Source organism: Nocardia sp., assembly GCF_025465275.1.
In the GTDB taxonomy this organism is placed as follows: domain Bacteria; phylum Actinomycetota; class Actinomycetes; order Mycobacteriales; family Mycobacteriaceae; genus Nocardia.
In genome coordinates, this window is record NZ_JAODNK010000064.1 from 1 (window position 1) to 57539 (window position 57539).

At 66.2% G+C, this 57539-nt stretch carries 52 protein-coding genes and 2 pseudogenes (1 of these 54 running past the window's edge); 34 read left to right on the top strand and 20 right to left on the bottom strand.

All coding sequences use genetic code 11. The annotated features are described in order from the left end of the window. Positions 1 to 227: hypothetical protein (locus JWN03_RS14570; RefSeq protein WP_297614668.1), on the top strand; the 227-nt coding region annotated here is incomplete at its 5' end. Between the two features lie 34 nt (positions 228 to 261). Then, positions 262 to 813, top strand: a complete 552-nt coding sequence (locus tag JWN03_RS14575; protein ID WP_297614670.1) for a hypothetical protein — start codon at positions 262 to 264, stop codon at positions 811 to 813. 9 nt (positions 814 to 822) lie between these two features. On the opposite strand, the gene JWN03_RS14580 is transcribed toward JWN03_RS14575, so the two are convergent. Then, positions 823 to 1563, bottom strand: coding sequence for a VIT1/CCC1 transporter family protein (locus JWN03_RS14580; RefSeq protein ID WP_297614671.1), 741 nt, complete (start codon positions 1561 to 1563; stop codon positions 823 to 825). A 192-nt stretch (positions 1564 to 1755) separates the two neighbouring features. Between JWN03_RS14580 and JWN03_RS45815 the strand changes: the two are divergent. Together JWN03_RS45815 and JWN03_RS14585 are read left to right on the top strand one after the other, a co-directional pair. After that, positions 1756 to 1875, top strand: a pseudogene (locus JWN03_RS45815) (MMPL family transporter); the annotation flags it as partial. Positions 1876 to 2108: 233 nt separating this feature from the next. Next, on the top strand, positions 2109 to 3197 hold the full coding sequence (locus tag JWN03_RS14585; protein ID WP_297614673.1) for a calcium:proton antiporter: 1089 nt from the start codon (positions 2109 to 2111) through the stop codon (positions 3195 to 3197). 4 nt (positions 3198 to 3201) lie between these two features. Here the strand turns inward: JWN03_RS14585 and JWN03_RS14590 are convergent, their stop codons facing one another. After that, positions 3202 to 3417, bottom strand: coding sequence for a nuclear transport factor 2 family protein (locus JWN03_RS14590; protein WP_297614675.1), 216 nt, complete (start codon positions 3415 to 3417; stop codon positions 3202 to 3204). Positions 3418 to 3848: 431 nt separating this feature from the next. On the opposite strand from JWN03_RS14590, the gene JWN03_RS14595 reads away from it, so the two are divergent. From JWN03_RS14595 to JWN03_RS14635, 9 genes are all read left to right on the top strand, one after another. Beyond that, positions 3849 to 4697 carry an MlaE family ABC transporter permease gene (locus JWN03_RS14595; RefSeq protein WP_297614678.1) on the top strand — a complete coding sequence of 283 codons (849 nt, stop codon included), beginning with the start codon at positions 3849 to 3851 and terminating at the stop codon, positions 4695 to 4697. Continuing rightward, positions 4697 to 5560: an ABC transporter permease gene (locus tag JWN03_RS14600; RefSeq protein WP_441342988.1), complete on the top strand. Its 864-nt coding sequence runs from the start codon at positions 4697 to 4699 to the stop codon at positions 5558 to 5560. Before JWN03_RS14595 ends, JWN03_RS14600 begins: the two co-directional genes overlap by 1 nt. A gap of 3 nt (positions 5561 to 5563) precedes the next feature. Further along, entirely contained in the window at positions 5564 to 6592 is a 1029-nt protein-coding gene (locus tag JWN03_RS14605; RefSeq protein ID WP_297614680.1) for an MlaD family protein, read from the top strand. Next, complete coding sequence (locus JWN03_RS14610) at positions 6589 to 7587, top strand: MlaD family protein (RefSeq protein ID WP_297614682.1); 999 nt, start codon at positions 6589 to 6591, stop codon at positions 7585 to 7587. The genes JWN03_RS14605 and JWN03_RS14610 overlap by 4 nt, the downstream gene beginning before the upstream one ends. A 35-nt stretch (positions 7588 to 7622) precedes the next feature. Continuing rightward, entirely contained in the window at positions 7623 to 8588 is a 966-nt protein-coding gene (locus JWN03_RS14615) for an MlaD family protein (RefSeq protein WP_297614684.1), read from the top strand. Next, positions 8588 to 9670, top strand: a complete 1083-nt coding sequence (locus JWN03_RS14620) for an MlaD family protein (protein ID WP_297614686.1) — start codon at positions 8588 to 8590, stop codon at positions 9668 to 9670. The genes JWN03_RS14615 and JWN03_RS14620 overlap by 1 nt, the downstream gene beginning before the upstream one ends. Positions 9671 to 10050: 380 nt before the next feature. After that, positions 10051 to 11115 (top strand): MlaD family protein, encoded by a 1065-nt coding sequence (locus JWN03_RS14625; RefSeq protein ID WP_297614688.1) that lies wholly within the window; start codon positions 10051 to 10053, stop codon positions 11113 to 11115. Further along, a complete protein-coding gene (locus tag JWN03_RS14630) occupies positions 11112 to 12068 on the top strand; it encodes an MlaD family protein (protein ID WP_297614690.1) in 957 nt (318 codons plus the stop codon). Before JWN03_RS14625 ends, JWN03_RS14630 begins: the two co-directional genes overlap by 4 nt. Before the next feature lie 19 nt (positions 12069 to 12087). Further along, on the top strand, positions 12088 to 12828 hold the full coding sequence (locus tag JWN03_RS14635; RefSeq protein ID WP_297614692.1) for a hypothetical protein: 741 nt from the start codon (positions 12088 to 12090) through the stop codon (positions 12826 to 12828). Between the two features lie 146 nt (positions 12829 to 12974). Here JWN03_RS14635 and JWN03_RS14640 read toward each other — a convergent pair whose 3' ends face one another. Further along, entirely contained in the window at positions 12975 to 14561 is a 1587-nt protein-coding gene (locus JWN03_RS14640) for a GMC oxidoreductase (RefSeq protein ID WP_297614694.1), read from the bottom strand. A 103-nt stretch (positions 14562 to 14664) separates the two neighbouring features. Then, complete coding sequence (locus tag JWN03_RS14645) at positions 14665 to 15210, bottom strand: YdcF family protein (RefSeq protein ID WP_441342989.1); 546 nt, start codon at positions 15208 to 15210, stop codon at positions 14665 to 14667. Between the two features lie 172 nt (positions 15211 to 15382). Here JWN03_RS14645 and JWN03_RS14650 point away from each other — a divergent pair, with 172 nt between their 5' ends. The 3 genes from JWN03_RS14650 to JWN03_RS14660 all read left to right on the top strand — a co-directional run bounded on the left by JWN03_RS14650 (position 15383) and on the right by JWN03_RS14660 (position 18553). Continuing rightward, a complete protein-coding gene (locus JWN03_RS14650; protein ID WP_297614792.1) occupies positions 15383 to 16762 on the top strand; it encodes a lipase family protein in 1380 nt (459 codons plus the stop codon). Positions 16763 to 16806: 44 nt separating this feature from the next. Beyond that, entirely contained in the window at positions 16807 to 17673 is an 867-nt protein-coding gene (locus tag JWN03_RS14655; protein ID WP_297614696.1) for an LLM class F420-dependent oxidoreductase, read from the top strand. A 73-nt stretch (positions 17674 to 17746) separates the two neighbouring features. After that, the gene (locus JWN03_RS14660) at positions 17747 to 18553 is read left to right on the top strand and encodes a nuclear transport factor 2 family protein (RefSeq protein WP_297614698.1); all 807 of its coding nucleotides are present in this window, start codon (positions 17747 to 17749) and stop codon (positions 18551 to 18553) included. 38 nt (positions 18554 to 18591) lie between these two features. On the opposite strand, the gene JWN03_RS14665 is transcribed toward JWN03_RS14660, so the two are convergent. Further along, positions 18592 to 18720 (bottom strand): hypothetical protein, encoded by a 129-nt coding sequence (locus tag JWN03_RS14665; protein ID WP_297614700.1) that lies wholly within the window; start codon positions 18718 to 18720, stop codon positions 18592 to 18594. Between the two features lie 186 nt (positions 18721 to 18906). After that, a complete protein-coding gene (locus JWN03_RS14670) occupies positions 18907 to 20016 on the bottom strand; it encodes an AraC family transcriptional regulator (RefSeq protein ID WP_297614702.1) in 1110 nt (369 codons plus the stop codon). Between JWN03_RS14670 and JWN03_RS14675 the strand changes: the two genes are divergently transcribed. The 4 genes from JWN03_RS14675 to JWN03_RS14690 all read left to right on the top strand — a co-directional run bounded on the left by JWN03_RS14675 (position 19994) and on the right by JWN03_RS14690 (position 23339). Beyond that, positions 19994 to 21490: a flavin-containing monooxygenase gene (locus JWN03_RS14675; RefSeq protein ID WP_297614704.1), complete on the top strand. Its 1497-nt coding sequence runs from the start codon at positions 19994 to 19996 to the stop codon at positions 21488 to 21490. The genes JWN03_RS14670 and JWN03_RS14675 overlap by 23 nt on opposite strands. 90 nt (positions 21491 to 21580) lie before the next feature. Continuing rightward, positions 21581 to 22228, top strand: coding sequence for a hypothetical protein (locus JWN03_RS14680; protein ID WP_297614706.1), 648 nt, complete (start codon positions 21581 to 21583; stop codon positions 22226 to 22228). Between the two features lie 314 nt (positions 22229 to 22542). Then, a complete protein-coding gene (locus JWN03_RS14685; protein WP_297614707.1) occupies positions 22543 to 22860 on the top strand; it encodes an Rv3235 family protein in 318 nt (105 codons plus the stop codon). A gap of 134 nt (positions 22861 to 22994) precedes the next feature. Further along, positions 22995 to 23339: a histone-like nucleoid-structuring protein Lsr2 gene (locus JWN03_RS14690; RefSeq protein ID WP_297614709.1), complete on the top strand. Its 345-nt coding sequence runs from the start codon at positions 22995 to 22997 to the stop codon at positions 23337 to 23339. A gap of 82 nt (positions 23340 to 23421) precedes the next feature. Here the strand turns inward: JWN03_RS14690 and JWN03_RS14695 are convergent, their stop codons facing one another. Beyond that, positions 23422 to 26922, bottom strand: coding sequence for a BTAD domain-containing putative transcriptional regulator (locus JWN03_RS14695; protein ID WP_297614711.1), 3501 nt, complete (start codon positions 26920 to 26922; stop codon positions 23422 to 23424). A 264-nt stretch (positions 26923 to 27186) separates the two neighbouring features. On the opposite strand from JWN03_RS14695, the gene JWN03_RS14700 reads away from it, so the two are divergent. Continuing rightward, on the top strand, positions 27187 to 27414 hold the full coding sequence (locus tag JWN03_RS14700; protein ID WP_297614713.1) for a hypothetical protein: 228 nt from the start codon (positions 27187 to 27189) through the stop codon (positions 27412 to 27414). A 25-nt stretch (positions 27415 to 27439) separates the two neighbouring features. Here JWN03_RS14700 and JWN03_RS14705 read toward each other — a convergent pair whose 3' ends face one another. The 4 genes from JWN03_RS14705 to glpK (JWN03_RS14720) all read right to left on the bottom strand — a co-directional run bounded on the left by JWN03_RS14705 (position 27440) and on the right by glpK (JWN03_RS14720) (position 33248). Further along, a complete protein-coding gene (locus tag JWN03_RS14705; protein ID WP_297614715.1) occupies positions 27440 to 28864 on the bottom strand; it encodes a WGR domain-containing protein in 1425 nt (474 codons plus the stop codon). Positions 28865 to 28927: 63 nt separating this feature from the next. Continuing rightward, a complete protein-coding gene (locus JWN03_RS14710; RefSeq protein WP_297614718.1) occupies positions 28928 to 29752 on the bottom strand; it encodes an MIP/aquaporin family protein in 825 nt (274 codons plus the stop codon). A 231-nt stretch (positions 29753 to 29983) separates the two neighbouring features. Then, positions 29984 to 31663, bottom strand: a complete 1680-nt coding sequence (gene glpD / locus JWN03_RS14715; RefSeq protein WP_297614720.1) for a glycerol-3-phosphate dehydrogenase — start codon at positions 31661 to 31663, stop codon at positions 29984 to 29986. A gap of 55 nt (positions 31664 to 31718) precedes the next feature. Beyond that, positions 31719 to 33248: a glycerol kinase GlpK gene (glpK, locus tag JWN03_RS14720; RefSeq protein WP_297614722.1), complete on the bottom strand. Its 1530-nt coding sequence runs from the start codon at positions 33246 to 33248 to the stop codon at positions 31719 to 31721. 150 nt (positions 33249 to 33398) lie between these two features. On the opposite strand from glpK (JWN03_RS14720), the gene JWN03_RS14725 reads away from it, so the two are divergent. The 3 genes from JWN03_RS14725 to JWN03_RS14735 are packed head-to-tail and all read left to right on the top strand — an operon-like array spanning position 33399 to position 36544. After that, positions 33399 to 34163: an IclR family transcriptional regulator gene (locus JWN03_RS14725; RefSeq protein ID WP_297614724.1), complete on the top strand. Its 765-nt coding sequence runs from the start codon at positions 33399 to 33401 to the stop codon at positions 34161 to 34163. A 22-nt stretch (positions 34164 to 34185) separates the two neighbouring features. Continuing rightward, positions 34186 to 35700: a glycerol kinase GlpK gene (gene glpK, locus JWN03_RS14730; protein WP_297614726.1), complete on the top strand. Its 1515-nt coding sequence runs from the start codon at positions 34186 to 34188 to the stop codon at positions 35698 to 35700. A gap of 10 nt (positions 35701 to 35710) precedes the next feature. Then, entirely contained in the window at positions 35711 to 36544 is an 834-nt protein-coding gene (locus JWN03_RS14735) for a DUF72 domain-containing protein (RefSeq protein WP_297614728.1), read from the top strand. A gap of 8 nt (positions 36545 to 36552) precedes the next feature. Here the strand turns inward: JWN03_RS14735 and JWN03_RS14740 are convergent, their stop codons facing one another. Together JWN03_RS14740 and JWN03_RS14745 are read right to left on the bottom strand one after the other, a co-directional pair. Next, positions 36553 to 36999, bottom strand: coding sequence for a nitroreductase/quinone reductase family protein (locus JWN03_RS14740; protein ID WP_297614730.1), 447 nt, complete (start codon positions 36997 to 36999; stop codon positions 36553 to 36555). 136 nt (positions 37000 to 37135) lie between these two features. Next, positions 37136 to 38134: an acyl-ACP desaturase gene (locus tag JWN03_RS14745; protein ID WP_297614732.1), complete on the bottom strand. Its 999-nt coding sequence runs from the start codon at positions 38132 to 38134 to the stop codon at positions 37136 to 37138. Between the two features lie 304 nt (positions 38135 to 38438). On the opposite strand from JWN03_RS14745, the gene JWN03_RS14750 reads away from it, so the two are divergent. The 3 genes from JWN03_RS14750 to JWN03_RS14760 all read left to right on the top strand — a co-directional run bounded on the left by JWN03_RS14750 (position 38439) and on the right by JWN03_RS14760 (position 42737). Beyond that, positions 38439 to 39698, top strand: a complete 1260-nt coding sequence (locus JWN03_RS14750) for a KasA/KasB family beta-ketoacyl-ACP synthase (RefSeq protein WP_297614734.1) — start codon at positions 38439 to 38441, stop codon at positions 39696 to 39698. 120 nt (positions 39699 to 39818) lie between these two features. Continuing rightward, positions 39819 to 41714 carry a long-chain-fatty-acid--AMP ligase FadD32 gene (gene fadD32 / locus JWN03_RS14755; RefSeq protein WP_441342990.1) on the top strand — a complete coding sequence of 632 codons (1896 nt, stop codon included), beginning with the start codon at positions 39819 to 39821 and terminating at the stop codon, positions 41712 to 41714. A gap of 165 nt (positions 41715 to 41879) precedes the next feature. Then, on the top strand, positions 41880 to 42737 hold the full coding sequence (locus JWN03_RS14760; RefSeq protein WP_297614736.1) for a DUF5995 family protein: 858 nt from the start codon (positions 41880 to 41882) through the stop codon (positions 42735 to 42737). Between the two features lie 27 nt (positions 42738 to 42764). On the opposite strand, the gene JWN03_RS14765 is transcribed toward JWN03_RS14760, so the two are convergent. After that, positions 42765 to 44081, bottom strand: coding sequence for a sensor domain-containing diguanylate cyclase (locus tag JWN03_RS14765; RefSeq protein WP_297614738.1), 1317 nt, complete (start codon positions 44079 to 44081; stop codon positions 42765 to 42767). Between the two features lie 120 nt (positions 44082 to 44201). Between JWN03_RS14765 and JWN03_RS14770 the strand changes: the two genes are divergently transcribed. Both JWN03_RS14770 and JWN03_RS14775 read left to right on the top strand, forming a co-directional pair. Then, positions 44202 to 45008: an SAM-dependent methyltransferase gene (locus tag JWN03_RS14770; protein ID WP_297614740.1), complete on the top strand. Its 807-nt coding sequence runs from the start codon at positions 44202 to 44204 to the stop codon at positions 45006 to 45008. A 39-nt stretch (positions 45009 to 45047) separates the two neighbouring features. Continuing rightward, on the top strand, positions 45048 to 45797 hold the full coding sequence (locus tag JWN03_RS14775) for an enoyl-CoA hydratase-related protein (RefSeq protein WP_297614742.1): 750 nt from the start codon (positions 45048 to 45050) through the stop codon (positions 45795 to 45797). A gap of 113 nt (positions 45798 to 45910) precedes the next feature. Here the strand turns inward: JWN03_RS14775 and JWN03_RS14780 are convergent, their stop codons facing one another. Continuing rightward, the gene (locus tag JWN03_RS14780; RefSeq protein ID WP_297614744.1) at positions 45911 to 46504 is read right to left on the bottom strand and encodes an NADPH-dependent FMN reductase; all 594 of its coding nucleotides are present in this window, start codon (positions 46502 to 46504) and stop codon (positions 45911 to 45913) included. Between the two features lie 201 nt (positions 46505 to 46705). On the opposite strand from JWN03_RS14780, the gene JWN03_RS14785 reads away from it, so the two are divergent. After that, a complete protein-coding gene (locus JWN03_RS14785; RefSeq protein WP_297614746.1) occupies positions 46706 to 47872 on the top strand; it encodes a lipase family protein in 1167 nt (388 codons plus the stop codon). 79 nt (positions 47873 to 47951) lie between these two features. Here the strand turns inward: JWN03_RS14785 and JWN03_RS14790 are convergent, their stop codons facing one another. The 3 genes from JWN03_RS14790 to JWN03_RS14800 form a co-directional block, all read right to left on the bottom strand. Further along, the gene (locus JWN03_RS14790; RefSeq protein WP_441342991.1) at positions 47952 to 49088 is read right to left on the bottom strand and encodes a YeiH family protein; all 1137 of its coding nucleotides are present in this window, start codon (positions 49086 to 49088) and stop codon (positions 47952 to 47954) included. A gap of 4 nt (positions 49089 to 49092) precedes the next feature. Continuing rightward, a complete protein-coding gene (locus JWN03_RS14795; protein WP_297614748.1) occupies positions 49093 to 49248 on the bottom strand; it encodes a hypothetical protein in 156 nt (51 codons plus the stop codon). Positions 49249 to 49395: 147 nt separating this feature from the next. Then, complete coding sequence (locus tag JWN03_RS14800) at positions 49396 to 50454, bottom strand: AraC family transcriptional regulator (RefSeq protein WP_297614750.1); 1059 nt, start codon at positions 50452 to 50454, stop codon at positions 49396 to 49398. 81 nt (positions 50455 to 50535) lie between these two features. On the opposite strand from JWN03_RS14800, the gene JWN03_RS14805 reads away from it, so the two are divergent. The 3 genes and pseudogenes from JWN03_RS14805 to JWN03_RS14815 all read left to right on the top strand — a co-directional run bounded on the left by JWN03_RS14805 (position 50536) and on the right by JWN03_RS14815 (position 54682). After that, positions 50536 to 52002: a flavin-containing monooxygenase gene (locus JWN03_RS14805; protein ID WP_297614752.1), complete on the top strand. Its 1467-nt coding sequence runs from the start codon at positions 50536 to 50538 to the stop codon at positions 52000 to 52002. Between the two features lie 25 nt (positions 52003 to 52027). Then, positions 52028 to 53740 (top strand): annotated as a pseudogene (locus tag JWN03_RS14810) (GMC oxidoreductase). 180 nt (positions 53741 to 53920) lie between these two features. Further along, positions 53921 to 54682: an alpha/beta hydrolase gene (locus JWN03_RS14815; protein ID WP_297614798.1), complete on the top strand. Its 762-nt coding sequence runs from the start codon at positions 53921 to 53923 to the stop codon at positions 54680 to 54682. 78 nt (positions 54683 to 54760) lie between these two features. Here the strand turns inward: JWN03_RS14815 and JWN03_RS14820 are convergent, their stop codons facing one another. Then, a complete protein-coding gene (locus tag JWN03_RS14820; protein WP_297614753.1) occupies positions 54761 to 55732 on the bottom strand; it encodes an NAD(P)H-dependent flavin oxidoreductase in 972 nt (323 codons plus the stop codon). Between the two features lie 39 nt (positions 55733 to 55771). After that, positions 55772 to 57025: an oxygenase MpaB family protein gene (locus tag JWN03_RS14825; protein WP_297614755.1), complete on the bottom strand. Its 1254-nt coding sequence runs from the start codon at positions 57023 to 57025 to the stop codon at positions 55772 to 55774. A gap of 110 nt (positions 57026 to 57135) precedes the next feature. On the opposite strand from JWN03_RS14825, the gene JWN03_RS14830 reads away from it, so the two are divergent. Continuing rightward, positions 57136 to 57539 carry the 5' portion of a TetR/AcrR family transcriptional regulator gene (locus JWN03_RS14830; RefSeq protein WP_297614757.1) on the top strand. 262 nt of this gene lie beyond the right edge of the window, so the window shows 404 of its 666 coding nt (coding positions 1-404); the start codon lies at positions 57136 to 57138; its stop codon lies off the right edge, out of view.

Genomic DNA, 57539 nt, shown 5'->3' on the forward strand with positions numbered 1-57539 from the left:
CGCCACCCGCTCCGGAGCCGCCCGCGCCCGCGCCTGCGCCTGCGCCCGCCCCGCAGCAGCAGGCGCCGCCGGCTCCCGTCGCGCCGGTCGAGACAGTTCCCGAGCCCGAGCCGCCCGCGCCCGCCGCGCCGCCTCCGCCTCCGCCCCCGCCGCTCATTCCGGACATCCTCGCGCCGATCCTGCCGTTCCTGCTGCCCCCACCCCCACCCCCACCGCCGGCCCCATAGCGGGGCCACGGCCGGAATCCGAAGGAGGACAGCCATGCTCGGTAGCGCGCAGGAACCACCGGACGCGCACGAAGGCGATATCAACCCGCGCGCGCTCACGGCGGTCGTAGTCGTCTCGGGGCTCATGGCGCTGGCCATCGGGGCCGGAATGCTGCTCACCGGCTCCGGCGGTAGTGCGACGGCGGAGGTGCAGCCCGTGCACAGCACGCCGGTGCGGCACCATCCCCCGAAACTTCATCCGCCCGCCGCGCCGGCCGGTGTGGCGCCGCCCGCCGCAGTGGTGCCGCCCGCCGCAGTGGTGCCGCCCGCCGCTCCGGCGGACGCCGCGCCGCCACCGGGCGCACCGCATCCGGTGCAGGCTCCTGCGCTCGTGGCTCCGGAGATGTTCTCGCCGTACATGACTCGCGTGCCGCCGCCGCCCGCGCCCGCTTCTGGACCGGTACCGGCCGCGCCCGCACCAGGACCGGTGCCGCCTGCATCAGGACCGGTATCGCCCGCGCCCGGAGCGGTACCGCCTGCGCCCGCGCCGGTACTGCTGCCGCCCGCGCCGCCGGTTATGCCGCCTCCGCCGCCGGACGCGCCCTGATCTCGCGGGCTACAGCCCGGAAACCCCTGCGAGCTGGCCGATTCCATAGGTGACCGCCATGGCCAGCGCGCCACCGATCACCACTCGCACCACCGCCCGCCGCGCATTGCCCCCGCCGAGTCGCGCGCTCACCGAGCCCGTCAGGGCCAGCGCCACCAGCACGGCGGCGAAGGTCACCGGAATTCGCCAGGAGACCGGCGGCAGCAGTATCGCGAGCAGCGGCAGCAGCGCACCGACCGTGAAGGAGACGGCGGAGGACAGCGCCGCATGCCACGGATTGGTGAGTTCGCCGGGGTCCAATCCCAATTCGACCTCGGCATGCGCCTGGAAGGCATCGTGCGCGGTGAGCTCCTCGGCCACCGTGCGCGCGGTTTCGGGGGACAGCCCCTTGCCCTCGTAGATCTGGGTGAGTTCGGCGAGCTCGTACTCCGGCTCCTCGGCCAGCTCGCGCTTCTCCTTGGCCAGCAGCGCTTCCTCGGAATCACGCTGTGTGCTCACCGAGACGTATTCGCCGACAGCCATGGAGATCGCACCCGCCGTCAGCCCGGCGATACCGGCCGTGAGAATCGCGGAGGATTCGGTGGTGGCCGCCGCGACACCGACCACCAGCCCGGCGGTGGACACGATCCCGTCATTGGCGCCCAGCACCCCCGCCCGCAACCAGTTCAGCCGGGACGCGAGCCCCTCGGCATGCGGTTCGTGCGGATGCGATGACCCGTTGCCGCCGACAGCGCCGCTCGTATCGTCCACGGACGCAGCCTATGTCAGCTGGTGGACGCTTTGTGGCAGCCGGCCATCGCGCGGCCGGGCCGGGTGCAGGGTGTGGTCGCGATACGCACGGGATGGGGACTGCGGCGCAAGCGGGTGTGCGGTCGTGACGAACGGCAAGATCGGGTGGGGGCGATATGCGTGGTGCTCGGGTGGAGCGGGTTCGGGGCTGCCGTGGCCGCAATCATCTTCGGCCTCTCCACCGACTACGAGATCTTCCTGATGTCGCGGATGGCCGAGGCGCGGGCGCGAGGCGCGTCCACTCCGGAGTCGATTCGCTACGGCACCGCGCACCGGCGACCGCCGGGCCGACCACGGTGCGTGATGTGCGCCGGGCCGGCGGGCTGGACGATTGCTCTTATGAGCGGCACGCGAAGTTTGTCGACTACCTCACGCGGGCGATGCCGGCATTTCAGCAGGCAGTCGCGCAGGTAGAGCGGTGAGCGCTGCGCGGAACCGCCTCGCCCGGGGCGGCACGGCTCTCGTTTTGCGGTGTACGCGAACAATTTGCTGGAACGATGAAGGCCATGGTCCGTCTAGTCGTTCGCCACTGGTCTGTCGTCATACCGCTCGTCGCTGCCCTGGTGCTGGCTGTTTCCTGGGGTCGCGATCTGGGGCCGATAGTGGTGACGCTGGTATCGGTCGCGCTGGTCGGAGCGGTGCTGTCGGCGGTGCAGCATGCGGAGGTGGTGGCGCATCGGGTCGGTGAGCCGTTCGGATCGCTCATCCTCGCGGTCGCGGTGACCATTATCGAGGTCGGCCTGATCGTCACGCTCATGATCTCGAGCGGTGACAAGGCGGCCTCGCTGGCGCGCGACACCGTCTTCGCGGCGGTCATGATCACCTGCAATGGCATCCTTGGGCTGTCGCTGCTGGTAGCCGCGGCGCGACGGCGGCTCGCGGTCTTCAATGCGGAGGGCACGGGCGGTGCGCTGGCCACGGTCGCGACCCTGGCCACGCTGAGTCTGGTGCTGCCGACCTTCACCACCAGTGAACCGGGCCCGGTGTTCTCGGGCGCGCAGTTGATCTTCGCCGCGGTTGCCTCGCTGGTGCTCTACGGCGTTTTCGTGATGGTGCAGACGGTCCGGCATCCGGGCGATTTCCTCCCCGTCGAAGGCGGCGAATCAGCCGGCGCCGACGAGCACGACGAGCTGCCCACCAAACGTCAGGCCCAGATCAGCCTCGGTCTGCTGCTGGTGGCCCTGATCGGCGTGGTCGGCCTGGCCAAGCTGGTCTCGCCGTCCATCGAATCCGGTATCGCCGCAGCCGGATTGCCCGCCTCCGCGGTGGGTGTGGTGATCGCCCTGCTGGTGCTGCTGCCGGAAACCATTGCGGCCGTGCGGGCGGCGCGGCGCGAGCGCGTGCAGATCAGCCTGAATCTGGCGCTGGGTTCGGCCATGGCGAGCATCGGCCTGACGATTCCGGCGATCGCGCTGGCGTCGATCTGGATCGAGGGCCCGCTCATGCTCGGGCTCGGAGCGACGCAGATGGTGCTACTGGCGCTGACGGTGGTGGTCGGTGCGCTCACCGTGGTGCCCGGCCGCGCGACGCTGCTCCAGGGCTGTGTGCACCTGGTGTTGTTCTCGGCCTTCGTTTTTCTGGCGGTCAGTCCCTAGCCGTTCACGCGGTCCAGCGGTAGACCTGTCCGTCGCGCAATTCGTAGCTGTCCGCGGGTTTGACGCCGTCGTGTCCGGAGAGCAGGGCCATGACTCGGGTGCGTCCGCGCGTGGTGACGCCGTCCTCGGTCCAGTGCACGTATGGGTGTACGAGTTTGGCAAACGCAGTCCAGTCGTCGGACTCGACGGCATGCAGGACTGCCGACACTGTGTTGTCCACGGGGCCAGTGAACACTCCGGCCGACCACAACACATCAGTACGGCGTAAAACCGCGCATCCCGGACCTTCGAAAACCGGACATTTCATGTAGCTGCTAGTTCACTCGATTCGAGTTTTGGTATGGCTGCACCCCATATAGGCGATGCGCCGGAGGTTCGCCAGAGGCGTGTCACACATCATATTGATAGCCGATTCGCTCTAATAACACGTTCTAGAACCGCAGGTCGCATGCCAAATGGTCCCGCTGAGCAGGACGTGAGCGGTATGTACCAGCGGGTAACTTAGCGTCCTGGATCACACCGAGAATCGATTTGGTGTAACCAGGGGTAACCATTAGCTTTGAGGGCAGGCAGTGTTGCCGATCACGGAGAAGAAGATTTGAACCTCGTCACCCGGCGTCGGCTCCGACGTCTCGAAGAAGTAGTCCCGCAATGACCCGGACCCTCCCGCGTACCTCTGCTGTCCGCACCAATGTCCGCATTGTTCGCGACAATTTCTCCGGCACCGCGGTGGCCTCGCTGCGCACCTTCGGCCGCGCGGCCGGCATCGCCCAGGAATCGGTGGCCGGCATCTTCACCGGAATCGCCCGCGGGACATTCCAGTGGAAGGAAGCCATTCTGCAGGCGTGGCGACTGGTCACGGTCACCGCGATTCCCGCGATCCTGATGGCCATTCCGTTCGGTGTCATCGTCTCGGTGCAGGTCGGCAATCTCATTCACACGCTCGGCGCGGATTCGCTGCTGGGCGCCACCGGCGGCCTCGGTGTCATCAAGCAGGGCGCGCCCCTGGCCACCGGCTTCCTGCTGGGCGGCGCGGGCGCGGCGGCCCTGGCCGCCGATCTCGGTGCGCGCACCATTCGCGAGGAGATCGACGCGCTGAACACCATGGGGATCAGCCCGATTCATCGCCTGGTGATCCCGCGCATGGTCGCCATGCTGATCGTGGCCCCGCTGCTGAACGTGCTCATCATCTTCGTGGGCGTGCTCGCCGGTTATATGGTCGCCATCGGCGGCCAGGGCGTCACGCCGGGCAGCTACTGGGCCACCTTCGGTTCCTTCACCACCACCGCCGATGTGTGGGTCTCGCTGCTCAAGGCCGTGATCTTCGGTTTCATCGTGGTGGTCATCGCCTGCCAGCGCGGACTGGAGGCCAAGGGCGGCCCGCGCGGTGTGGCCGATGCCGTGAATGCCGCGGTGGTGCTGTCGGTGGTCTCCATCGTGATCGTGAACCTGATCGCCACCCAGATCACCGCCATGTTCCTGCCGACGAGGCTCGCCTGATGTCCGCTACTTACGTCCCGAAGGGGCTGGGCTGGGCCGCGCGCTTCTACCATCGCCGCGGCCTGCTGCTGCGCCGCGTCGAGGGCCTGGGGTTCGTGCTCGCCTTCGTCTGGCAGGTGCTGTCGTCGATTCCCTTGACGCTCAAGCGCTATCGCGACGAGACCATGCGCGCCATCACCGATATGACCTGGGGCCGCGGCTCCATCATCGTGGGCGGCGGGACCGTGCCGATGATGATCGTGCTCGGTCTGGTCATGGGTGCGTCGGTGGCCGTGGAGTCCTTCGAGACCCTCGACATGCTGGGCATGGGCCCGGTCACCGGTCTGGTGTCGGCGTACGCCACCACCCGTGAACTCGCGCCGATCGCCGCGGCCATCGGTTTCGCCGCGCAGGCGGGCTGCCGCATGACCGCCGAAATCGGTTCCATGCGCATCTCCGAGGAGATCGACGCCATCGAATCCCTCGGCCTGCGTTCGGTTCCCTTCGTGGTGACCACCCGGGTGCTGGCCGGTGTGGTCGCCATCGTGCCGACCTTCCTGATCGCGCTGATCATGTCGTACCTGTCCTGCCGTGGCCTGATCACGCTGGTGCACGGTTCGTCAGCCGGTGTGTACGACCATTACTTCTTCCAATTCGTCTCCGGCTTCGATGTGATCGCCGCGGTGATCAAGGTGGCCATCTTCGCGGTGGTCGTCATCCTGATCCACTGCTACTACGGCTTTTTCGCGACCGGCGGTCCCGAGGGTGTGGGTATTGCCTCGGGCAAGGCCGTGCGGGCCAGTTCGGTGGCGATCATCGCCTTGGACATGGTGCTGTCGCTCGGGCTGTGGGGCTTCAACTCGGCGATTACGTTCACGGGGTAGGGGATGCCGAACTACGGAATGCCGGGTGTGGCCGTGGACCGGAAGCGGTCCATGGCGGTGGGCGCGATCACGATCGCGCTGATCATTGCGCTGACGGTCGGCTGGACGATGTACTCGTCCGCCAAAACCGAAGACGGACTGCCGATTTCGCTGCGCACCGAGCAGATCGGTGACGGCGTGCTGGTCGGCACGGATGTGCGGGTGAACGGTGTAGTGGTCGGCAAGGTCACTGACATCACGCCCGATCAGCACGGTACGCAGCGCATCGGCCTGCGACTGGACGATTCCCGGTTGTTCGGGATCGACGACAGCGTGCTGGTGGACTACGCGCCCGCGAACCTGTTCGGTATCAGCGAGATCGACCTGCGGCGCGGGCCGGGCGGTACGCCGCTGCGCGCGGGCGCGGTCATCGATCTGACCGGCTCCAAGGCCACCGCCGTCTACGACGCCACCATGGGTTCGATCCTGCGCAGTGCCTCGCAGGTCGGCGGTTCGGTGCTGACCCCGCAGATGGCCTCGGTCATCGCGCAGGCCGCCGCCGATACCGAGGCGTTCACGCCGTTGGCGCAGGCGCTCATAACCGCCACCCGCACGGTTGCCGACAACCAGAAGATGCCGCTGTCGGAGCTGATGGGTCAGCTCGGCCCGGCCTTCGACGGCGGCGGCAAGTTCGCCGGCGCGACGGTGCAGGTCGTCGACATGATCCGCAGTATTCAACGGCTGCAAGGCAATCGGGCCGACTACGACTCGAACCTGGCGCTGGTCACCGGGAAACTGCTTCCGCAACTGGCGAATACGCTGGGCGCGGCCGGAACTCAGCTCTCCGGGCTCACCGACATGCTGGCTCCGCTGCTGAACATGCTGGCGCAGATGGTGCCGCAGCCGCAGCAGTCCTCGGCCGAATTGCGCACGCTCATCGAGCGTTTGCGCAGCGCCATGCCGGATAACGGGCAGGGCCCGGTCCTCAATGCCGAGATCGATCTGCGCGGGGTGCCCGCCATCGCGGTGCCGCTGCTGGGAGGTGCGCGATGACCGTCAAGGGCGCAGCCTGGCGGCTGGCACTGTTCACCTCGGTGATCGCGGTGGTGCTGGTGCTGGTGATCTCCGCGATCGAGCGGCCGGTCTCCGGCAGCACCGAAACCCATGACGCCATGTTCACCGATGCCAATGGCCTCAAGGTTGGGGACGATCTGCGCATGTACGGCGTGCAGGTCGGCAAGATCAAGAAGATTTCGCTGGACGGCACGCAGGCGCGAGTGCAGTTGTCGGTCAAGACCGATGCGCCGATCTACGACAACAGCAAGCTGGCCATCCGCTACCAGAACCTCACGGGGCAGCGGTATATCGATCTGCAGCAGCAGCCGCAGCCCGGACAGCGGATCGCCTCGGGCGCGCGCATCGGCACCGACCACACGGTGCCGTCGTTCGATGTGACCAGCCTGTTCAACGGTCTGAAGCCGGTGCTGGCCACCGTTTCTCCGGAGGCCATCAATCAATTCAGCGCCAGTATGGTCGCTTTGATCGAGGGTGACGGCAGCGGTGTCGGCCCGGCGATGGACGCCATCGGGAAGCTCGCGTCCTATGTGGACAATCGGCAGCAGGTGATCGGCACCCTCATCCGCAATATGTCGGATCTGGATGATCGGCTGAGCGGCCGGGTGCACTATCTGGTGCCGCTGCTGGCCCGGCTCAGCGATATTTTCGAAGCGCTGCAGTCGAATATCGGTGGCCTGGCGCAATTCGCCATGACCGCGCCGTCGGTGCTCGGACCCATCGACAGCCTGATGCGCACGCTGGGCATCGATAGCGGCAGCGATGTGGATGCGCTGATCCGCAAGATCTTCCCGGATGCCAAGGAGGCGGTGGAGGTCTTCGGCCGCCTGCCCGCGGTACTGGCGGCTGCCGATGCGTCGCTGCCTGCCGATGGCAGCGGCTGGAAGCCGGTGTGTAGCAAGGGCAATGCGGATGTGCCGCCGGTGGTCCAGATGCTGATCTCGGGACAGCGGGTGTCGATATGCAAGGGATAAAACTGCCCCGCTTCTTGACTCGGGACGATCGGGTCGTGGATGACGGCACGCGTAAGAAGCGCGAACTGCGCCTCGGGCTCATCGGTGCACTCCTGGTCGCCCTGGGGCTGCTGGCGGCTGGCGTGCTGTTCGTGGTGCCGTTCGGCAAGCACACCTACACCGCGGAACTGTCCGAGGCGCAGTCGGTGAAAACTGGTGACGACGTGCGCATTGCGGGCATCTCGGTGGGCGAGGTGAAATCCCTGGAATTGAAGCCGGATCGCGTGGTCATGCGCTTCACGGTGAATTCCGATGTGTTCCTGGGTGATCAGACCTCCCTCGACATTCGCATGCTGACCATTGTCGGCGGCCACTATGTCGCGGTGTTCCCGGCGGGCGATAAAGCGCTGGGCGACAAGGCGATTCCGCCGGATCGAGTGCGCCTGCCCTACAGTCTGGTCGAGACGTTCCAGGATGCGGCCGCGCCGCTGTCGAAGATCGACGGCAGCACGCTGAACCGCAATCTGGCCGCGCTGGGCAATTCCATCGATGGCGCACCGGACAGCCTGCGCACCACCCTGCAGACCGTGAACACCTATGTGGACGCCCTGGATCGGCAGCGCACCCAGGTCTCCAATGCCGTTGCGGTGGCGGACGAGTACGTGACCATGTATGACGGCGCGAAGACCGATCTGGGCCGGCTGATGGACAATGCCAACCTGCTGGTGACGGTGCTCGAGGACAAGCACACCGAAATGGCGCAGGCCATCCGGTTGCTCAGCGATGTGGTCGGCCGGCTGGCCGGTGCGCAGCCGCAGTGGGATGCCTCGCTCAAGCCCAAGCTGCTCGATGCCATCACCCAATTGGAGCAGCTCGGAACAAAATTCACGCCGACCCTCGACGCCGCGCACGGTCTGCAGCAGAAGCTGTCGTCGCTGGCGATCCCGGACAGCGGCGTGACGATCGACCAGTCCCAGCAGACGGTGCCGGTGTGCGTGCCGCTGCCCGGAAAGGACTGCTGATGTTCAGGCGCATGCTCGGCTCACAGGCATTCATGTCGGTCGCCGGTGCGGTGGTGGTCGTGGCGCTGGCCGTCGTCGGCTACTTCATCTACTTCGATCCGATGAAGAAGACCGAATCCTATTGCGCGGTCATGCCGGACTCGGTCGGCCTGTACGTCGGCAACAAGGTGACCATGCGGGGTATCCCGGTGGGCACGGTGACCTCTGTCGACTCCGACGGCGCCAAGGTGAAGGTCGGCTTCTCCGTCGATGCGAAGTACCCGGTGTACGCCGATGCTGCCGCCACGACGGTCGCTGATTCCATTGTGGCGGACCGGAATCTGGCGGTGCTGTCCGACGGTAAGCATCCGGCGCACTGGGATTCATCGCAGTGCATCACCAAAACCCTGACCCCCAAGAGCATTACCGAGACCCTGACCGCGCTCGCGGATCTGTCCTCGCAGCTGCAGCAGGCGCAGGCGCCGGATGCGCTGGCGCACGGTCTGTCCGCGCTGGATTCCGCGACCACCGGTGCGGGCCCGCAGATCAATGAGATCGTCAAGAAGCTCGGCTCGGCGCTGTCCGCGCCCGATGCCGATATCGGCCATCTCGCAGGCATTTTCGACGCCTTCGCCTCGGTGGGCGAGAAGGTGGAACAGCATTGGGGCGATCTGCGCTCCATGCTGCTGCGCCTCGGTCCTGCACTGGAGAACGGCAGTAATGAATTGCTCGGCCCCGGTGCGGAATTGATCGACCGCCTGGGCCAGGCGCTGCCCATGCTCAATGATCTGGTCACCATTGCCGGCGATCCGATCATGAAGGCCCTGGACGACACCCTGCCGCTGGTGCGCCTGCTGCGCGCCAATGTCGGTTCGCTCTCGGAGATCATGCTCAAGCTCCCGGTCCTGACGAATATCGCCCAGTCCGTCCTGGGCTCCGGCATTACCTACGGCTCCCCCCGCGCCGCTGTTCCCATGCCCCAGGCGGATCAGGTGTGCGCCGCGCTGAACGCCGCCGCACCGGGCAAATGCACCACCTCCGCGGACGGCATGATCAATGTCCCGCTCGTCCCCCTGGTGCTCGGAATGGCAGGTGCGCGATGAGAATCGGACGTTGGCAGATCACGCTCGACCCGGCCGGTCGCGCCGCCACGCCGCGCACGGTAACGGTTTGCCGCCAGGTAGCGACACACCTCCCGCAAGCAGGGGCTGCGCCGGTCGCAGACGCTGCCGGGCCTGCGGAGCCTGCGATGAGGGCAGGTTCCGCACGCCGGGCAGCCACCCCCGGGCGTGCAGGCTCCGGTTCGCGGGCAGGCAGCCGGAGCCGCACCACCGCTTCGACCACCCGCCATTCGGACATCAATTCCCTCTGTCGTTCCGCCACAGGCGCTCCTCGTCCTGCCGCGAATACCCTTCGTCATCCCGGCATGTTTTTGGCCGGGATCTCCACCAGCCGGGTTGATTCCGGCCAAGAGCGCGCCGGAATGACGGGTCGGGTCTTTCGGCGGGCGCTCGGTGCCGCGCTGCTCGCCGCGGGCTTGGTAGCCGGCGTCGGCGGCTGCGCGTTCGATCCGTCCTCGGTCCCGATTCCCGGGACCACGGTGTCGGGCGCGACGTACCGAATTCACATCGAATTCGGCAATGTGCTGAACCTGCCCGCCCGCGCCAAGGTCATTGCCAATGGCGCGCAGGTGGGCTCGGTCGCCGGTGTGCGCGTGGTGGATTCGCTGCATGCCCCCGCCGGTCACGGCGGCTACGTGGTGGTCGACGCCGATATCTCGACCAAGGTGCAGCTGCCCGCCACCACCATTGCCGAACTGCGCCAGAACACCGTGCTCGGCGATATCCACCTGGCGCTGACCACTCCGACGGACGGCTTCGGGACGCTGCTGCGCGACGGCGGCACCATTCCGCAGGAGCGCACGCATCCGCCGGTGCAGCTGGAGGACACGATGGCCGCGCTGGCCGCCTTCACACAGGGCGGGGCGGTGAATCAGTTGCAGGACATCATCAATCGTTTCAATGCGGTGCTGCCCGCCGATCCGAACGAGACCAAGCGGATCGCGCAGAATGCCGCGGGCAATGCCGTCGATCTGGCCGCCAATCTGGATCAGGTGGATTCGCTGCTCAACGGTCTGGGCACCAATGCGCAGGTGCTGCACGATCGCGCGGATTTCTTGGATCACCAGCTCAGCCAGGAGTCGGTGGATGCCATGAACGGCATTACCAACTCCATTCGCGGCGTGACCCAGATCTTCGCGGCGCTGGGCCAGCTGGGCCCCTCGCTCACCTGGCTGGCACCGGTGGTCACCTCGGCCGATGCGGCGGCGAAGGCCTTTGTGCCGCTGGCGCTCTCGAGTAGGCCACTGGATCTTTCGGTGCCCTCGAACCTGTCGATGCTGGTCGATCTGCTGCGGGACAAGCTGATTCCGTTCGTGGAGCACGGCCCGAAGGTGAATATCACCGGCGTCAAGACGGATTCGGTCTCGCGTGACGATCAGGTGAGCGGCATTCTGTCGACCCTGCGCATGATCGGAGCGGTGCGATGAAGACCGGATCGCTGGTATCGCTGGGCGGCATCGCCGCCGTCACCCTGGTGAGTGCGAGCTATCTGACCTTCGGTGTGGTGCGGGCGGATCCGTTCGCCGAGTACACGCACGCGTCCATGGTGCTGGCCAATTCCGGTGGGTTGAGCGTCGGTTCGCCGATCCTGTTGACCGGCATGAAGATCGGCAAGATCACCTCGGTGGACAGCAATGCCGCCGGTGTCGAGGTGGGCTTCCGCATCGATGCCGACCGCAAGGTCTCCACCGACAGCGTGATCAGCATCGAGCAGCTCTCGGCGCTGGGCGAACCGTATGTGGAGATCCGGCCCAAGACCGGCGGCGCTCCCTACCTGACGGAGGGGCAGCGCCTCGGCACGTCCACCGTGAAGTCGCCGCTCTCCATTCCGGCGGTGTCGCGCCTGGTCAATCAGGTCATGAACCAGCTCGACCCGAATGTCGCGGCCTCGCTGGCGAGCACGCTGGGCACGGCCTTCCACGACACCGACTCCGCCATGCCGTCCCTGACCCGTGCGGGTGACCTGCTGGCAGCGGCCATCTCGAGCCGTGAACCCAAAATTGCTCAGCTACTGAACAGCTTCCAGGCTGCGGCCTCGAATATGAACGGTATCGGCGAGGCCACGGCCGCTGCGGCCCCGGCATTCGTGCAGTTCGCGCAGTCGCTGAACGACCTGGTCGCGGCAGTCGGTAGACTCGTCGACAGGGCCCCCGGACCGCAGGCATATGTCGACGGCAATGGGCTGGCACCCTTCCTGGCGAAGCTGACCGACTGGTTACAGCAGGCCGGACCCGAATTGAAAACCCTCGCGCCCCAGCTGCAGCCGCTCGCGGATGCCGCACGCACCACCGGGCCACAAATAGATATCAGCAGCCTGATCTCGCAGGCGCTCGCCAGTACCGGCGACGGTGCCGTGCGCGTGCAGGTCAACGTCAAGTAATACGAAGAAGGAGAAGCGGATGTCCGAGGACACCCAGCCGAAGCGGGCGGTCGACGCGGAGGACTCCGCTGTCTCCGCCCCGGAGACCACTGCGGCCCCCGAGGCCACGGCAACCGAGGCCACGGCTATTGGGACGGCGGCCTCCGGGACCACGGTCGCTGAGGCAACGGTTCCTGCGGTTGCGGCTCCCGCGGCCGAGACTCCCAAGGCCGTCGCGCCCGCCCCCGCCGCGCCGGCGAAGACCCTTTCGCTCAAGCTCTCCACCTTGGGCTTGGCCGCAGCCGCCGTCGTATTGATCGGCGCGCTCGTCACGGTGAGCACCCTGTGGCTCTCGGCCCGCAGCGATCTGAGCGACCGCGATGCCAAGGCCGCCGCCGAACAGCACGCCGAGCAGGTCGCCACCGACTACTCCGTCGGCGCGTCCAATATCAACTTCAGCGACTTGAACTCCTGGACCGGCCGCCTCAAGGCCAATACCACTCCGGCACTGGGCAATAAGTTCGATGCCACCGCGCCGAAGCTGCAGGAGATCCTGGTCCCGCTGAAGTGGACCTCGAGCGCGACACCGGTCGCCGCGAAGGTTGTCGGCCACGACAACGGCCTCTACCAGGTCGACGTTTTCCTGAACGTCACCTCGACCAACGCCCAGAACCCCGACGGCGCGCAGACCACTGTCACCTACAACGTGACGGTCGATCCGAACAACGGCTGGAAGGTCTCCGACGTCGGCGGCACCGCTCTGGCCCTCCCCAAGCAGTAGAACTCACCGCACGACTGAAGTACCGCTCGTCATCCAGGCACGAGCCCCCTCGTCATCCCGGCACGCTTTTGGCCGGGATCTCCCACAGCGCAGTGGATTCCGGCCAAAACGCGCCGGAATGACGGGGTATCCGCCCGCATGGTCGCTCAGCGGCGGAGCAGGTCCGCGAGGCGCACTGCCAGCGCCACGATCGTCAATGTCGGGTTGGCGTGCCCGTTGGTCGGAAAGACCGAGCTGCCCGCGATATAGAGATTGCCGATCCCGTGCACCCGGCAGTCGGCATCCACCACGCCGGTCCGGGGATCGGCCGACATGCGGGTGGCCCCGGTCGGATGCGCCCAATCGGTGAGTTGTGCGGGGAGACAGCTGTTCTCCCGCGCCCATTCGTCGAGCACCGGCGCTGTGAAACCGAGCCGGGCGAACTCCGCGGCGACCAGTGCCGCCGCCCGGCGGACGGTGGCGTCCTCCTGATCGTGCACCTTCCAATCGATCCGCGGCAGCGGCATTCCGAGCCGATCCACCGTGTCGCCGAGCGTGATTCGACTGTCCGGACTCGGCGTCTGCTCCACCATGCAGCGCAGCTCCACGTGTTCGAGCTTGTGCGGCAACCCCGTATGGTCGATGAGGCGGCGTTTCGCGCCGGAGAGTATGAGCCCGGGATTGCTCGCGACCGTGCGGGCATCGTGCAGATTCACCTGTCCGCGCAGCAATTTCTTCACCGATTCCCACGGGTCGTCCTCGGCGGGCACCTCCTGAATCCACAGGGCACAGTTGAGAAGTCCCTCCTCGGACTGGATTTCGGGGGACAGCGCCATGCCGTGCAGGAAGGTGTGTTTCCCGGTCCGGGTGCGGACGATGTATTTGCCGAAGCGATCGCGCGCCGCCGCCGAGGTGTGCGGATCGAGCGTGCCGACCACGCCGCAGCGATGATCGAGCAGATACCGGCCGACCACATCGTGCCGATTGCCGAGGCCGCCCGGCACTATTCGATCGGAGGCGAGCAGTAGTCGCGCATTCTCGATTCCGCCGGTGGCCAGCACAATTCGTGTGGCGCGCAGCGTGCGTGATTTCCCGTCGGCGTCGGCGAGCTGTAAAGCCCGCACCCGGGTGCCGCCGGGATCGGTATCGATATGGGTGACGGTCGCGTTCATCACGATGCGCACATTCTCGGCCGCGATATTCGGCAGATGCGCGCCGAATCGCATGCTGTCGAAGGGATCTCCCGGATCCCGGCTGATCTGCCAGAAGTAGGGCCGTAACCGCCGGTGGTCCAGATCCCGTTGCGGTGGCATGCGATCGGCGAGTTCCCAGAACCGATCGCCGGTGAAACCCGTCCCGTATCCGAGCCCGAGATGTGTGGCCGCGCGGTCGAGATACGGTGCCAGCTCGCTGAATTCGAACGGCCAGCCGGAGTGCGGCACCCAGGACCGCGCCGAGAAATCCAGCGTGTCCAAAGGCGCGCACCGCCCGCTCCAGGTATGTGAACTGCCACCGAGAATTCGATTGCGCGCGTTGCGATATGGCTCGGCTCGCGCCGCACCGACATTCTCCAGATCATTGAGTTCATCGGTTTCCGGCGTGAGTTCCGGTCCGCCGCTCTCCAGCAGCACTACGCGCAGCGCGGACCCCGCCAGTTCGGCGGCTATGGTCGCCCCCGCCGGCCCCGATCCGATGACGGCGATATCCGCCGCGAGATCGGTGTCCCGCACAGCCCGTAGATCGTCGATACGCACCGGAAAACCTCCCGCACCCGCATCTACCCCCGGCGACAGACGCGTTTCCCATGGCCGCGCTCATCGTAACCGTTCAATTGCCGGTACGTGGAGCAACTTTCACTCAGCAACCGCGCTGTAGAAACGCCCGCACATATCCTGCGGACTGACGGACATACATCCACGCCCAGAAGGTCACGCCCGAATCACTGGGGCTCGCGACCATAGTTATTTCCCCGGGAAAGCAGCGCTCCACGATGTACCTTGCCCGCGATACATGCGGCGTATAGGTCACCACAATGATGTGCTTCCAGCCCTGCGCCTGTGCGCGCCGCCGGATCTCCCTGGCCTCACCCTGCGTGGTCCACGGATCGGGTACGAAACACGACACCGTGAAGGCGTAATGGCCATTGCAGTAGCGATCCATCTGCCGGTCGTTCACCCCGGTTGACCGCGATATCAGCAATTGCGGCGCCAGTCCCTGCCGCGCCAATGCCACGCCCATATCGAAGCGGGCGTAGGCCGTTCCGCCGAGCACCACGATCGCGTCCGCCGGGCGCAGCGGATCCACCTGCGGGTGTATGTAAATCGGCACTCCGGCGAACCCGATGCCGACCAGCAGTGCCAGCGCCGTGGCCACGGCGGCGGCGAGTCGGCGGTAGCTGGGCACGCATTCGACGATACGCGTTGCGCCAGAGTGCATTTCGAGGTCGAATGTCCAGGTCGGAATGGTGGTGTGCGGCATAGTGGCACCAGGATTGCGATCCAGGTCACTTTCGTGGGATAGTTCACGAATCTTGTGAGACGAAGCGGTCTCACATTGACCGGAGGGCAGTCGTGTGATCAAGGGGAAGACGGCGCGGCGCATTGCCGTGGCACTGGCGGGAATTCTCACCTCGGCAGTGGTGGTGGCGACGGGCTCGGCCGGTGCGGATCCGGTGGCGGCAGCGCCCGCCGCACCGATTCCGCTTCCGCCCGAGCTGGATCCGGGCTTCTACCATCCGGCTCCGGACCTGGTGGCGGGCAAGGCCCCGGGCGAGATCATCGCGGCCCGGCAGATCAATGCCTCGAACTTCGGGGTGATTCCGCTCAATGTGGATGCCTGGCAGCTCTCGTACCGCTCGAACGACAGCCGGGACCAGCCCATCGCGGCGGTCGCGACCGTGCTGAAGCCGCGCGGCTCGGCCCCGGACAAACTGGTGTCGATGCAGATCGCGGAGGATTCGCTCGCCGGATACTGCGCACCGTCCTACTCGCTGCAGCAGTGGTCGCTCGGCGCGGTCGGCGGTCAGATCGTGGTGCCCGCCGAGTTCGTGATCTCGCAGGGCGCGCTGCAGCAGGGCTGGGGTGTGGTGATCCCGGATCATCAGGGCCCCAACGAGGCCTATGCGGCCGGACCGCTGGCCGGCCGCATCACCCTGGACGGCATTCGCGCGGCGCGCAATTTCGAGCCCATGCAGCTGGCCCCGGATGTCCGCGTCGGGATGTACGGCTACTCGGGCGGCGCGATCGCGACCGGCCATGCTGCCGAACTGAAGCAGAGCTATGCCCCCGAGCTGAATATCGTCGGCGCGGCGGAGGGCGGAGTGCCCGCAGATCTGGGTATGACGCTCAATGTGGCCAACGGCCAGGCCACTTCGGGCCTGATCTTCGCCGCTGTCCTCGGGCTGACCCGCGAGTACCCCGATTTCGCCAACTTCGTGAACAGTCACCTCGATCCGCTCGGCCAGACCCTGGCCGCGGTGAAGAACAACCTCTGCGTGCAGTACACCTCGTCGCTGCTGCCGTTCCTGAATCTGAAGGGCATGCTGCACACCGCCGGTGACCCCATGCAGGAGCCGGCTGTGGCCGATGTGCTGGACAAGACCCGCATGGGCAAGTCGGTGCCAGCCATGCCCATGTACATCTGGCAGGCCAACCCAGACGAGATCATTCCGGTCGGCCAGGTCAATACGCTGGTGGACACCTACTGCCAGGATCCGTCGGCCTCGGTGAAGTACACCCGCGAGCATTTCGGTGAGCATGTCGCGACCGAGATCTCCGGCGGCGGTCTGGCCATGCTGTGGCTGAAAGACCGGCTGGCCGGTATCGCGGCGCCGACGGGTTGCTCCATCTCCGATGCCGGTTGGCTGGCGCTGGACCCGAACGGTCAGGCCGTGCTGGCCTCCACCTTCGGTGAGACCTTCGCATCGTTCTTCGGAAAACCGGTGGGCGCCAAGTAGTTCGGTTGGCCCCTTCTCCGGGTCCGATCCGGCAGAATATAGCCATGGAACTCGGCCTGCACTACTGGAACTTCACCACGCCCGCCGCGCCGGAGCTGATCGCGCCGACGCTCACGCGGACCGCGCAGCTCGCCGAGCAGGCGGGCTTCGCGGAGTTCACGGTGATGGATCACTACTTCCAGATGGAGGGCCGCGCCGGCGCGGACGAGCCCATGCTCGAGGGTTATACGACGCTGGGCTATCTGGCGGCGGTGACCGAGCGAATGCGCCTGGGGCTCTTGGTCACCGGTGTCATGTACCGGCATCCGGGGCTGCTGGCCAAGATCGTCACCACCCTGGATGTGCTCTCCGGTGGCCGCGCCCAGCTGGGCATCGGCGCGTCCTGGTACGAGCGTGAGCAGCGGGGCCTGGGTGTCCCGGTGGTGCCGGTGGCCGAGCGCTTCGAACGGCTCGAGGAGACCCTGCAGATCTGTCTGCAGATGTGGGGCCCCGACAGCGGCCCGTACAAGGGTGAGCATTACCAGCTGGCCGAAACGCTGTGTGTGCCCGCACCGTTGAGCCGCCCGCGGCCGCCGATCCTCATCGGTGGCGGCGGCGAACGCAAGACGCTGCTGCTGGTGGCCCGCTATGCCGATGCCTGCAATCTGTTCGCCGTGAGCGTCGAGGATGTGGCCCGCAAGCTCGATATCCTGCGCGCGCACTGCGAGGCGGAGGGTCGTGATTACGACGCCATCAGGAAGACGGCCTGCTACGTGGCCCCCGTGCTGGAGGCGCCGGATCAGTTCATCAGCGATCTCGAGCAGTATTCGGCGCTGGGCATCACTCTGATCAACCTCATGCCCAACGGCGATCCGGTCGCCTACACCGAAAAGGTCGCCGAACAGCTGGTTTCGCGGGTGGCGGACCTGTAGTCGGGTCCGTTCCCGAGACGGCGAACGGGGCGGCCGGTATCATCGCGCGCGCTGCTCATCATTTGGAGGACACGTGCCCGCAAATCCCACTGCCGCTGAACTACTGGCGACCGTCGAAGCCTCTCCGCAGGCGGTAGGGGCGCACGATCGCGCAGCCTGGGTCGGCTTGTTCGCCGACAACGGCAGTATCGAGGATCCGGTCGGATCGCGGCCGCACATCGGCCGGGCCGCGATCGAACGGTTCTACGACACCTTCATCGGGCCCAATGGCATTGCCTTCGATATCGCCAATGATGTGGTGTGCGGCATGACGGTCTTCCGGGATCTGACCATTGCCACCACCATGTCGACCGGCGTCACCCTGCACGTGCCCATGCATCTGCGCTACGACCTGGCGGAGGTCGACGGTGTGCTGAAAATCCGTGCGCTGCGGGCGCATTGGGAACTGCCCGGCATGATCGCGCAGCTGCTGGGCTCGGGCGTGCAGGGGCTGGTGGCCGGCGCGAAGCTGGGCCCGCAGCTCCTCGCCAATCAGGGCATCGGCGGTGCGCTCGGTTTCATGAAGGGCATGCGCAGTGTCGGCGCGCCGGGCAAGCAGGCGGCGGGCCGGCTGCTGGATGCGGTGGGTCGTGGTGAGACCGCCGGCGCGCAGGGCGTGCTGGCTCCGGTGCCGCGCCTGGCCTGGGCGGGCGATGATCGAATGTCACTGGCGGACTTCACTGTTCGCGCGAAGGGGCTGCGCTGGAGCAAGCCCATCGCGGCGGGCCGGACGGTGACCGCTTCGGTGGAGACCCGCGACGGCCGCGGCGTAGCGGAACTCGATTTCACCGATCGGGGCGCGCGCATCGAAGCCGTGCGGGTCTGCGTGCCGACCCGCTGAATCGGTAAGCGGCAGTGCTGAATCCGATCGCCGCCGGGCTAGTCCAGTAGTCCGGCGATCTCGGCGACCGGGCTGTTGGGGCTGAAATTACTGCCACCGGCCGCGCCGACGACCTTGCCGTGCACGGCGATCATCCACTGCCCGCACACGCAACGTAGGTACTGCACCGACCGGTGGGAGGACACGGGGGTGGGGGAGGGCCAAGCGCAGGAAGGGCATTCGGCTATCACCACCCCATCCTGCGCGGATGTGCTCCGGCATACCCGGACCGACACGCACAAGCCCGCAAACTTATTGCGACAATTGCCTGATTCACTCTGCGTGATTCACCAATGGATACAGGCGAACTCGGATCAGTTCGGAGTGGACCGTGCGCGCCGGACAGCGGTCGGCGTTGTGCCCCACCAGCGCTGGCAGCAGCGCGTGAAAGTGGACTGCTCGGACAGCCCGACCAGCGAGGCCACCTGGCTCATCGGCATGTCCGTGGTGGTGAGATAGCGCCGGGCCTCACCACGCCGCACGTCGTCCAGCAGCGTCGCGAAGGTGGTCCCCTCGGCCGTCAGCCGCCGCTGCAGGGTGCGCGGATGAATGGTGAGCAGCCGTGCGACAGCGCCGATTTCGGGTGCCGCGGTGCCGAGCAGCTTCTGCAGCGTGGTGCGCACCTGTGGCGTGACGGCCATGGATGCGTCCCCCGACTGCTGTGCGAGGAAGGCCATGGCGAGCCGATGCAGGTTCTCGTCGCCCCCGGAGAGCGGGCGGCCCGCCAGACTGCTCGGCACCCGCAGCAGCGCCGCCGGTCGCTCGATTCGCACTGGGGCGCCGAAGAATTCCTCGTACACGTGGATGGGCGCCGCCGGCCGATAAGGCAGCTCCACCGACCGCAATCCGTACCGATCCTCGGCCAGTCGCGCAATAGTGCGGTGTACGAACGCCAATCCCACGTCGGTGCCCTGCACCGGCGTCGGCAGTCCGGCCATGGTCACGCCGTACCGGAGCGCGATGACGTTGCGATCGCCGTAGGGATCCGGCTCCATGGTCAGGCTGAGCGATCGCGCGTGCACGAAGAGGTACCGGGAGGTGCACTCCAGCACATCGGCGAGGGTGGGTGAGTTCCGGATGGCGAGGGTGAGCGGCCCGAGCATGTCCAGGTCCTGCCGCCGCGACATGCGCAGTCCGAGATCGGGGCAATTCAGCTGCTGCGCCGCCAGCTCCATGGCCGCGGCCACCGCATGGTCCGGAATGAGCAGATCGTCGGTGTCCAGGGCCTCGATGGGCAGGCCGCAGGCGGTGGCGAACTCCTCGGCATTGCCGCCGAGTTCGCCCACCGTCAGGCGGAATCCGCGCAGTCCCGCGGATCTGATGACCGACATGTCGTCCAGAATCAAATACTTGTCGCGCAAAGTCAAGAAAGGACTGCCCGGCGCACACAGACTGGAGATCATGAGCGACGCGACTTCCGTCACAGCCGAGCACCTCGATGTCGTCATCGTCGGGGCCGGACTCTCCGGCATCGGCGCGGCCTACCGATTGCAGGCCGAGCATCCCGGCCGCAGCTACGCCATTCTCGAATCGCGCGCGGCACTCGGCGGTACCTGGGACCTGTTCCGCTACCCGGGCGTGCGCTCGGACTCGGACATGTTCACCCTCGGCTACCCGTTCAAACCGTGGCGGGACGCCAAGTCCATTGCCGACGGGCCGTCCATCCTGCGCTATATCGAGGACACGGCGGCCGAGAACGGCATCGACCGCCACATTCGCTTCGACACCAAAGTCACTGCGGCACAATGGGACAGCGCCGCCTCGCACTGGACCCTGACGCTGGCGGTCCGCACCGCCGACGGGCTCGAAGAACGCACGCTCACCTGTGGATTCCTGTACTCGTGTGCCGGTTACTACAACTACGAGCACGGCCACGAACCCGCCTTCCCGGGCCTCGAGGACTTCGCGGGGCAGGTCGTGCATCCCCAATTCTGGCCGGAGAACCTGGATTACACCGGGAAGAAGGTCGTGGTCATCGGCAGCGGCGCGACCGCCGTCACGCTGGTGCCCGCCATGGCCGAGCAGGCCGCACAGGTGACCATGCTGCAGCGCAGCCCCACCTGGATCTCCGCCGTCCCGGGCCGCGACAAGATCGCCGACCGGCTGCGCGAACTGCTGCCGCCGGAGCTTGCGCACCGCGTCATCCGCACCAAGAACATTCTCTTCAATCTCGGCTTCTACCAGTACTGCCGGCGTCGCCCCGAATCCGCGCGCAAGATGCTGACCGGGCTCACCACGCGAATCCTGAAGGACGAGAGCCTGGTTGCCGAGCACTTCACGCCGACCTACAACCCGTGGGATCAGCGGCTGTGCGCGGTGCCGGACGCCGACTTCTTCAAGGCCATGCGCAAGGGCAAGGCCGAGGTGGTCACCGATCACATCGATACCTTTGTGCCGGAGGGCATTCGGCTGAAGTCGGGCCGGGTGCTGGAGGCCGATATCGTCATCACCGCCACCGGACTGCAGCTGCTGGCCTTCGGCGGCATCGGCCTCACCGTGGACGGCGCGCCCGTCGATCTGTCCGAGCAGTTCGTCTGGCAGGGCACCATGATGACCGGCGTGCCCAACTTCGCGGTGTGCATCGGCTACACCAATGCCTCCTGGACGCTGCGCGCCGACCTCACCTCGCGGCTGGTCTGCAAAGTTCTGGCATACATGGATCGCGAGGGCTATTCGGCGGTTGTGCCGAAGCCGGAGCGTGTGCTCGGGGAGCGCCCGCTGCTGGATCTGGCCTCCGGATATGTCCAGCGCTCGATTGCCGAATTCCCCCGCCAGGGCGACCGGCATCCGTGGCAGGTGCGGCAGAACTACCTGCTGGACTCGGCCACCACCATGCGCACCGATCTGCGCAAGACCCTGCGCCCCGTGACTGTGGAAAAGACTCCTGCGCGAGTGTGAAGCGAGATCGGCGGCGGTAAATCCCGTGGCCGGACACGAGGGTGGGGCGAGGTCCGGGCGTCGGTGCGCGGGGTGGATAGCATCGGAGCCATGAGCTCCAAGCGTACGGTGGCGGCAGCAGCAGCGGTGGCGGTACTCGGATCGGTGGCGTGGCTGGTCCCGGTGACAGCGTCCGCGGCGCCGCCCGCCGTGGTCGATCTCTGGACGGTCCCGACCGCGCCCGCCGAGACCGCGACGCTGATCGTCGCCTACAGCTTCGGCAATCGCCTTCCGGCGGGCGCGGATTCGACACGCACCATCGGTGACCCGGGACCGGTCAACGAGGCGCTGGCCGCCGCGGTGGTGGCCGCGCGCGGCGATCGTGGCATTCCGGTCTACGCGCAGACCGAGATCGCCGAAGTCCTGAAGTCCCGCTACGGCATGACCGATGTGGTCGCCATCGATCCGGACCGGGCCGCCGACGGGACGCTCGTCTACCTCTCCACCGACGGTGTGGCCGCCAAGGTCGCGGAACTGCGCGGTGGAGCCGTGGCGACCGATACAGCGGCCGTGGTGGCCTTCCAGGATCACCTGTGGCGGGCCACCCGCACCACGGCCAAGCGGGGTTTCGACGCTTTCGCGCCGACCGGTGTGGTGATGCCGAACCAGTACGACCCGCAATCCGGTCAGCTCTGGACCACCAGTCCGATCCTGTACCTGCCCACCGATTACGCGGGCCGGCTGGCGCTGCTGAAATAGGCGCGAGTACCCGACACTCCGGGACCGGGTGCGCGAGCTTCGATTTCGGCTTTACCGCAGCTCACACGCCTGCCAGGCTGGCGGCACTGCCCAGTCGGCAGATTGCCGCGGCGAGGGGAGCGCAGATGGTATTCGAGGGTGGATTCGTGCGGCCCGCACCGCAGTTGGAGCCGTCAGCGGCGCAACCGCGCCAGCCCCCATGTCGCAATCGAGCCTTCCGGAATGCGACGGAGCGGCGCTCCGGAACCGTTGCCCTACAACGGGTATTACGGGCTTCGCACGCTGCGAAATCCGGCGCTTGTGACGAATCCGACGTGGTAGCCCGGCAATTCGCCGCCGCGGCCCTGCGGGTTGCGCTGGAGGTGCTCGACGGCCGTAGATCTCCGCTACAACTGCGCCCGCTCGCCGACACCGGAGTTATCGCCGCATTGCGCACGGTGGCCGACCGCGGTCAGGTCCCGGGGCGTGGTCTCGGGGGCGCGACCCTCACCAGGGTGGATGTGATCATGGCCGGGTCGCGGGCGGCGGAAGTGTGTGCGGGATACGACCGGGGAACGCGGCATTTCGCGCTCGCCGCCCGCATTGTCCGCGGTCGTTCCGGGTGGCGCTTGACCGCATTCCGGGTGTTCTGAAGACCTTCCGGTCTCTGCGGTAATAGCAGAATAGTCTGATCTCACGCAATTCGATTCGCGCCTGGTTTGAAACCTCCCTCCCGCGGCATTAGCATTTCGGCGAATAGCGGCACCTCTACGTGGAAGGGCAGTCCATGGCGAAGAAAGTCACCGTAACTCTGGTTGACGACTACGACGGCGAATCGAAGGCCGACGAGACAGTCTTTTTCTCGATCGACGGTTCGGATTACGAGATCGATCTGTCGATCAAGAACGCCGGCAAGCTGCGGGAGTCTCTCGAGCCGTGGGCCGAGAAGGCCCGCAAGGTGGGTCGTTCCAAGCAGCGCAAGGTGGGGGCTGTCACCGGCCGCACCCGCCCCGCTGTGGATCGGGAAGAGAGCACCGCGATCCGGGAATGGGCACGGGCTCAAGGGCACCAGGTCTCCTCGCGCGGCCGTATCCCGGCCGAGATCGTCGAGGCGTACCAGCGGGCGAAGTAATAACGGGCAAAAAATCTGCCCGCGGGGAAATTCGGTAGGAGCCGGTGGCCATGGTCACTGGCTCCTTACCATTTGCCCGTTGTTATGCCACACGCAGTAGCGAATCTCCAGTTACCGGCAGTTCGGTGCGGATTCGTTCCAGTAGTAGCCGCGCGCGTTCGCGATGTTCCGCCGCGGCAGCACGGTCGCCGAGAGCCTCCGCCAGCTCGGCCAGCACCGCATCCATCGGGCCGAAAGCGGTCGTACCGCTTTCGATGCCGATGACCGTGCCGGAGTGCGGGGCCAAGTATTCGAAGAGTGCGCGAATATCCGCGGTCTCGCCGAGTGCGATCGCGGTACGCGCCCGCATCGCCGACATGAGTACCGGATACATCTCCTCGCGCACCCGGTCCGTCGCCGCGTAGACGGGACGAGCGATGGCCGGCTTCCCCGCGTGCACCAGTGCGAGCGAGTACGCCTGCCCGAAAATGCTCGGCAGCTCCGTGTACATCTCTGCGAGGCGTTCGACGAGCCCCGACAGATCACCGCGCGCCCATCCGATCGCGGTGGCGCAGAACAGTTCCACCTCGGCGACGTTCGTTGCCCCGGACCGCGCTATGCGCCGCCCGAATCGCTCGTAGAGCTGCTCCGACAGATCGATATCCCCGCGCAGTAACTCCATGGTGGCGGCGAGGCAGCTCACCATATCCAGCAGTGGCTGCAGCTGCCCCTCGTCCGCGTATTCCACCGCATCGACGGCTCGCCGCGCCGCTTCCCGCAGATCGGCATGGGCCACCGCCGCCCGATACCCCAGATGCTGTGCCAGCGCCTGATACTCCGCCAGCCCCGCACCTGTGGCCACCTGCTCCAACTCGGCCGCCAGCGCGGCGAACTCGGGCCCGTAGTCGAACTCCAGGTAGGTCGCCGCATTGATTGCCGCACAGCGCAATTCGGGATCACCGAGACTCCGTGCCAGCCGCACCGCCTGCAGCGCCAGCCGCTGCCCGCCCGCGTACTCGTCCAGTCCGGCCTCGAAGGTCGCCGCGATCAGCAGCAGAATCAACGACTCCGGTGACCGGTCCTCGCTCACCCCGTAGGCGTCACCGGGCAGCCACACCAGCTCGCTCTTCGAAAGGGGTTGTCCAACCGCGGTTTCCGCTACTGCGATGGTTGTGCGCAGCCCACCGGGGCTCGCCTCCCGGCCGACATCGAGCGCAGCGCCCGGGACCTGATCGGCCGCAGTGGGCAGCCGATACGGGGCCAGCGCGCGGGCCAGCGCCTGGCGGATGCGGTGATCCGGGGTGCCCCACTCGCGGGCGGCCCAGATCGCGGGGGCGCGCCAGCAGGTGAGCGCACGGATGCGAAGGTTCTCGCCGCCCAGATCCTCGGCGAGCGTGAGGGCGCGGGCGCGCTCGGCGCGGGCCGCACGATGCTGATTGTCGTAGGCGAGCGCGGTGACCAGCGTGCAGCGGGTATCGAGCAGCGCGGTGCGGTCCGCACGGTCGGCGTGGTCAGCGGCATCGCCCGCGAGTTCGTGTAGTTCGACGGCCGCGCGCAGCAGCCGGACGGTCTCACTGCGCATACGGCGGTCCATCCGGCGGCGGGCGGCGGCGCGCACCAATTCGATGGCGGTCCTCGCGGTTTCGGCGCTCGCACCCAGGATGGCGTGCCGGGCCAGTACCTCCGGATCGCGGGCCAGGGCCGGGTAGGCCTCGGCGTGCTCTTCGAGCAGTTCCAGTGCGGCCCAGTGCATTCGGCCGCGCCGCAGCGCCGGAATGCCGAGGTACACCGCATCGCGGATGAGCGCGTGTTCGAAGGCGATGGTGCCGGTGCGCCCGCTGCCGACCAGCCCGGCCGCCTCGGCGGCGGCGATCAGATCGATCAGCGTGTCCTTGGGCAGCCCCGCCGCCAGGCTGAGAATGCCGAGCTCGCTGCCCGCACCCCAGATCGAAATATGCTGCAGCACCGCGGTGACACCGGCGGGCAGCTGTGCGACGCGATTGTCGATCAGGTCCCGGATGGACTCCGGCACCTGCTCCAGGCTGCCGTGCGCGGCGAGTAGTTTGGCCAGCTCCCGGACGAAGAGCGGATTGCCGCCGGTGCGTGCGTGCAGCTGGGCCAGTACGTCGTCACTCAACGTCGGCAGTCCGGCCGCCTGGGCCGTCTGCCGCGTCCCGGCCAGATCCAGGCCGTTCAATTCCAATGCCGCGGCGGTGTACTGGGCGAGTGCGGCCGCCGTATTGTGCACCACCGGACCGGCTTCCGACCGCCGCATGGTGACCAGCACCAGTACGGGTTCCTCACGAAGCCAGTTCACCACCTGGCGCAGCACCTGCAGCGTGGCGGTATCGGCGCGGTGCACATCCTCCAGCAGCAGCGCCACCGGTCCGGAAGCGGCCGCGTTCCTACACGATTGGGCGAGTTTGCGGGAGAGCGTGAAGGCGTCGTCGGCGTCGGTGTCGGGCCCCGGCACCGTCGAAATCGGCGCCGCGGTGGCGGCTTCGAGGCCGCTGTGAATCTCCGACCAGGCCCAGGCCGGGGGCGCGCCGTCGATCTCCGGGCAGTCGCCGGTCGCCACCGTCCAGCCGGTGGTAGTCAGCGCGGCCAGGGCGGTTTCGGCCAGCGTCGTTTTGCCGATGCCGGCCTCACCGGACATCCAGACGAGCCGGAGGCCGCCGCTGCGCGTCGCCGCGGCCAGGGTGAGCAGTTCCGAGAGTTCGGCGGCATAGCCGGTGGCGGAAGGGGTTTCGGCGGGGGTGGTGCTGCCGCCGCTGTGCAGCAGCACCGGCCGATCATCGGCCTCGGCCGCCGGGACCAGCGGTGTCAGATCCGCGGAGTGGGTGAGGATCGCGGTCTCGAGGTGGCGCAGGGCAGGCCCCGGATCGACGCCGAATTCATCGCCCAGGAATTCGCGTGAGCGCCGAATGGTGTTGAGCGCCTCCAATTGCTGGCCGAGCTGATATTGCGCGATCGCGAGCAGCCGGACGAGTTCCTCACGCCCGGGGTGTGCGCCGAACAGCCCCCGCAGCCCGATGACGACCTCGCCCCAGCGGCCGAGTTCGAGTTTGGCCTGGGCATCGAGTTCGATGGCGGTCAGATGCAGATCGTCGAGCCGATGGGCTTCCGGTGCGGCCCATTCGATGTCGGCGAACGCCTCCAGCGCCGGACCGCGCCATTGTGTGAGCATCGCCTCCAGCATGGTGTTGCGCTCGAGCGGAGTCGGCCGGGTTTCGGGATTGCTGATCAGTTCCTGATAGGCGCGCAGTTGTTCTTCGAAGTGCCACGCATCTACGGCATTCTCGGCGATTCGCAGTGCATAACCGGACGATTCGGACACAATGTGCCGGGAGGGCGCGCGCCGCGGCCGATCCGGTTCGAACAACCGCCGCAGATTGTGGATATGTACCTGCAGTACCGAGGAGGCCTTGGACGGAGGATGCCCGGCCCACAGGTCTTCGATCAGGCGTTCAGTGCTCACAGCCTGGCCGTGCGCCACGATCAGGCGGCCGAGGACAGCGCGCTGCATAGGGGTTCCGAGGGGAGCCTCCTGGCCGTCGATGGACATGTACAGGGGCCCGAGCACTCTGATCTCCGGCCCTGCCATCCCGACCCCTCCTCGTAGCAAAAGCAAACTGGACGTTTGCCATAAGAAGAGCACTATCCCTCAAAAAGTCGAAGATGCCAAAAGTTTGCACGATAGTTGTCGAATGGTTACGGATGGTCCGGGAAGTCGGCCTGTTCGCGTGCTAAGGCCAATTGTTCTAATTGCTAACAATATCCCGGTGTGACCTGACCCGGTCGGAAGTGAATTGGAAGAGCCATGGCGGATGCTTTCGGGTGGAAACAAGCCTGAGGAAGGGTGGTTTACATGCTGCACCGATGCGATGTCCCGAATGGGTTCGGCAACACCGGAATCGAGCCCGAGAACGCTGGACTGTATATCGATCGCGATGGCGATATCTGGGAGAAGCAGGACGACGGCTGGCGGCTGCTGCTTCAGCGCGGCGTGGCGGTCGACCCCATGTCCCTCTGGGATTGGACCGAGGGACACGTCCGCGACTACGCGCCGTTCGCAGCCGTGGCCGGAGTGAACTGATACCGGCCTCCGGGCGCGCAGGCCGCTACCGCAGCCGGCGGATGTCGCCGCGCACGCGGTAGAAGCCGCCTCGTGCCGATTCGGCGACCGCGTCGACGACGTAGCGTGCGCCCACTTCGCGAATATCACGGGGAAACTGCACATTCCAGCCGTGTTGATAGCCGGGGGAGACCACGTGCACGCGCAGACCGCCGGCGGCGTTCACGCACTCCACGACAATGCCGTCACCCGCATCGGCCACCGATTCCACTGTGGTACTGGGTATTACGGCAGACATCTCCGGCGCCTTCACCGAGAAGGTCTGCGGCAGCACGCCCTGCTCGGCATTGTGGATGGCGGCCTCGCTCACATCCAGGCAGGCCAGCGCGCCACTGGTGGTGACCAGGTAGAGCTTCTGATCGTGGTACTGCATGGAGTACGCCGACCCGCAGCCGGTGGCCAGCTTCCACAGGCGCTGCCCCGCGGAATCGAAGCAGTAGACCGAAGAGTAGTTGTCGCCCGCGAACACATAGCGCCCGTCAGGTGAAGTGGCACAGGAGAATACGGCCGCATCACACTGATACGTACGCTCGGCCGCACCGCTCTTCGCCACCATCCGCACCTGATTGCGGCTGGTCCCCGCGTACACGGCGCCGGCCTCCTGCCAGCCGAACAGCACCTGACCGCCGGTCGGCGTGAGCCACTGCTTATCGCCGCTGACCAGGTCGTACTTGGTGACACCTTCCGAATGTCCGTGGTACACGCCGTCATTGTCGATGCGCACCATCCACCCGGAATCCCCGCTGCTGCGCCGCGACCACAGCGACTCCTCCTCGTGGTCGATGACGGTCAGCCCGCCCTGCCGGTCGGAGACGCCGAGAATGCCGTCGTGGATATCGAGCCAGTAGATATCGACATTGGCGGCAATATCGTAGGCCGCCCGCGGCACCTTGCCGGACAGGTCGTACACCCGCCCGTCATCGCATCCGGCATAGATCCAGAAGTCATCGGCCACAATGCATTTAACCGCATCCGGCAGCCGGAATCGGCCGTTCACCGCGCCCTCGGGCGTCAGCGTGAACACATCGCCGTTCTCATTGCCCACCCAGCAGCGGTTCTCTTCGACGAAGATCCCGAACGCCGCCGCGCCGGAGTCGAAAGTCCACAGCACCGGAGCCGATTTCGCGGTCGAGCGCTGTGAGACGATGGCCCGTCGGGTCACCGGCCGCTTACCCCGTACGCCCTTGACGGCGGGCGCATAGCCCTTGCGCACCTTCGCGCCGACCTTCTTCGCGGCCGCGGCCCGCGCTTTGTCCACCGTGGCAAAGGAACTCACCTGGGTTGCCCCGGACTCGCCGATGCGCCCGTAGCGAATGGTCACCTGCGTTTCGGCAACGACGACCTCATAGAACTTGTGTGCCGAACCGCTGTCTTCCGACAGTTCGAGATAGGTGGTTTCCCCGATGGTCATGCGCCCCGCTCCAAGCTTCGATCAACGTTTTACGCTGCGAAAGCTAGCAAGGCGCACCGACATTCAGAGGTAGAGGTGCGCCACCAGTCCGGCGAGCGCGCCGCCGACCAGCGGTCCGAGCACCGGGACCCAGGCGTAGGCCCAGTCGGCGTTCTTGTGCTGCGATCCCTTGTGCGCGGGCAGCTCCTCGGGGATGCGCTGCGCGGATCCGCCGCCGAGATCGGCCGGGACCCGCTCCGGCAGCACATTCGCGGCGCGGCCGGTCGGCAGCAGGGCGTAGGCGATGCGGGGTCCGAGGTCGCGGGCCGGGTTGATGGCGTATCCGGTGGGGCCGCCCAGTGAGGCGCCGATGCCGACGACCAGCAGCGCCGCGGCCAGCGGTCCCAATCCACTCGGGGTGTGCCCGAAGGCCAGGATCACGAATACCAGCGCGAACGTGGCGATGACTTCGGTGAGGAAGTTCCACTTGTAGGAGCGGATCGCGGGCCCGGTGGCGAAGACCGCCAGCTTCTTGGCCTCGTCGGTTTCCTCGTCGAAGTGCCGCTTGTAGGCCGCGAAGGCGGCGTACGCACCCAGGAAGGCGCCGAGCAGCTGTCCGGTGAGATAGGCGACGGTATTGGTGAAGTTCACCGGCACCCCGGGCGCGTACTCGTCGGCGCCGGAGAACAGATTGCCGATGGTGACAGCAGGATTGAGGTGCCCGCCGGTCTTGTAGGCGACATAGACGCCCGCGAAGACGCCGAGACCCCAGCCGAAGCTGATCAGCAACCAGCCTCCGTCGAAGCCCTTCGACTTTGCTAGCAATACGTTGGCAACGACACCTGCGCCGAGCAGGATGAGCACACCCGTGCCCAGTGCCTCGCTGATGAAAATCGTGCTGAAGCCCATTGATGCGCCTCCCGATCGGCGTCGCGACAGTGCGGACGAAGGTGGGTAGAAGCCGAATCGGACCTTACGGTCTTTTGTTCAGCAAATCTTTAGACACACGCTACGACGACCGGGATGCCCCGCACAAGCCGCGAATTTCCGGCCGAATCCGGAGGCGGGCGTGCGGATGCGCCACGCCGGAATTGCTTCCGGCGCGGCGCTATTCAGTACTGGAATTCCGCCGAAAAAGGCTCAGCTGACCGCGAGCAGGCGGGCCGCATTGGCCGCCTCGTCGTCATCGGCCGCATTGGCCGCGAGTTCGGCATGCACGCGGTCGAAGTACTGATTGATCTCGGCATTGGTGCGCTCGGCATCCCAGCCCAGATGCGGGGCGATGAGCCGCGCGATCTCGGGAGCCGCCTTCAGGCCGCGGTCCGGCACCTCGATGGAGATGCGGGTGCGGCGGGTGAGGACATCGTCCAGGTGCAGCGCACCCTCGTGGGTGGCGGCGTACACGGCCTCGGCGGCAATGTAGTCCTCGGCGCCCGGAATCGGCTGGTGCAGTGCGGGAACCGCCGCGATCAGATCGAACAGGCTCTCGGTGAGCGAACCGTACCGGCCGAGCAGGTGCTCGACGGTCTCGATCGGCAGCTCGGCGCGTAGTGCGACGCCGCGCACATCGTCCAGCATGTCCTGGTAGCCGACCGCACCCAGCAGCGGCAGGCTCTCGGTCACCGACGACGGCGCGTCACTGCCGAGTCGCGCGGCGGCGGCATCGACCACATCGGCGGCCATCACCCGGTAGGTGGTGTACTTGCCGCCCGCGATGACGAACAGGCCGGGCGCCGGCTCGGCGACCGCGTGCTCACGCGAGAGCTTCGAGGTCTCCTTCGAGGCGCCGGTCATGAGCGGCCGCAGCCCCGCATAGGTGCCGACGATATCGGCGCGCGTAATCGGTTCGCGCAGCAGCGAATTGAGGTGGTCGAGAATGTACTGCACATCCGCGGCGCTGGCGGTCGGGTGGTTCTTGTCCAGCGACCATTCGGTATCGGTGGTGCCGATGATCCAGTGCTCGGCCCACGGAATCACGAACAGCACGGACTTCTCGGTGCGCATGATCAGGCCGGTGTTCATATTCAGCCGCTCACGCGGCACCATGATGTGCACGCCCTTCGACATACGCACGTGGAACGGGAATTCAACGCCGGTCATCTTGATCATGTCATCGGTCCACACGCCGGTGGCGCTGATGACGGTGCGGGCCCGAATGGTGTGCTCCAGACCGGTTTCCAGGTCCAGTACCTGCGCGCCGACCACCTGCTCGCCGTCGCGCAGCAGCCCGGTCACCTTGGTGCGGGTGAGCACGGTCGCGCCGTGCTGGACGGCGGTGCGGGCCAGCATCATGGTGTGCCGGGCATCGTCGACCTGTGCGTCGTAGTAGCGGATGGCGCCGGTCATGGCGTCTTCCTTCAGCGCCGGAGCCAATTCCAGTGCGCTGGTGCGGGTCAGGTGCCGGTGCATGGGCACCGCGCGCGCCCCGCCGAGGGTGTCGTACAACGCCACGCCCGCACCGATGTACGCGCGCTCCCACACCCGATGCTGCAGCGGGAACAGGAAGGACACCGGATGCACCAGGTGCGGGGCGATCTTGTTCAGCAGCAGCCCGCGCTCCTTCAAAGCCTCACGGACCAAAGCGAAGTCGAGCTGCTCCAGGTAGCGCAGGCCACCGTGGATGAGTTTGGAGGAACGGCTGGAGGTACCGGCCGCGAAGTCGCGGGCCTCGACCAGGGTGACGGACAGGCCGCGCGCGGCGGCATCGAGCGCGGCGCCGGCGCCGGTCACGCCGCCACCGATGACCAGGACATCGATCTCGGTGTCGCCGAGCGAATCGATCGCCCGGGTGCGGTAGGCAGGATCCAATTGTGCGGACACGAAATGCTCCTTGTTATCGGTACTCACTTCAAAAGGCCCAGTTCAGTCATCGGGGTCAGTCCTCGTCGTCGTCGATATCGACCCAGTCGAGAGTTCGCGAGACGGCCTTGAGCCAGCGGGTGTACCCGCGCTCGCGCTTCTCCTCCGACCACGTGGGCTGCCAGCGCTTGTCCTCGTGCCAGTTGGCGACGAGTTCGTCTGTGTTGTTCCAGAATCCGGTGGCCAGGCCCGCGGCATAGGCGGCGCCGAGCGCAGTGGTCTCCGGGACCATCGGCCGTGACACCGGAACGCCGAGGAAATCGGCCTGGATCTGCATGGCAAGTTCATTGGCGGTGACGCCGCCGTCCACCCGCAGGACCTCCAGCTTCACACCGGAGTCGCGCTGCATGGCCTCGACCACGTCCCGCGTCTGGTAGCAGATGGATTCCAGTGTGGCCCTGGCCAAGTGGGCATTATTGCTGTAGCGGGACAAGCCGAGCACGGCGCCGCGCGCATCGGGCCGCCAGTACGGCGCGAAGAGTCCCGAGAAGGCGGGCACGAAGTACACGCCGCCGGTATCGCTGACCTGGCTCGCCAGTCGCTCGATTTGCGAAGCGCCGGAAATGATTCCGAGCTGATCGCGCAGCCACTGCACGGCCGATCCGGTGACGGCGATCGAACCCTCGAGCGCGTACACCGGCTTCTCGTCGCCGAACTGGTAGGCGACGGTGGTCAACAGGCCGTGCTTGGAGTGCACAATCTCTGTACCGGTATTCAGCATCAGGAAATTCCCTGTGCCGTAAGTGTTTTTGGCCTCACCGGGCCGGAAGCACACCTGCCCGACGGTGGCGGCCTGCTGGTCGCCGAGCACACCGGCAATGCGCACGGAGCCCTTGAACGGGCCGTCCGGATTGGTGGTGCCGAACCCGGCCGGATTGGACGAGGGCGCAATGGCCGGCAGCATGGCCCGCGGAATTCCGAAGACCGCCAGCAATTCCTCGTCCCAGTCCAGGGTTTCGAGGTCCATGAGCATGGTCCGCGAGGCATTGGTCGGATCGGTGATGTGCACGCCGTCGCGCACGCCGCCGGTGAGATTCCAGATCAACCAGGAGTCGGGGGTGCCGAACAGCGCATCGCCGCGCTCGGCGTCTTCCCTTACGCCGGGGACGTTTTCGAGAATCCACTGCAGCTTGCCGCCGGAGAAGTACGGCGCGGGGGGCAGTCCGGCCTTGCGCCGAATCAGATCGCCGTGCCCGGCCTTGTTCAGGTCCGAGATAATGCGATCGGTGCGGGTGTCCTGCCAGACGATGGCGTTGTAATAGGGGCGTCCGGTGCGGCGGTTCCACACAATGGTGGTCTCGCGCTGATTGGTGACGCCGACGGCGGTGAGATCGCTCGCCGTGAGATTCGCGCCCGCGAGAGCGCTCTTGATCACTGTCCGGGTGCGTTCCCAGATCTCGTCCGGATTGTGTTCCACCCAGCCGGCCTGCGGCATGATCTGCTCATGTTCGAGCTGATGGCGGGCAACCACATTGCCGCCGTGATCGAACACCATGAATCGCGTGGAAGTCGTGCCTTGGTCGATGGCTCCGACGTACTGCGTCATCGCGGTCCTTTCCGGAAACTCGTCATTGAGTCCGTTTGCGCTGGTAAGCACGGTCGCCGCCGGGCCCGACGTCAACGCTACGAACTGCGGGCGTTCCTTGACAGGTCAGCCGTTCGACAATGCCGAACGGTTTGCTGATAGGTTACGGACATGCCGGGTCCGATTCAGTCGATCGAGCGTGCGGCGGCCATGCTGCGCTTGCTCGCGCGCGGCTCCGGGCGGATGGGCGTGGGGGAGATCGCGGCGGCGCTGGGCCTGGCCAAACCGACCGCGCACGGCATCCTCAAGACGCTGCAGGGCGTGGGTTTCGTCGACCAGGACCCGATCAGCGGCAAGTACCACTTGGGCTCGGCGCTGGGGGCACTGGGCGCGGGCTACATCGACACCAATGAGCTGCGGTCCCGGGCCATCAACCGGGCCGACGCTCTCGCGGCGCGCAGCGGGGAATCCGTGCGCATCGCCGCACCGGTGCACGGTGCGGTGACGGTGATCCATCACGTCTTCCGGCCGGACAACACCGCACAGGCGCTGGATGTGGGAGAAGTATTGCCGCCGTACGCGACCGCGCTCGGCAAGGTGCTGCTCGCCTACGACGCCGAACTCGCGGCGACCGTCAAGGACGGCGACCTCCCCGCCCTTACGCACCGAACCATTGTCGATAGACCAGCGCTCGGCCGAGCGCTGACCGAGGTCCGACGCACCGGCTGGGCCGGCGAGGTAGGGGAGTACCGCTCGGGCGAGGCCGGTATCGCCGCGCCGATCCGGGCTCGCGGCGGCCTGGTGGTGGGCGCCCTCGGCATCACCGGTCTCATCGAGCATCTGTGTGACGGCCAACTCCGGCTCCGCCCGGCGCTTGTCGGCCAGGTGCGCGATGCTGCAGGGGCAGTGTCACGGGATCTCGGTGTTGCGCAATGACTCAGGACGGGAGCGGGCGCGCATGACACAACGGTATGTGCTGGCGATCGATCAGGGCACCACCTCCACCCGCTGCATCCTGTTCGATCAACGCGCTCGCCTGGTCGGAGTCGCGCAGCGCGAACACCGCCAGCACTATCCGCATCCCGGCTGGGTGGAGCAGGACGCCCTGGAGATCTGGCGCACCGTCGAGAAGATTGTCCCTGCGGCACTGCGTGATTCGGCCATCACCGTCGATCAGGTGGCGGCGGTCGGCATTGCCAACCAGCGCGAGACCACCGTGGTGTGGGATCGCCGCACCGGCACTCCCATCGGGCGCGCCATCGTCTGGCAGGACGTGCGCACCGAGGAACTGGTCGAGCGGCTCCGGGAATCCCCAGGCGCGGAACGCATTCGAGAACTCTGCGGCCTCCCGCTGGCCACCTACTTCGCTGCGCCCCGGCTGCGCTGGCTGCTCGACTCCGTCCCCGGCCTGCGCGAGCGCGCCGAACGCGGCGAAGTCCTGTTCGGCACCATGGAAACCTGGCTCATCTGGAATCTCACCGGCGGCGCGGACCACGGCGAGCACGTCACCGATGTGACGAATGCCGGTCGCACGCTGCTGATGAACCTCGCCACCCTGGCCTGGGACGACGAACTGCTGCGTTTCTTCGGTATTCCGAAGGCCATGCTCCCACGCATCGAACCGTCGACCGGTGAATTCGGAGTCGCACGCCGGGTGGTCCCCGGCGTACGCATCGCCGCCGCCCTCGGTGATCAGCACGCCGCACTGTTCGGCCAGACCTGCTTCGCGCCCGGCGAGACCGAATGCACCTATGGCACAGGCGGTTTCCTGCTCATGAACACCGGCCGGGAACTGGTCCGCTCCCAGCACGGCCTGCTCACCACCATCGGCTACCAGGTCGGCCCCGACCCGGTGTACGCCCTCGAAGGCCCGATCGCCGTCACCGGTTCACTGGTGCAGTGGTTGCGCGACAATATCGGCCTGATCGCCAGCGCCCCCGAGATCGAAACCCTCGCGGGCACAGTCGAAGACAATGGCGGCTGCTACCTGGTTCCCGCCTTCTCCGGTCTGTACGCCCCGCACTGGCGCAGTGATGCCCGCGGCCTCCTCATCGGCCTCACGTCGTATATCACCAAGGGCCACATAGCCCGAGCCGTACTGGAGGCCACCGCCTGGCAGACCCGCGATGTGGTCGAGGCCATGAACGCCGACGCCGGACTGCGCGCGGATGCCCTCCGCGTAGCAGGTGGGATGACCTCCGACAACCTGCTCATGCAGATCGTCGCGGACGTTCTCGACATTCCGGTCATGCGGCCCATAGTCGCCGAAACCGTATCCCTAGGAGCGGCCTACGCGGCAGGCCTGGCGGTCGGTTATTGGCCGGATCTCGAAGGCCTGCGCCACAACTGGCGGGTAGCGGCCCAATGGGTACCGCGGATGGATCCCACCCTGCGGGAAGAGGAGTACGACAACTGGAAGCGCGCGGTGGAGCTTACCTACGGTTGGCTGCGCCCAAAGAAGCCCTTGACCTAACGTGTCAGATATGCGGTTGTACGTGGGATGCGCAATGTGGACTCACCCGGAGTGGCAGGAGCGCCCATTGCCCCCGGCAAAACGCCTGCGCACCTACTCCTCCTGGTGCAATGCGGTGGAAGGCAATACGACCTTCTACGCCACACCACAACGCCGCACTGTGGAATCCTGGGCCCGCCAAACCGATCCGGACTTCCGCTTCGTAATGAAGTTGCCCCGCACCGTCACTCACGAGCGCCGCCTCGCAGGCATCGACAATGACATGAACGCCTTCCTCGATGCCGTCGAACCGCTCGGCCGCCGCCTGCACGCCCTGTGGATCCAACTCCCCGGTTCCTTCACCGATCTGGCCGCACTGGCCAACCTCCTGGAGGCCCTCCCGCCGCACTACCGGGCGGCAGTGGAGGTCCGGCACCCGGCATTCTTCGAAAACCCCCGAGCCATAGCTCAATTGGAGGCGGTACTGGAGAATGCGGGCGCCGAATGGATCCCCTTCGACACCACCACCCTCTTCTCCGTCCCCGCCGCCAGCGCGGCCGAACTCGAAGCCCAATCCAAGAAGCCCCGCCTGCCGCGCCGCACCCGAGCCCTCACCGAGTACCCGATAGTCCGCTACCACGGCACCGACGACACCGACCGCACCGTCGCAGGCTGGGAGCCATGGGTCGAGCAGACCCTCGAATGGCTCCGAGAAGGCCGCTCTCCCACCGTCTTCATCCACACCCCCGACAATGCCGGAGCCCGCACCCTGGCCCGCCGCTTCCACACCGAAGTCCGTACCCACCTCCCCGAACTGGAGCCCCTCCCGGACCCCATCCCCACCGACCCGATGACGCTGTTCTGACAGCCGGCCTAGAGCGCGATCCGGACCACCGTGGTGATTTCGGCAGCGGCCCGAATGTCCTCGGGCTTCGGCTGTCCCGCAGCGTCACGGCCGACCCCGTAGTACTTGGAGTCCGAGGGAGTGGCCTGGAGGAACGAGGTCAGGCTCTCCGTCACGACAGCGCGATCCTTGACGACAGTGGCGGTTCCGGAGACCGTCTGTCCTCCGATCAGCAGGTCGACCGGAGCGCCTCCGCGGAGATTGATCCACCACTTGCTGTCGGTATAGCAGGTAACGAGATCTCCGTCCCGCACGTATCTGACCACCGCTGTGTACTGTTTGCCGGTCTTACGGCCGGTGAAGGTCAGGAGCATGGTGTTACGACTCATGATTCGGTGTAGGGGTGACCGCAATATGCGCTTCACCACCCAGTTCACGTAGCTGGGAACGGTGGGAGGGGCGGATGTAGTGGTCATGGATCCCCCTGGATCGTGTTGTGGCACAGACCTTCACGATCGACTCTACGGGGACGTGCCGAATTTGGTTCTTTGTCCTCGAACGAAAAGCGTCACACCGGAGGTATCCCGATGTGACGCTGTCCCGCAGCAACTCTCAGCTGATCAATGCACCTTCGCGCTCGGCCCGCAATGCATCCCGGGCAAGTGATCGATCGCGCTGGTCTTCGAACTTGACCACATCCCCGCGCAATTTGTCGAGAAACTCCCCGAGCTCATTTCGCAATTGATCCCCACGCGGTCCGAAGTCGGTGCGCTCGAAGATATTCCACTTCTTCAGCACGGGCAGCAGTACTTCTTCCAGATGTTGGCGAAGATCGTAGATGCCGTGCTTGGCGATGATCACGCCATTGCGCCGGAAGTTGGGCATGCCGGCGCCCGGCATCTGGAATTCCCGGATGATGTGGGTGATGGCTTCCATGGCCTGGTCGGGGGACACGTCCAGGGCTGCCGCGCAGATATTGCGGTAGAAGATCATGTGCAGGTTCTCGTCTGCGGCGATGCGCTGCAGCATCCTGTCCGCTATGGGGTCATTGCACACTTTGCCGGTATTGCGATGCGAAACGCGCGTCGCTAATTCTTGAAATGTGACGTATGCGACAGACACCATAAATCCACAATCCGAGGGGATTGCCTTGGTGCCGATGCGTTTCTGTGCTAGCTGAGTCGCGTTGTAGCCATTGGTCATATGGATCATCCGGGCCTGTTCCAGGGCCTCCGGATCGACCCCTCGGGTCACCACGAGGTAGTCCCGGAGCACGATGCCGTGCCGGTTCTCCTCGGCCGTCCAGCGACCCACCCAGGTGCCCCACGGACCGTCCTGGGAGAAGTTGTCGGAGATCTCGCGATGGTAGCTGGGGAGGTTGTCCTCGGTCAGCAAATTGGTGATCATTGCAGCCTTGGCAACCTCGCTGAGCTGGGACTGAGCGGGATCCCAGTCGGCACCGCCCATTGCTGTGAAGTTGCGACCTGCATCCCACGGTACGTAGTCGTGGGGATGCCAGGCTTTGGCCATCGATAGATGCCTATTAACATTCGCTTCGGCAATCGGCTCCAGCTCGATCAGCAACTCGAGCTGCGTCAGATTCCTGGCCACGATCGTGTGCCTCCCTCAAAATGGCTCGGCGCTGCGGAATGATGGCAGTGGAAAGCGCTTGAGATTCGGCGATAACCGCCGCGGCGAAGGGGCCGCCGGGAAGAGATCCGGGGGTGCCCGCGTGTCGCGCAAGGAGACTGGTCGGCTTCGCCTCGGCTAATCTAGCCCAGTTCGCCGGAAATTGGCTTCATCCCCGCCGAAGTGTTCACCAGCGGGGTGCGTTCTCTAGTTGCATACCAGTCCTTGACAGCCCATGCGGATCGAATCTGGTTCGCCGGAGCATTGCTACGGAGAGTGAACGATCATGCAGACGAGCCACGCCTCCCCGGCCCAGCGCCGGAAGTTCCCGAACGTCGTTGTCACCGCACTGGCGGCGACCACCTCGATCGCCGGTGATGTCGATTCGACCTGGAAGGGACTACTCAACGGCGAGAGCGGGATCGACGTCCTAGAGGATAGTTTTCTCGACGACTTCGGTCTGCCGGTGCGTATCGGCGGGCATCTGAAGGTCTGCCCGACTTCCGTTCTCGAGCGTGAAGAGGTTCGGCGGACATCCTACGTCGAGCAGATGGCACTGGTGCTCGGGCGTGAGGTGTGGCGCAATGCCGGCAGCCCGGAGGTGGACGGCGATCGCCTCGGCGTCTCCATCGGCACCGGTCTGGGCGGCGCGGAAATGCTGATCATCGCTCGCGACAAGCTCTCCAGCGGCGGCTACCGCAAGGTCTCGCCGCTGACCGTGCAGACCATCATGCCGAACGGCCCGGCGGCGGTCGTCGGAGTGGAGATGGGCGCGAGGGCCGGTGTGACAACGCCTGTTTCGGCCTGTTCGTCCGGTTCCGAGGCGATCGCCAACGCGTGGCAGCGGATCATCATGGGCGATGCCGACATCATGATCACCGGCGGCGTGGAGGGTTCCATCCAGGCCCTGCCCATTGCCGGATTCTCCATGATGCGCGCCATGAGCACGCGCAATCACGATCCCAAGGCGGCCTCCCGTCCGTTCGACAAGGACCGGGACGGTTTCGTTTTCGGTGAGGCGGGCGCGCTCATGGTCATCGAGACCGAGGAGCACGCCTTGGCGCGCGGCGCCACCATCCACGCCCGAATCATGGGCGCGGGCATCACATCCGACGGTTTCCACCTGGTCGCCCCCGACCCGGCGGGCACCGGCGCCGCCCGCGCGATGATGCGCGCGATGGAACATGCCGGAATCTCGAAATCCGATGTCTCCCATATCAATGCACATGCCACCGCCACGCCGATCGGCGATTCGGCGGAGGCGAACGCGATCTATCAGGCCGTCGGAAACCATGCCGCGGTCTACGCTCCCAAGTCCGCACTGGGGCATTCCATCGGTGCGGTCGGCGCGCTCGAATCGGTCCTCACCGTGTTGAGCGTGCGTGACGGAATCATCCCGCCCACTCTGAATTTGGACAATCTGGACCCGGAGATCGACCTCGATGTGGTGTGCGGGCAAGCGCGTAGCGGTAGCTACGAGTACGCCCTGAACAACTCGTTCGGGTTCGGTGGGCACAACGTTGCCTTGGCCTTTGGCCGGTACTGAGTGACGAGGATCATGTCACCTGCTAGTCTTCCCCAGCCCCAGCTACTTCTCGGGCTTCGGAGTCGATTCTTGTTCGGTGTCACTGCACAGTCATAGCTGTGAGTTGAAAAAGGATAGGGAATGATCGGCGAGACCTTTGATGACTATCTGGACGAGCGCGGCAATATCAAGATCCCCAGCAACCAGACCATGATCGACCTGGTCGACAAGCACTCTGCGGCGCAAGGGGATGAGCTCGCCTACCGTTATGTCGACTATTCGCGGGAACGCGATGGTGAGTACTTCGAGCTGACCTGGAACGAGTTCGGCGTCCGGCTGCGTGCGGTGGCCGCCAGGCTGCAGCAGGTCACGCAGCCTGGCGATCGGGTGGCAATCCTTGCGCCGCAAGGACTCGACTACATCGTCGCCATGTATGCGGCGGTCTACGCAGGCGCCATCGCCGTACCGCTCTTCGATCCGGACGAGCAGGGTCACTCCGACCGATTGCACGCGGTGCTCGACGACTGTAAGCCCGCGGCCATCCTCACGGTCGGTGCGTCCGCGCCCGGAGTGCGGGAGATCTTCCGGGGCCTGCCCGCGCCGAAACGGCCGCGAATCATTGCGGTGGAAGCGATTCCGGACTCCGTGGGCGAGACCTGGGTGCGCCCGGACATCAATATCGACAGCGTGGCCTACCTGCAGTACACGTCGGGTTCGACGCGTACGCCCGCGGGCGTGGAGATCACCCACCGGGCCGTCGGCACCAACCTGCTGCAGGTGATCAATACGATCGGTATTACTGAAAAAGCACGTGGCGTCACCTGGCTACCGCTGTTCCACGATATGGGCCTGCTGACGGTCATCCTGCCGACCATCGGCGGCAAGTTCATCACCATCATGTCGCCCAGCGCCTTCGTGCGCCGTCCCTACCGCTGGATCAAGGAGCTGGCCGCACAGGCGGACGGTGCCGAGATCTTCGCGGCCGCACCGAATTTCGCCTTCGAGCATGCGGCGGCCCGCGGCCTCCCCAAGCCGGGGGAGGAGCTCGACCTGTCCAATGTGATCGGCCTGATCAACGGCAGCGAGCCGGTATCGGTGACGTCGATGAAGAAGTTCAACGACGCCTTCGAGCCGTACGGTCTGCCGAAGACCGCGATCAAGCCCTGCTACGGCATGGCGGAGGCGACGTTGTTCGTCTCGGCTACCCGGCGCGAGGACGAGGCCCGCGTCGTCTATGTCGACCGCAACGAACTCAATGCCGGGCGCATGACCGAGGTGAACCCGGACGCGGATAATGCTGTGTCCCAGGTGTCCTGCGGTTATGTGGCGCTCTCGCAGTGGGCGGTGATCGCCGATTCGGATACCCATGCCGAGAAGCCCGAAGGGCAGGTCGGTGAGATCTGGCTGCACGGCAAGAATATGGGCATCGGTTACTGGGGCCGCCCCGAAGAATCCGAGGCGACCTTCCGCAACCGGCTTGTCACCCGGCAGTCGCCGGTCAGCCATGCCCAGGGCGCGGACGACGACGCGGACTGGATGCGCACCGGCGATTTCGGCGCGTACCTGGACGGCGAGCTCTACATCACCGGCCGCGTCAAGGATTTGGTGATCGTGGACGGGCGCAATCACTATCCGCAGGATCTGGAGTTCTCCGCACAGGAGTCCAGTACCGCGCTGCGCCCGGGTTTTGTTGCGGCCTTCTCGGTTTCGGCGAATCAGCTGCCCGTCGATGTAATCAATCAGAACGGTGCGACTGTCGCCCCCGATCCCGGCAATACCGCCGAGCAATTGGTGATAGTGGCCGAACGTGGCACGGGCGCAGCGAAACTCGACCCGGTGCCTATTGCCGAGTCGGTGCGCGTCGCCATTGCCAAGCGGCACGGCGTGACGGTGCGCGATCTGCTGCTGGTTCCCGCAGGTTCCATTCCGCGCACCTCCAGCGGGAAGATCGCCCGCCGCGCCTGTAAGGCGGCATATGTGGAGGGCACGCTGCGCGGTGGTTACCGGCAGCAGGCATTTCCGGATGTAGGGGAGTAAGTACTGTCGATCTACGGCCCGCGTGCACGCACGCGGGCCGTTTTCATGCCCAGGGCCTGCGGTGTGCTAAGGGGCCCTGACATGCGGCGCGTAACCGGTAGAGAGTCAGACCGGTCCGTACACTTTCTCGCCGTGTGGACTTCTGCCCGATTCGGGCTATTTCTCGTGACAACCACTGCCGTACTGACGCTTTCCGGAACCCCGGTATCCGGGGCGACGGAGGTCCCGTCGGCCTTCTGTGGAACGGACCTGTCCGCCGATGAGCTGGCGACCATCGCCCAGCTCTCCGATACCTCCGACCTGACCGGTGATGCCTTGCAGCGGTTGGACACCGCGGTCGCGCGCAATCACGAGATCACCGAAATCCTGGTGGCGCACCGGGATCGCCGGGCGCTGTTCGGCATTGGCCTCGACGGAGTCGAAGAGGAAGCGGTCATGCCGCTGCAGCACAATCCGGCGGCCTTCCAGAACACCGAATACGCACCTGCCATCAGCCTCGAGCTACTGAGCCGCTACCTCAACAATCTGCATGCCGAATTCACCGGTGGCGCAGTCGAACCGCACTGGGCGCGGTACTTCACCCAGGCGGCGCAGTGCGAGCTGTCGGGCGCGCGGGTGGCGATGACGGGCTACGACGCACACCTCGTGGTCGACCTCGCCTATTCGATCGCCGCGGTCGGCTCGAAGCCGGAGAACGCTCCCGACTACTTCAAGATCGTGGCGTCCATCGCGGGTGCGGGCGATGTCATCATCGACCGGACCAAGCAGGTCTACAACGCCGATCTCGGCCCACTGTGGCGGTTCTACTTCTTCGGCGAAGGCCTGGACCTGCTCGTCGGCAAGGGCGTCGCGACGAAGCCGCTGCTGGTGGCCGCCGACGTCGGGGCGAATGTGGTGATCTACGGAAATGGCCTGGCACTGGAAGATCCGGCCCTGCACGATGCGACGGCCGTCGAGGTCAAGGCCCTCTCGGATGCCGCCGATGTAGCCTTCGAGGTGCTCGCCGACGTACACGCCCTCTGAACTGAGCTACGCACCGGATGACGGGAGCTAGCCGGCGGCCGTATCGGTCCGGCGCCGCTGCCCCGAGGCCTTGGCCCAGTACATGGAATAGTCCGCTGCCTGCAGCAGATCGTCGGCGGTGGTGTGCGCGGCGTACTCCTCGGCAATGCCGACGCTGGCGGTGACGGTCAGCCGATGGCCCTGCACCTCGAACGGGAGCGCGAAGGCGTGCCGCACACCGCGCGCCACCTCGTCCACCTCGGCGGTGGAATTCGGCACCAGAATGACGAATTCGTCGCCGCCCATGCGGGCCACCAGCTGCCCGAAGCCGGAGGCGCAGTCGTCCAGCCGCGCGGCCGCCTGTACCAGCAGTTCATCGCCGACCGCATGCCCGAAGGTGTCGTTCACCGCCTTGAAATGATCGAGATCGACGTAGCAGAGCCCCACTCGGCTGTCGGGGTCGGTGAACGCGGCGGTGAGCGCGTCGAAGAAGCGGGAGCGATTGGCCAGCCCGGTCAGCTGATCGTGATGGGCCCGGTAGTGCAGGCGCTCACGCAGTGCCCGCCGCTCGGAGATGTCCTCCACCAGCACAAGCGTGTACCGGGGCACGCCGCGCTCGTCCCGAATGAGCGAGACATTGATATTCGTCCACACCGTGCGCCCGTCCCGATGCGGATAGGCCTTCTCCATCTGCGCATTGTCGACATCGCCGCGCAGCACCGAGGCGTACAGCGGCCACATGCCCGGATCATCGTCGGGATGGCCGAGTTCGGTGACCTCGAGAGCGCTCATCTCCTCCGGTGAATAACCGAGCATGTTCGCGAAGGCATTGTTGACCTCGATGATGCGCCCGGTCATATCCGATAGCCCGGTGCCGATCCCGGCCTGCGCGAACACCGCCCGGAAGCGCGCCTCGCTGGCCCGCAACTGCTCCTGCACCTGGATACGCGCGGTGATCTCGGCGACGCGCACACTTTCCTGCTCGGTGAGCAGCCAGCTTCGGAAAGCGCGCACATAGCCGGTTGTGAAGGCCCCCAGCAACTCTGCGGCACGCGCGCTGGGAATTCCCTTCTCCCGGGTGAAATACGCGTTGAGGACGGAGACGCTGCGGCCCAGCACTTCGTCGCCGACGAAGTGCGCCCGTGCCAGTTTCGCGCCGAGTTCGGCAACCTGATCGGCGGATTCTCCGGTGCGGGCGGCGGCGTCCAGCTGCTCCGCCAGCAGGGCGATCAGGGCGGCGGCTTCGTCCCGGCTCATGGGCACGACATGATCGCGGGCTCCGCTGTCGAGCGCGGCTACCCACTGTTCGACCAAGTCGGCGTGCGGGCCATCCTGCTCCGGCCCACCCCCGGAATCCGACGCCATGAGGGTCGATGGTAGCCCGACCGGTCGGTGCCCGCGAACCCCGCCCCAGCAGCCCATAGTGGGATACCATTGCGGCGCTTAACGATTGGCAGTGTGGGTTCGAGAGGGGTAGTGGGATCGATGACCAGACCGAGTTGGGCTCCCGAGGGTATCGATCTGGATCGCCCCAGCGCCTCCCGCGTATACGACTATTTTGTCGGCGGCATGCACAACTTCGAGATCGATCGTGAACTCGCGCAGATGATCGAGAAGTTCACCCCCAATGTCGCGGAGACCATGCGCGCGAACCGGGATCTGCTGCGGCGCGCAGTGCGCTTCCTGGCCGATGCGGGCATCGATCAGTTCCTCGATCTGGGCTCGGGCATCCCGACCGTCGGCAATGTGCACGAGGTCGCACAGGCTCGAAACCCCGAGGCGCGAGTCGTTTACGTCGATATCGACCCGGTCGCGGTCGCGCACAGCCAGGCGATCCTGGAGGGCAATCCGCTCGCAGCGGTCATTCACGGCGATGTGGCACAACCGGATTCGATCCTTGCCGCGCCGGAAGTGGCCAAACTGCTGGACTTCGATCGACCGATCGCCGTATTGCTGCTCGGTGTACTGCATTTCGTGCCCGACGAGAGTGAGCCGGCCGCCGCCGTCGCACGTTTGCTCGAGGTCTGTGCGCCCGGCAGTTATGTCGCCATCACGCACGCCACCTCCGACGGTCAGCCGGCCGAAGTGCTGGAGGCGCAGAAGCTTTCGGGTCGTACCTCCACCGAGATCGTGCTGCGCGGCAAGGACGACATCGCGACCTATTTCTACGACTGGACGCTGCTCGAGCCGGGTCTGGTGCACCTGCCGCTGTGGCGCCCGGAGGATCCCGCCGATGTCGGCGAGCACCCGGAAAGCTCCGGCGCGTACGGCGGTCTCGCCCGCAAGGACTGAATCCGGCACAGATCCTCCGGCGTCCGCCATGATCGGACCATGAGTGTGGATCTGGAACGCGCGGACCGAACCCTGATCATCAGGATGAATCGCCCGCACAAGCGCAATGCCATCGACGCGGAAATGACCGCCGGCCTGGACAGCGCGCTCAATACCTTCGAAGACGATCCGGACCTGTGGGTGGCAGTGCTGACCGGCACCGGAGACATCTTCTCGGCAGGCACCGACCTGGCCGCCGGCTCCGGCGGCCGCACCGGGCGCGGCGGCGAATACGGCGTCATCCGCCGCACCCGCCGCAAACCCCTCATCGCTGCGGTGGAGGGCCGGGCCCTCGGCGGCGGTATGGAACTGGTCCTGGCTTGCGACCTGGTGGTAGCCGCGCGCACCGCTGCCTTCGGCCTCCCCGAGCCCCGCCGCGGCGTCATAGCCACCTGCGGCGGCCTCTTCCGCACACAACGTGCTCTCCCCCTGAACATCGCCAAAGAACTCCTCCTCACCGGCGAACCGCTCCCCGCCGAACGAGCCTGGCAACTCGGCTTCGTCAATCGCCTCACCGACGAAGGCGAAACCATCCCCGCCGCCCTCGAACTGGCCACCCGCATAGCCCTCAACGCCCCAGTCTCGGTACGCGAAAGCCTCGTAGCCCTGGAAACAATGAACTCCGCCGACGATGCGGAAGCCTGGCAGGTCACCGAAGCCGCAATGGCGGCCACTCTCTCCTCCGCGGACACAGCCGAAGGCATCTCCGCATTCCTCGAACGCCGCACCCCCCGCTGGTCAGGAAAATAGGACTCCGTCAGCCGAGTGGCACATGGTGGCGGCGAATGCCGAGTGGGGCCCTCCACCATGTGCCACTCGGCGATGCCGGATCTGTTGTTGTCGTGGACGACTGGGCTAGTGGCTTACGTGTGGGTCGAATTCTTCTCGCGCACATGCGCGGCGAGCGCGGGGAGTACTCGGCTCAGGTGCTCGCGTACCTCCGCATCCTCGACGAGACCGTCTGCCCCGAGTTGTTCGCGCAGGACGGTGATTCGGCCGCAGGCGGATTCGACGATGTCGGCGCTCACGTATCCCAGCACCGTGCGCAGCGTCTCGACGGCCGCGTCACCGCGGCCGGGGAAGGCGACATTGATCCATGCCACCGGTTTGTCCACCAGATCGCCGGTGCCGACGGTCCATTCCAGGAGGTTCTTGAGGCTGCCCGGGATCATGCCGGCGTACTCGGGGGCGCTGATGAGCACGGCGTCGGCCGCGCCGATCCGCTTGCGCAGCAATTCGACGGTGGCGGGTGCGGCCTCGTCGCCCGGGATGAAGGCGGGCAGGCCGACCAGCCCGTCGTACAGTGTCGCCTCGATGCCCGCGGGGGCGAGGGCTACCACGGTGCGGAGGGCGGCGGTATTGGTGGAACTGTCCCGGGTGCTGCCCGAGATCAGCAGAATGCGCAGCGGAGTGGTCACGCAGCGGGCAACAGGCGCGGGCGGCTCGGTATTTCGCACACCGTTATTCAGCTCACCGTTCGGTATCGGCCGCAGTGAGCTGTCCCACCGAGTGGGAGCGGTTGCATCACAACCTGTCACTTTCTCTCATTTTCGGTATCGTGGCGGGAATGGCGCGCTGTCCGGGACAGTTGTTAACAAGTGGATTCGATTGCGCGACAACTGCATAGAGAGTGTTTGGCGCGAGAAGGGCAGGCAAAGATGACTGCATTCACCAACCGCTTCGACGAGGCGGCGGTCGGTGCCGGAAGGTCTACGGCGACATCCGCCGGACCTGTCCCGGGTCGACTGCTGTCGGCGGAGCCCATGACGGCGTATCTGCTGCCCGGCCTGCGACTTCCCGCCCGCGCGTGGCGCATCGATTACACCTCCACCAATGCTTCCGGCGACCCCATCCAGGTCACCGGCACCGTGCTGGTGCCGCGCGAGCCGTGGCGCGGCGAGGGGTCGCGACCGCTGATCGGCTATGCCGTGGGCACCCAGGGGCTGGCCGATAAGATTGCCGCCGCCTCCTGGCAGCTGCGCGTCGGCCTGGAGTACGAATCGATCTTCATTACCGCCGCGCTGCGCCGCGGCTGGGCCCTCGCCATTACCGACTACCCGGGATTGGGTAATCCGGGCACGCACCCGTATGTCATGGGCCGCGCACTGGGACCGTCGGTGCTCGACAGCATGCGCGCCGCCCGTCGCCTGACCGCCGCGGGCTTGGACCCGAACGGTCCGCTCGGCATCTACGGCTACTCCGAAGGCGGTTGCGCCGCCGGCTGGGCGCTGCAATTGCAGCCCGGCTATGCGCCCGATCTGCCGCTGGCCGGCGGTGTGGTCGGTTCGGCCCCCGCCGATCTGGAAGACATGATCGCCTTCCTGGACGGCACCCCCTACGCCTTCCTGCTCTTCTACGGCGTGCTCGGCCTGGACGCCGCATACCCGGAACTCGATGTGCTGCAGTACCTCAAGCCGCAGGGCCGGGCGCTCGCGGCGGTGTTCCGCCGGACGCACGCGATTCCCGCCGCGCTGGTCGGCATCGGCCTGGGCGCCTTCGTGCCCAAGCGCGTCTCTACGTACTGCCACCGCATGCCGTTCGAGGTGCCGGAAGTCAAAGTGCGGCTCCGCGAGAACAAGCTCGGCTCGCTCGCGCCCGCCGCGCCGGTGCTGGTCGCGGGCGGTACCGCCGAACAGATCATCCCGTATCCGCAGGCCGTGCGGCTCGCGGAGGACTGGAAGGCCCTCGGCGTGGACGTCACCATGCTGTCCATGCCGCGTCGCGAACACATCACCGGCGCACTGTCTTTTGCCGGACCTGCCATGCGTTTCCTGGCCGAGCGTTTCGAGGACGTGCAGTCGATGCAGATGCAGCGCGGAGCCTGAGCTTCGGACACCACCGAATAGGGCCGGGATCCATTGGATCCCGGCCCTATTCATCTGCGGTAGTCAGATCTTGCGGTAATCAGACTCCGACATTCCAGTGCAGGACGCGAGAAGTGAACAGCACCAGGCCCAGTGAGACCACGGCGACCGTCACCAGGCCGATCACCGCCACCACCAGCGGCCGCCAGCCGGTGCGGGCCAGCTCGCGGATATTGGTGTTCAGACCCACGCCCGCGAAGGTGAGCAGGAACGCCCAGCGCGACAGATTGCCCAGATTGGTGACCTGTGCCTTGTTGAGCCAGTGCGCGGTCGCGAGGGCCGAGACCGCCAGGAAGCCGAGCACGAACTTCGGGAACTTGGCCCAGACGAAGGCGGCCTTGGCACGCAGACCCGGTGCGATGGCATCGGCTTCGCCACGAGCGGCCCAGTAGGCCGCGAAGCCCAGCACCACGAATCCGATGAGCGCATTGCGGGTCGACTTGACCAGCACCGCGGTCTTGCCCGCCGTATCGGAGAACAGGTAGCCGGTGGCGGTGGTCTCCGCGGTGTTGTCGACCGCCAGACCGGCCCACAGCCCGAACTCGTGATCGGTCAGGCCGATGGCGTGCCCGAGCGGCGGCAGTGCGAACAGCGCGACCGCGCCGAGCGCCAGAATCGCGGCAATGGCATAGCCGACATCCGAATTGCGTGCCCGGATAGCGCCTTTGGCGGCGATGATCGCCGACACGCCACAGATCGCGGTGCCGATCGCCAGCAGCGATCCGAGCTTGCCCGACAGCCCGAGCAGGCGGGCCACGGTCAGGATGATGACCCCGGACGCCGTCATATCCACCAGGATCTGAATGATGCTGGTACCGCCCAGTTTTGCCACGTCGCCGAGCAAGAAGCGAGAGCCGAGCGCGATGATGCCGACCTTCAGCCAGAACTCGTAGGTCCCCACGCCGGGGCGGAAGATGCGGTGCAGGCCAACGGTATTGGTAATGAGCAGGCCGATCAGAATGGCCCACAGCACGTACTCGATATCGGGCACGGTCCAGTGCTCGTGCTTGGCTATCTTCAGCCACCAGATCTCGGTGTACTTGCCGAGCACGCCCACCGCCACCAGCAGTGCGATGCCGGGCAGGTAGGCGAGCAGGCCCTTGGCGGTGAGCGGCCCGCTCGGAGTCTCGTCGAACTCGTCGTCGGCCTTGTTCAGGTCGATCGCGGTATCACTCACGGTGTCACCACGGAATCTTGGGCAGGGCGTCGAATACGGCGAGCACTGTCGCCGTACCCGCCACGATTACGGACCACCAGTCGGCTCCCAGCCGGCCGAGGGGATCGAGCCATGATGGTCTGGCGCCGGAAGATTCCGGCGCGGGTTCGCAACTTGTCACCACTGCCTCCAAACAGGAAAAACACTGCGGTACCGCCTCATCAGTGCCGCAGACCTGCACTATGAGGGCGGCCAATGCCGTGAGCCAGGTTTGAAATCGCTGTGATTCCGGATGCGAGGATTTCGCTGGTGACCAGGTATTCGGGCGTCAATCCCGGCGGTGGGCGCGGCGGTAGGCGGCCGGCGTGGTGGCGGTCCAGCGTTTGAAGGCGTGGATGAACGGAGTGGCTTCGGCGTAGCCGAGCCGAATGGCTATGTCGTCCACCGAGAGTGGGGTGGCGGTGAGCATTTCCTCGGCCAGGGCCTGGCGCACTTCATCGAGGAGTGCGCGGTAGCTGGTACCTGCGGCGACCAGGTGGCGGCGCAGCGTGCGGGGGCTGAGATTGAGGTCGCGACAGACCGCTTCGAGGGTGGGCGGCGTACTGAATCCTGTTGCGCCGGTGCCGGGTAGCAGGCGATCACGGACCTCGGCCGCAATACCGGTGCGGGCGCTGCGGCGGTGCAGCAGATCGCGGCACTGCGCCACGCAGACGGCCCAGGTGGGTTGATTGGCCTGGGGGAGCGCCTGGGTGAGCAGATCCGGATCGATGCCGAAGGTGGTGTGCGCGCGGTCGAACTGCGGGCGCACCCCGAACAGCCGCTCCAGGATCTCCGTCTGATCCGTTGCCGGATAGGAGAATTGGGCGCTGCTGAAATCGACCCGGGCGCCGAGCAGATCGCTCATCACCCGATGCATGGCGACAATGTCCCGCTCGACCAGGAACTGCTGCACATCGGCGGGGATGGTGTCGTGATGGATCCAGGTGATCAACTCGCGCGGCCGGGATTCCACGATCGGTGTGCAGAAGGCGAAGCCGAGACGGTAGTAGCGCAGCGCGAGGGAGATGGCCTCACGCAGGGTCGGACTGGTGACACAGGCGTATCCGAAGATGCCGAAGGTGCTGATGCGATAGCGGCGGCCCACCTCGACGCCGAGTGCGGGCACATCCGCCAGTTCCCGGACCAGATTGCGCACCACCGCCAGCTCGGTCTCGGCGGAGATCTGCGCATCCGCATCGGTGAGCACACGCTCGTGCAGCCCGGTGCCCGCGAGTAGGCGATCGGCCGGCACACCGTGCTCGGCGGCGAACCCGACCATGACCGCGACGCTGGCGGTGCCGCGCGGGAAGTTCCAGGTCCGGACCTCCGGCTCCTCGACGGTACTCATCCCCCGATTATGGCCGAAACTATTGATTTATTGGCCGCCGCGCTTTGTGGAAGGCATTACCGCAGGTCGTAGCGTTGTCGCATGAGCAAGCGGACCAGCCCGTCGATCGTGATCATCGGCACCGGCTTCGGCGGTATCGGCATGGCCATGGAATTGACGCGGGCGGGGATCGACGATTTTGTCCTCCTCGAGCGCGGGTCCGACGTGGGCGGGGTGTGGCGGGACAACACCTATCCGGGCGCGGAGTGCGATGTGCCCTCGCCGCTGTACTCGTTCTCCTATGAACCCAATCCGCGGTGGAGCAAGCGGTGTGCGCCACAGGTGGAGATCCAGCGGTATCTGCGCGGGCTGGCCGAGAAGTACGGGCTGATCGAGAAGACTCGCTTCGGGTGCGAGGTGACCGCCACCGAGTACGACGACGACACCGGGCAGTGGACGGTGCGCATTGCCGACGGGTCGACGCTCACCGCGGATGTGCTCGTCTCGGCGGTCGGGCAGCTCTCGCGCCCCGCCATGCCGGATATCCCGGGCATCGAATCGTTCGAGGGCGTGGCCTTCCACTCCGCCGGATGGGATCACAGTGCCGATCTCACCGGGAAGCGCATTGCCGTCATCGGAACCGGTGCCAGCGCAGTCCAATTCGTTCCTGTGGTGCAACCGCAGGCCGCCTATCTGACGCTGTTCCAGCGCTCGTCCACCTTCATTCTGCCCAAGCCGGATACGTACTATGGGCCGGTGCGGCAGGCGCTGTTCAAATATCTGCCGCCGACCTTGCAGGGGGAGCGGCTCGCCTGGTGGGCGCTGTGCGAGACGATTGCACTGAGCCTGGTGGATATTCCGGCCATTCGCCCGCTCATTACCAAGGTGAGCGCTCGGCACCTGGAGAAGCAGGTCGCCGATCCGGTCCTGCGCGCCAAGCTGACTCCGGACGCCCCGCCGGGCTGCAAGCGAGCACTGTTCTCCAACAACTACTTTCCGGCGCTCACTCAGCCCAATGTGCACGTGGAGACCGCCGGTATCGCCGAGATCCTGCCGAATGCGATACGCACCGAGGACGGAGTGGTGCACCAGGTGGATGTGATCATCTACGGCACAGGCTTCAAGGGCACCGAATTCCTCTGGCCCATGAGCGTCAGCGGGAGCCGCGGGCGCAAGCTGCACGACGAGTGGGCCGCGGGCGCACACGCCTTCAAAGGCATTGCGGTGCCCGGCTTCCCGAATATGTTCCTGGTGTACGGACCCAATACCAATCTGGGCGCGGGATCCATCGTGAGCATGATCGAGGCGCAGGCCCGCTACATTCGCCAGGCCGTCGAAAAGCTCACCACCGCAACCGGTCACGTGCTGCAGGTGCGCACCGCGGTGGCGGAGCGGTTCGACGCCGGCGTGCAGGATCGGCTGGACCGGTCCACCTGGAATTTCTGTACCAGTTGGTATCGCAATGCCGCCGGTCGCATCACCAATAACTGGCCCGGCACCGTCACCGGTTATCGCCGGCAGACCGCTCGCCTGGACCCGGCCGACTTCCGGCTCGTCCGGGTGTCCTGAGCCGCAGCAGCACTGAGGAGATCGAATGCGTTTCGACTACGACGTCATTGTTATCGGCTCGGGCTTCGGCGGGAGCGTGAGTGCCCTGCGATTGATCGAAAAAGGTTACCGGGTAGGTGTTCTGGAGGCAGGTCGCCGTTTCGCCGACGACGAATTCGCCAAGACGTCCTGGCGCGCCCGGCAGTTCCTGTGGGCTCCGGCCCTGGGCTGCTTCGGAATTCAGCGCCTGACGCTATTGAAGGACACCTTCGTCATGAGCGGCGCCGGGGTCGGCGGCGGCTCGCTGGTGTACGCCAACACCCTGTACGAGCCGCCGGAGAAGTTCTACGGCGACCGCCAGTGGGGTCACATCACCGACTGGAGGACCGAACTCGCCCCGCACTACAACCAGGCCAAACGCATGCTGGGTGTGACGGTGAACCCCGCCACCACGCCCAGCGACCGCGTGCTGCTCGAGGTTGCCGACGAGATGGGCATTGCCGACACCTATCAGCGCACGCCCGTCGGCGTCTTCTTCGGCGGCCCCGGCCGCCGGCCGGGGGAGGACGTCCCCGATCCCTTCTTCGGTGGTGCCGGGCCCGCCCGCCGCACCTGCACCCACTGCGGCGAATGTATGACCGGCTGCCGCCACAATGCCAAGAACACCTTGGTCAAGAACTACCTGTATCTTGCCGAAAAGGCCGGTGCCGCAGTGCATCCGCTGACCACTGTCACCGATGTGCGCCCGCTGTCCGGCGGTGGCTACGCCATCGAGACGGTCCGCACCGGTCGCTGGATTCGCAAGCAGCGCCGCGAATTTACCGCCGAGTAGGTGATTTTCGCGGCGGCCTCACTGGGCACTCAGCGGCTGCTGCACCGTCTCCGCGACGGCGGCTCGCTGCCGAATATCTCCGAGCGTCTCGGCTACCTCTCCCGCACCAATTCCGAAGAGCTGCTATCGATTCGCAGTCGCGACAAGAACACCGACTTCACCAAGGGCGTCGCGATCACGTCCTCGATCCACCCGGATCCGGACACCCATATCGAGCCGGTCCGCTACGGCAAAGGCAGCAATGTCCTCGCGCTCATGACGACCGCCATGGTCAGCGGTGAACCGCCGCGCGGCCGAGCCTGGTTGCGTGAGCTGGTGCGCAATCGCCGCGATCTGCTGAAGATGCACAATCCGCGGCGCTGGTCGGAAGAGATGATCGGCCTCTTGGTCATGCAATCGGTCGACAACTCCATTACGACCGTCACCAAGAAGGGCCTGTTCGGTCGCCGCATGACCACCAAACAAGGTGAGGGAGAACCGAATCCGACCTGGATCCCCTCCGGCCACGAGGTGGGTCGCCGCGTCGCCGCCAAGATCAACGGTGTCCCCACCGGGTCCGCCAGCAGCAGCATTTTCAACATCCCAATGACCGGTCACTTCCTGGGCGGCTGTGCCATAGGCGATTCCCCGCAGACCGGTGTCGTCGACGCCTACCACCGGCTCTACGGGTACCCGGGCCTGCACGTCATCGACGGCTCCACCATCTCCGCGAACCTGGGCGTGAATCCATCGCTCACCATCGCCGCCCAGGCCGAACGGGCACTCTCACTCTGGCCCAACAAGAGTGATGTCGATCAGCGGCCTGCTCCGGGAGCCGCGTATCAACGCCTCGCCCCGATCCCGCCCCGAAACCCGGTGGTTCCCGCCGGCGCCCCTGCGGCCCTGCGTCTTTCGCTGACTGTTGTCGAATCTCAGAATAACTGTTGACGGAGGAGCTACCCCTACTGCTACTCTCTTGACGTCCGTGACACACGCAAGGAGGTGAGACCCATGAACGCAGTAACAGTTGGGTGCTCCCCTTTCCGTTCACGGACGGTCGGTTGACATTGGTGTCGCCGGGAGCGCCGATAGGCACTCTCGAAAGGCAATACCATGAACCACAACACCATTCACTTCACCGCCCAGACGTCGTCCAATGGCGTTCTGGAGCGTTCCTTCACACTCGGTGACATCACCGGTGTGCTCTTCTCGCCCGAATCCGGCTCCGTCGAGGGTATGCCCCTGCTGCTGAGCGGTCACAGTGGCGGGATGCACAAGCGGGCGCCGGGACTCGTGGCCAGTGCCCAGCACAAGGTGACGAGCAGGGGCTACACCATCGCCGCGATCGATGCGCCCGGCCACGGTGACCGTCCCCGAAACGCACGGGACCAGCAGTGGGTCGACGCGCTCCACGCGGCGCGGGCGGCCGGTGAGCCGATGGACCAGGTCATCATCGACTACAACACCTCACTGGCCGAGCGGGCCGTGCCGGAATGGCAGGCGACCATCGATGCCTTGCAGGCGCTGCCCGAGATCGGCGCCGAAGCACCGATCGGCTACGGCGGCACCACCTTGGGCGTCGTGATCGGGCTGATGCTGACCATCGCCGAACCTCGGATCACCGCCGCGGCCTTCGGCCCGGTCTTCTCGTTCGAGGCCCTGCTCGAAGCTGCGCGGCAGCTCACGATCCCCGTCGATTTCACGATCGCCTGGGACGACGAGGAAATCGGCCGTCAGCCCGGTCTGGAATTGTTCGACGCCTGCGCCTCCGCGGACAAGGCATTGCACATCTATCCGGGCAGGCATCAGCGGATGGCCGGATTCATGGCCGACAATCACACCCGGTTCTTCGACACCCATCTCCGCCGGATCGCCGAGCCGGCGATCTGAGCCGACAGGTATCGGCGCCCGGCTTCGACCCGGGCGTCGATACCTCTGAAACATGTTGGTGGGCAGTCGATCCAGTTTTCAGAGCTGCTGAAGCCGTACCTTGGCGGCGGTGTATTCGGTGGCCAGGCGGTCTACTACCTCGGCGGTGGTGGTCACGGCGGTGACGGTGGCGATGCCCTGGCCGGATCCCCAAATGTCGCGCCACGGCTTGGCTTCGGCGGTCTGCGACTCGTCGGTACCGAAGTCCATGGCCGACGGGTCGCGGTCGCCGAGGTCATCGGGGTCGAGGCCGACGGCTTTGATGCTGGGGCGCAGGTAGTTTCCGTGCACGCCGGTGAAGCGGCTGGAGTAGATGATGTCCGCGGCGGTGGAGTCGACGATCATCTGCTTGTAATCCGTTGTGGCATTGGCTTCTTCGGTGGCGATGAAGGCCGAGCCGATGTAGGCCAGGTCCGCACCCGCGGCCTGGGCGGCGAGCACCGAGCGGCCGTGGCCGATGGCGCCCGAGAGCAGCAGCGGGCCGTCGAACCACGCGCGGATTTCCTGAATCAGTGCGAAGGGGGATTGGGCTCCCGCGTGCCCGCCCGCACCGGCGGCAACCGCGATGAGCCCGTCCGCGCCGCGCTCGACTGCCTTGTGCGCGAACACATTATTGATGACATCGTGCAGCACGATGCCACCGTAGGAGTGCACTGCCTCATTGACATCGGCGCGCGCACCGAGCGAGGTGATGACGATCGGCACCTGGAATTCGACGACCGTGGCCAGATCCTCCTCGAGCCGGTCATTGCTCTTGTGCACGATCAGGTTCACCGCATACGGCGCCGAGGGCTGATCGGGATTCTCGGCATCGTGCTTGGCGAGTTCCTCGTTGATGCGCACCAGCCATTCGCGGAACTGCGACTGCGGCCGCGCGTTCAGCGATGGGAACGAACCGACAACTCCGGCCCGCGACTGCGCGATGACCAACTCCGGGCCGGAGACGAGAAACATCGGTGAGGCGACCGCGGGCAGGCGTAGTCGTTCGGACAGGATGGGCGGCAGGCTCATGGGCGCGGTTCCTTCGGTGAGTCGTTAACGTAGCGAAGCTTAGGCCGCGCGGGTATCGGCGAGCCGGTCGTGGCGTCCGTAACTACGGTCCGGATGGTTCACCCGGGTGATCCGCGCCAGCATCCGCTCGGTCGTGCGGCGACCCCATTTTTCACTGAGCCGGGTCGCGCCCGGAATGAACCGGCGCGGCACCTCGAGCACACTGTTGACCGCCGCCGTGGCCAGCACCGCACCGGTGAAGACCCGGCTGTTCTCCATTTCCAGGAAGTCGGAATTGCTCTTGCCCAGCAGTATTCGGCTGTACGACAGCGAGTACAGGGTGAAGGCCCGGCGCAGCGCCCGCGAGCGCAGATCATTGCCGTCGAATCCGTAGAGCGGGCCGAGCGCCGAGACCAGCGCCTTGGACAGCGTGCGCGAATCCTCGTCGGGCAGGAATTCGTAATCTGCCTGCAGCCACAGCAGTCGCCAGGTGTCGGTCTCGTCGGCGGGCACGATATCCGCGTCGAGCCCGATCACATAGCCGACGTAGCGCCACAGGTGATAGACGGCGGCCTTCTCCTGCTTGGAGAACCGCAGGCCGACGGTATTGCAACCCACAATGGTGGCCAGCGAGAACAACATCAGCGTGCCCGCGGTGAGGGACTGGTTGATCGGGTGATCCCAGTTCTCGTAGTCCCAGTCGTCCCGCCGGGTCATGCCCGCCCGGACCAGTGCGTGCATGAGCCGCACCCGCACGGTGTTCTTGAAGCCGGCCTCGAAGCGGCCCATGCCGCCGAGCGCGGTCACATCGACCCACCAGCTCGCGGTCTCGGCCACCCGTCGCGGCGCCATCGCCTCGGCGGCCAGTGCGCCGGTGCCGACCAGCACCTTGCCCGCACGAGAGGCCAGATAGCCGCCATTGAGCGCGAACATGGACAACGCGAGGTTCGTCGCCCACGGCCCGACGCGACCGCTGACCCGTGCGGCGCGATCGAGCTTCTCCTGATCGAGCCAGTAGGGCCGGGAATCGATATGGGCGAAGAAGGCTTTCAGCTCGGCGGGTGCGTCGGGGACCGCATCGATGCCGCGCTCGAGGGCAATCTCGAACATGCGGCGACCCTGCCCGGTCGGGAGGTGGCGGAACATCTCGACCACGGCATCGGCCAGCGGATCACCCAGCTGGGTGAACCTGCGGTAGTCCTCGCGCTGCTGCGGCGTGGGCCGGATATCGCCCGGGGCGAGGAACTTGACCCCGATATTGAACGGGAACTCCGAGAAGAAGACCGGGTCGGCTAGCTGATCGGTACGCGCCATTGCGTGCCCTCCTGATTCGCTTTCACACTTCTGGTGAAGGTCATCACCAGAAGTAGTCTGGTGATAGTCTTCACCAAAATGGGGGCGCTGGCAATGGGCGAGGTAGCGACGTGGAAACAGGCCGAGGGCGATATGCCGGACTCAGCGCCGACGAACGGCAGCAACAGCGCCGGCGCAAGCTGATCGACGCCGCCGAGGAGGCCATCGGCGAGCAGGGTCTGGCCGGGCTCAAGGTGCGTGCGCTCTGCGCCCGCGCGGGCCTGAACGACCGCTACTTCTACGAGAGCTACGCCGACACCGATCAACTGCTGTTCGAGATACTCGACGGACAACTCGCCCAGGTCATGGCCGAGCTGGGCGCGCTGCTCGCCACCACGCCGTCCGATACCCGAGTGCGGCTGCGCGCGGTGGTAGAGGCCGCGGTCGCCGCGGTCGCCGACCATCCGGCACGTCGCCGCCTGTTCATCGAGCTCCAGTCGATCGATGAATTGCGCCGCCGCCGAAGCGAATTCGT

What these genes read in the sequence shown, in the direction of transcription:
- JWN03_RS14575 (WP_297614670.1), top strand. Translation starts at nt 262, where the DNA reads ATGCTCGGTAGCGCGCAGGAACCACCGGACGCGCACGAAGGCGATATC.
- JWN03_RS14585 (WP_297614673.1), top strand. Translation starts at nt 2,109, where the DNA reads ATGGTCCGTCTAGTCGTTCGCCACTGGTCTGTCGTCATACCGCTCGTC.
- JWN03_RS14595 (WP_297614678.1), top strand. Translation starts at nt 3,849, where the DNA reads ATGACCCGGACCCTCCCGCGTACCTCTGCTGTCCGCACCAATGTCCGC.
- JWN03_RS14600 (WP_441342988.1), top strand. Translation starts at nt 4,697, where the DNA reads ATGTCCGCTACTTACGTCCCGAAGGGGCTGGGCTGGGCCGCGCGCTTC.
- JWN03_RS14605 (WP_297614680.1), top strand. Translation starts at nt 5,564, where the DNA reads ATGCCGAACTACGGAATGCCGGGTGTGGCCGTGGACCGGAAGCGGTCC.
- JWN03_RS14610 (WP_297614682.1), top strand. Translation starts at nt 6,589, where the DNA reads ATGACCGTCAAGGGCGCAGCCTGGCGGCTGGCACTGTTCACCTCGGTG.
- JWN03_RS14620 (WP_297614686.1), top strand. Translation starts at nt 8,588, where the DNA reads ATGTTCAGGCGCATGCTCGGCTCACAGGCATTCATGTCGGTCGCCGGT.
- JWN03_RS14625 (WP_297614688.1), top strand. Translation starts at nt 10,051, where the DNA reads ATGACGGGTCGGGTCTTTCGGCGGGCGCTCGGTGCCGCGCTGCTCGCC.
- JWN03_RS14630 (WP_297614690.1), top strand. Translation starts at nt 11,112, where the DNA reads ATGAAGACCGGATCGCTGGTATCGCTGGGCGGCATCGCCGCCGTCACC.
- JWN03_RS14635 (WP_297614692.1), top strand. Translation starts at nt 12,088, where the DNA reads ATGTCCGAGGACACCCAGCCGAAGCGGGCGGTCGACGCGGAGGACTCC.
- JWN03_RS14655 (WP_297614696.1), top strand. Translation starts at nt 16,807, where the DNA reads ATGGAACTCGGCCTGCACTACTGGAACTTCACCACGCCCGCCGCGCCG.
- JWN03_RS14675 (WP_297614704.1), top strand. Translation starts at nt 19,994, where the DNA reads ATGAGCGACGCGACTTCCGTCACAGCCGAGCACCTCGATGTCGTCATC.
- JWN03_RS14680 (WP_297614706.1), top strand. Translation starts at nt 21,581, where the DNA reads ATGAGCTCCAAGCGTACGGTGGCGGCAGCAGCAGCGGTGGCGGTACTC.
- JWN03_RS14690 (WP_297614709.1), top strand. Translation starts at nt 22,995, where the DNA reads ATGGCGAAGAAAGTCACCGTAACTCTGGTTGACGACTACGACGGCGAA.
- JWN03_RS14695 (WP_297614711.1), bottom strand. Translation starts at nt 26,922, where the DNA reads ATGGCAGGGCCGGAGATCAGAGTGCTCGGGCCCCTGTACATGTCCATC.
- JWN03_RS14700 (WP_297614713.1), top strand. Translation starts at nt 27,187, where the DNA reads ATGCTGCACCGATGCGATGTCCCGAATGGGTTCGGCAACACCGGAATC.
- JWN03_RS14705 (WP_297614715.1), bottom strand. Translation starts at nt 28,864, where the DNA reads ATGACCATCGGGGAAACCACCTATCTCGAACTGTCGGAAGACAGCGGT.
- JWN03_RS14710 (WP_297614718.1), bottom strand. Translation starts at nt 29,752, where the DNA reads ATGGGCTTCAGCACGATTTTCATCAGCGAGGCACTGGGCACGGGTGTG.
- glpK (WP_297614722.1), bottom strand. Translation starts at nt 33,248, where the DNA reads ATGACGCAGTACGTCGGAGCCATCGACCAAGGCACGACTTCCACGCGA.
- JWN03_RS14725 (WP_297614724.1), top strand. Translation starts at nt 33,399, where the DNA reads ATGCCGGGTCCGATTCAGTCGATCGAGCGTGCGGCGGCCATGCTGCGC.
- glpK (WP_297614726.1), top strand. Translation starts at nt 34,186, where the DNA reads ATGACACAACGGTATGTGCTGGCGATCGATCAGGGCACCACCTCCACC.
- JWN03_RS14735 (WP_297614728.1), top strand. Translation starts at nt 35,711, where the DNA reads ATGCGGTTGTACGTGGGATGCGCAATGTGGACTCACCCGGAGTGGCAG.
- JWN03_RS14740 (WP_297614730.1), bottom strand. Translation starts at nt 36,999, where the DNA reads ATGACCACTACATCCGCCCCTCCCACCGTTCCCAGCTACGTGAACTGG.
- JWN03_RS14750 (WP_297614734.1), top strand. Translation starts at nt 38,439, where the DNA reads ATGCAGACGAGCCACGCCTCCCCGGCCCAGCGCCGGAAGTTCCCGAAC.
- fadD32 (WP_441342990.1), top strand. Translation starts at nt 39,819, where the DNA reads ATGATCGGCGAGACCTTTGATGACTATCTGGACGAGCGCGGCAATATC.
- JWN03_RS14765 (WP_297614738.1), bottom strand. Translation starts at nt 44,081, where the DNA reads ATGGCGTCGGATTCCGGGGGTGGGCCGGAGCAGGATGGCCCGCACGCC.
- JWN03_RS14770 (WP_297614740.1), top strand. Translation starts at nt 44,202, where the DNA reads ATGACCAGACCGAGTTGGGCTCCCGAGGGTATCGATCTGGATCGCCCC.
- JWN03_RS14775 (WP_297614742.1), top strand. Translation starts at nt 45,048, where the DNA reads ATGAGTGTGGATCTGGAACGCGCGGACCGAACCCTGATCATCAGGATG.
- JWN03_RS14785 (WP_297614746.1), top strand. Translation starts at nt 46,706, where the DNA reads ATGACTGCATTCACCAACCGCTTCGACGAGGCGGCGGTCGGTGCCGGA.
- JWN03_RS14800 (WP_297614750.1), bottom strand. Translation starts at nt 50,454, where the DNA reads ATGAGTACCGTCGAGGAGCCGGAGGTCCGGACCTGGAACTTCCCGCGC.
- JWN03_RS14805 (WP_297614752.1), top strand. Translation starts at nt 50,536, where the DNA reads ATGAGCAAGCGGACCAGCCCGTCGATCGTGATCATCGGCACCGGCTTC.
- JWN03_RS14820 (WP_297614753.1), bottom strand. Translation starts at nt 55,732, where the DNA reads ATGAGCCTGCCGCCCATCCTGTCCGAACGACTACGCCTGCCCGCGGTC.
- JWN03_RS14825 (WP_297614755.1), bottom strand. Translation starts at nt 57,025, where the DNA reads ATGGCGCGTACCGATCAGCTAGCCGACCCGGTCTTCTTCTCGGAGTTC.